Here is a 47,192-nt window from a genome sequence, read left to right on the forward strand (position 1 = left end):
GGGTGGCAGGCGGTGCTTCCCATATCGCGATGTCCAGCACATCGCCCTGCCCGATCACCGAACCGATCGGCCTACCTTCGCCCAGATCCTCGGAGAAGGAGGATGTATGGGTTTTCGCGATAATATTGCGCACCACCGCATCTGTGACATCTATGACGTTGATATTGGCATCACCGACCAGATGATCCTGCTCCGCCTTGTTGATGCTGCGCGCGGACGGACCGGAAGAAGACATGATGGCGCAGCCTGAAAGCGCCATCGCTAGGCATGCCGTTCCCACCATTCGGACTGACATAAGTGATTTTTCCATCGAGGTTCAGCCAGATCCAAATATACAAACAAGCAGGTTCGTGGGCGAAAGGTGCTGACCTATGGCTGAACCAAAGAAGCGGATCAAGGACGCAGGAGATAATTTGCCATTGCCCGTATAAAGGCCGGCAATGGTCCAGAACCCTCAGTCCTTGGCGGCCTGCCAGCCAGCACTGTTCAAATCGCGCCACAAGGTGAGACTTTTTCAGTAGCCTGCTGGACGATGAGGGCCAAGGCGGCTAGGGGCGGGCGCTGCCCATATCCCACGCGGATGCTGGCTTGTATCAGGGTCGATTACGTTTATGGATACCGCTCACGCCGAAACGGAAGCTGGCGTTGAACGTCCGCAGGAAAATCAGAAAAGCGTGCCACATATTATGCAGATGCCGGAAAAAATCACGGGCAGATTTAAGAAGGTCGGCCCGCTATTCCTGTTTACGGTCATTATTCCAACCCTGCTGGCCACTATATATTTCGGCTTCATTGCTTCGGATGTCTATATTTCCGAATCCCGCTTCACTGTGCGAAGCCCCGAAAAATCGACACCGACCGGATTGGGGGCGCTGTTCAAAAGTTCGGGCTTCGCCAATTCGGGGGATGAGGTTTACGCGGCTCAGGATTATGTCCAGTCCCGCGACGCCCTGCAGGCGCTTAACCGGAAAAACGCCTTTACACACGCCTATTCCGATCCATCGATATCCGCTTTCGATCGCTTTTCCGGCTTTGGCATAGGATCGACTTTCGAGGATCTGTACAAATATTATAAAAAGAAGGTCGACGTAAAGTACGAGACTTCCTCCTCCATCGTCACCCTTACCGTTCGCGCTTTCAAGCCGCAGGATGCAAGCCGGTTCAACGAACAACTGCTGGAAATGGCCGAGGCTACGGTCAACACGCTGAACGAACGCGGGCGGCAGGATCTGATCCGTTTTGCCCAAAGGGAAGTCGATGACGCCAAAGCCAAGTCGCAAAGCGCGGCGCTGGCCTTGTCGACCTATCGCAATGCAGTAGGGATCGTGGACCCTGAAAAGCAGGCGACCGTCCAGATCCAGATGATTTCAAAGCTTCAGGACGAACTGATCGCCACGCGGACGCAATTGACGGAAACACGTACCGTTTCCCCCCAGAACCCCCAGATCGAGGTTCTGGTGGCGCGGGCCAAAAGCCTGAGCGATGAAATTGACAAGCAGCTTGGCCTTGTCGCCGGCAGCAGCAAGTCACTGTCGTCACGCGCCGCCCAATATCAGCGCGTGCTGCTCGAAAACCAGTTCGCCGACAAGCAACTGGCGAGCGCCATGGCATCCTTGGATGATGCGCGGAACGAAGCGAACCGCAAACAGGCCTATGTCGAGCGTATCGTGCAGCCCAATGCCCCCGACGAACCATTGGAGCCAAGGCGTTGGCGCGGCATTTTTTCGACCCTCATCCTGGGCTTGGCCGCATGGGCCATCATCAGTATGCTGGTCGCGGGCATGCTGGAACACCGGGACTAGTGACCATGACGGCCTTTTCCCAACTCGCCACGATCCGCCGCAGCGCAACGATCCAAGGCCGGGTGATCTATGCGCTCCTTATGCGGGAGATACTCACCCGCTATGGCCGACACAATATCGGCTTTCTCTGGCTGTTTGTCGAACCCATGCTGTTCACGACCGGGGTTACGATTTTGTGGACAGTATCCAATGCGAGCCATGGATCATCGTTACCGATCGTGGCCTTTGCGCTCACAGGCTATTCCAGTGTGCTCCTGTGGCGTAACATGCCTGCCCGCTGCATCGGCGCCATAGGACCCAATCTTGCGCTCATGTATCATCGCAATGTCAAGGCAATCGATGTTTTCCTGGCGCGCCTTCTGCTTGAGGCCGGCGGAGCGACGATCTCGTTCATCACGCTTGGCCTGTTCTACATCTATATCGGTTGGCTAGAGCCACCTGACGATGTTCTTCTGGTAACTGCAGGCTGGCTTTTACTTGCTTGGTTCGGTGCTAGCCTCGCTATGCTGTTGGGAGCTTTAAGTGAAAGGAGCGAACTGGTTGACAGATTCTGGCACCCAGTATCCTACATTACCTTTCCGCTTTCAGGAGCAGCCTTCATGGTTGACGCCTTACCGACTTCAGTACAGAAGTATGCGCTCTACGTTCCAATGGTGAACGGTGTAGAGATCGTGCGCGAGGGCTATTTCGGTAACCAAATCCGGGCTCATTACGACCTTCCCTATCTGTTGATATGGTGCATTGCGCTTACCTTAATTGCGCTGGCGCAAATCAAAGTGGTCAGTCTGAGGATAACACCGGAGTGATCAAGGTCGAACATGTAACCAAAGTTTACCCGACACGGTCGGGAGACCGTGTTGTATTGAATGATATCTCCTTCACGTTAGATCATGGAGAAAAGCTCGGAATTCTTGGGCGTAATGGCGCAGGAAAGTCTACCCTGATCCGTCTTGTTAGTGGAGCAGAGCAGCCGACATCAGGCTACGTAAACAGGAATATGTCTGTTTCTTGGCCGTTGGCCTTTGGTGGCGCTTTCCAAGGCGCATTAACAGGGCTGGACAATGTCCGTTTTATAAGCCGGATATATAAACAGGATTATAAACAAAATATAGATTTCGTAGCCGATTTTACCGAATTAGGCCTGTACCTGAGAGAACCAGTCAGGTCCTATTCACAAGGCATGCGCGCGCGACTCGCCTTTGCCATTTCCATGATTATAGAATTTGACTGTTATCTCATTGACGAAATTAGCGCCGTTGGCGATGCGCGGTTTCACGAAAGATGTGAGATAGAGCTTTTCCAAAAACGTCGTGATCGTGCTATGCTGATCATTTCTCATGACATCGAATATGTTAGAAATCACTGCTCAAAATTTGCTGTTCTTCATGATGGGAAAATGCAATTTTATTCTGATTTCGACCAAGCTCATGCCCGCCACATGCATAATTTGCATGCACAATAGAAATTACTATCCGATCGGTTAATCTCTGATCTTAGCTGCAGCAGGCGAAAGATTTAATACATTCGCCTGCACCTCGATTCGCATAGCATGGGCTTTTTATTACAATGTCGGGCCGCATTATATGCGCTTTTCATAGTCCTATATCACTATATTACTGCCCTTCAAGCATCCATGCAAGCGTGTCTCGTAAAGTGTAGACTGAGCATTGACCCGACATCGCCTCGATCTTGCTGCGATCACCCCAGAGCATCTTTACTTCATTCTTACGAACAAAGGCTGGATTAACGGTCACCTCAAAATCATGCCCCGATATATCTTTGATCATCTCGATCACGTCTCGCAATGAATGTGCTTCGCCCGAACAGATATTAAAGATTTCTCCCACGGCACTAGGCTCGGACAGAAGGGTAGCGTAGGCCAACACAACGTCCCTTACATCCGAGAAGTCGCGGGCAACATCCAGATTACCAAGTTCAATCCGGTCGGCCTTGCGTCGAACATGATCGATGATTTTGGGAATGACGAAATCGATGGATTGACCTACCCCGGTATAATTGAATGGGCGCGCGATAATGATCGGCAGTCGTTCCCGATAGAGATTCGCAACAAATTCCATCGCAATCTTGCTTACAGCATAGTCATTGACCGGATCCGGCACGACAGTCTCGTCAATCGCACCACTGACGCGATTGCCATAGATATTGGCGCTGCTAGCAAGAAGTACGGCTTTAGCCCCACCTACGGCGCTGACCGCCTCCAACAAGTTACGAGTGCCGACGATGTTTGTTCGGTAGATATCCTCGACTACCCCATGAGAAACAAAGGCGATCGCGGCCAGATGCGCAACCTTATCGGGCCGGAGTTCCGCGACGACGTCCTTCAGCCCTTGAGCATCGGTTAGGTCACACACATGTGATGCCGCCAATCCATCGACCGGATTAGTTATCAGACTGTGCGAAAGTCCAATAATTTCATCGCCTTGGTTCGCCAGTAATGCTGCCAGATAGCGTCCGGTGAAGCCGTCCACGCCCGTAATCAAAATTTTGCTCATAGACATCTCACCGTAGCCATGCTGGCATATCGACCTAATGACACAAGCGTCGCCAGGTCCTCACGCAATCAATATAATCCTGAAATCTTCCTCTAGGAGATCAGAAGGAGGCATTTACGCTGTTCCTGACAAGGTCAGCATCAACCATCATCTTGCAGAGCTGTTCCAGGTTGGTTTCCGGCTTCCAGCCGAGCTTCTTCATGGCCTTTTCGGGATTGCCGATCAAAAGATCGACCTCAGCGGGACGATAGAAGCGGGGATTGACGCGCATAACGGTCTTGCCGGTAGCGGCGTCGACCGCGATTTCATTCTCTTCCTTACCAGAAAATTCGACATCGATCTCGGCAGCTTTGAATGCCATCTGCACAAAATCACGGACGGTTTCTGTGCGATTTGTCGCCAGAACATAGGTGTCAGGCTCATCGGCCTGAAGCATCCGCCACATGCCCTCGACATATTCCTTGGCGAAACCCCAATCCCGCTTGGGATCGAGATTGCCCAGTTCCAGGCAATCGAGCTTTCCCAGCTTCACCTTTGCGACGCTGTCTGTGATTTTCCGAGTTACGAACTCCCGGCCACGCAGCGGACTTTCGTGATTGAACAATATGCCGCTACAGCCGAAAATATCGTAACTTTCGCGGTAGTTGACAGTAATCCAGTGCGCGTACAGCTTTGCAACACCATAGGGACTTCGCGGATAAAAGGGCGTATCTTCAACCTGCGGAACGGCCTGGACCTTACCGAACATCTCGGAGGTGCTCGCTTGGTAGAAACGGATCTTGGGATCCACGATCCTAATCGCCTCAAGAAGATTGAGCGGACCGATGCCAGTGATCTCCGCGGTCGTGACAGGCTGGTCGAATGAGACGCCGACAAAACTTTGTGCTGCCAGATTATAGACTTCGCTCGCACCGGTCGTCTGCAAAAGGCGAATACTGGATGACAAGTCGGTTAAATCATATTCTACCAGAGACAGATTTGGATGATTCGCAATACCAAGTTCTTCAATTCTCCAAAAATTTACAGAACTTGTACGGCGGTAAGTTCCATAAACTTTATACCCCTTGCCCAAAAGAAGCTCAGCAAGATACGCTCCATCTTGTCCAGATATACCGGTAACTATTGCTGTCTTCATCATATTCCTCTTAAATTACAAAACTATGCGTAAATACTATAACAATGGCACAAGACATTATTGCTGCCGCTCATTGCAAACGACTTGAGACAGATATTGAGCTCCCATTCACTCACCTGCCTCTTAATGCCCATTGCGCTGAAAATCCCATCCCAGACGCTTTTCCTGCACCAATCCCTGAATCATACCTTCCAAAGTGCCGGCAACACGGTTCCAGTCATGTGCGCTCAGCCATTCGTGCATCGCAGCCTGGACCGTCCGCCGCTTTTCAGGACTTCGGAGCAAGGAGCCGATCACCTCGGCCAGTTCTTCCGGCTCATTGCTGTCCGCCCAGGCGGCTGCCTCACCAAGTTCCGCGAAGATTTTGACCCGTGTCGCCACCAGCGGCACCATGCTCGCCAGCGACACGCGGACGGCGCCACTGGCAGAATCCGAACTCTCGCCATAGGGCAAAGTAACGATGTCACATCCGACCAGCAGGTCGTTGACCCGTTCGATCGGCATGAACTCCTGATACCATTCGATCGCATCATATAGGCCGAGCGATTGCGCCAGCATCTTGCACTCGGTAATATATGCTTCATGCCCTTCCCCGGGGAACTGGGCGTTGACAAGGCGCAGCTTAAGATTGGGCCATTCCTGACGTAACAAGGCCGCGGCTCGGATCAGTTTGTCTATGCCCTTGTGGCGGAAGAAAAAGCCGTGACAACCGATGATTGGCGCATCCTGCGGCCCAAAACGTTTTGGCCACGGTGCTTGGTCTCTGGCAAATGCCCCATGAGGCAGCAAACCGACATTGTGCTTCAGGCCCATCGACAGAAGGAAATTCATGTCGGCGACATTGTGTACAAGTACCCGGCTGACCTTCCCCAGCCCTTCGAGCAGGAGCATTATTTCATCGGACCCGGCAAGCACGATGTTGCCGGGATTGTGCAAGATGATCACCGTCACCTTGTCAGCCAAACGATCATCTAACGCCATACGGCCAAGTTGATCCCAGGAAATCAGCCCATCCTGATGCTGGATGACCACGGCTTCCGCATCAATTTCGCCAACTGCATCCAGGATAGGATCAATTTTCGGTACATTTTCAACAGGCCAAGCCGGTCTATGACGGGCCTGAGAAACAAACCTCGGCGCAGTCCGATGATCGCATATTACCGTCAATTCGCGCTGCGTGGCCGACGAAAAATGGTCGATCAAATATTGGGAATATTGCGCAATACCGCATTGAACGCCCCAAGTGCTGATCCAAGCGATACGCGCTGTTTCCCGATTTGAGGCATAAAGAAGATCCTCGACCATCGCGGTGTAGCGATGCAGCCAAGCTGTCTTGTCGCTTTCCTTTGCAGCCGCCGCAATTGCGCGCTGCCGCCGTTCCTCGATGACAGCCGACTGTTCGGGATCGGCTTGCTCCCGCAACGCGGCTGCCAGATCCTCGACATCTGGCTCTACCCAAAGCGAATGATGTCCGCTGACGTGACTTCCGGACCGCGCGAAGCGATAATCCACCAGACGGGCTTCCTGCATGCCGCAAAAGTCGCGCTGCCCGCCATGTCCAGTAACGATCAGCGGCAATCCGGACGCCATCGCCTCCAATGCTGGCAGATTATAGCCCTCCCCTCGAGATGGCAGAACCATCACGTCCGCATCGGCGTAAAATTGTAGCAGCTCCCTTTGCTCAACGTCCCGATTGACGATCTCGACCTTGGCAAGATTGGGGTAGCGCTCCGTCAATTCCGCCAGTTGCTGCTCCACATCATTATGCGGGTTCGGAAAGGTTTTGATGACAAGGCGAACGGGATCGGCGGAGGTGAAGGCCTTCGCCCATGCTTCAAGAAGCACATCGACACCCTTCCGCTTGAAGCAGGAGGACACATGCAGGAAGCGGATTTCTTTACCACGCGAGTGCCTGCCGCTGGCAAGAGCGGCATAAGGCTCAATATCGACAGGCTGCCCGATCGTCGCAACAGGGATCGGCAATCCTGAATCCAAAAGCGCGTTCGTGACCGTCCGCGCAGGCGAAATGATGGCATCGAAGCTCTTTGCAAGGCGCTGGACCGTATGCTCTGGAACCGCGCTTTCTTCCCAGAAGAACAGGGCCATCATCAACCGGTAATCTCCTTCGGGGATCACGACGGGATAGTGATGGCTGATAACGACCTCATTGCCCTGATTTGGGGCCGTTCGTGTCGACAATTCGATCATGAGCGGCTTGTCATCGGCAGGCACGCCCTCGGTATGGCCGATAGGCACCGTCTCAATCGGCAGGAAGCGGGCCTGCCCGGGAAAGCTTGCTTCCAATGTTCTTGCAAGCATGCGGTTGATGATGGCGAGGCTGTAGCTTCCCAGGATATGGCCAGCGACAACATGCCCAAGATCAGCCGCGTTGGTGCCGTCGCGAGCGGGCGCATCGGGCTTTCGCCTTTGCACGCGCCATTCGTCGACCGCTCGCGTAAGCGCCGGGGACATGGCGGTAGAGGCCTCGGCCGCAGTTGAAATATTGGTAAACAGGCCAGGGCAGTCGAGAACGGCGACGGGAATGTCCGCATCCAACAGCGCCTGCACGCGATCGTCGCGCGATGCCAGTTGTCGCAGCGCAGATTCCGTCCTTTCCTGAGGCAATCCTGCCAGAGAACTATGGTTCGATAAATCGGTCTGGTCGATCCATGCCAGGAGTGTCGCGGCAAAGGAGGCCATCAGCGCGTCGCGTTGAAAGGCCAGATTATCAAGCAAAATGTAGCTCAACGCCACGCCGTCGTTACGCGCTGCCCGAAGCAGATCGACGCTGCTGCCGGTGAAAGAATGGAAAAGATCGAAACCGACAATGCGATCACCGATCTGAGGCTCCAGAAGATGATCGTTAAGACAACTGTTCGCAACACCGCACATTCTGGCTGTGAACTTGTTAGCCACAACGAAATTATTGCCGTCACTGAAAACGGCGCGCACTCTGTTCCCGGCTTGTCTGAAAATAACCTGCAGCCAATTCCTGACGATCTGGTCGAGACGATGGCTTGGATTGAATCTCGCGAACGCCGTCAGGTCGATATAAATTTGTGGTTCTCTCGCGCATATTTCGTTGCGTGCAAGCGCGACCGCCACCTTTGCCAGATCGTTGCTGTCGGGCCTTATTCCGCGAACTTCTTCGGGCAGGCGTGCTATGAAGGACTTAAGCGCGCCATCATTCGTGCGCGGCGCCCGTTTCTCCCTGTCGATCAATTGTGCTGCATTGACCGCACCGGGCTTGTTTGCGCCGGTTAAGTCCAGGTCGCAGGCATCGCTCCTGGATGATTTGAGCGCAGCCACCCATTCTCCCAGCGCCGCAGGCGTGAGGTCACTAACCGAATGTCTGCGCCCTGCGGGATAATCGATGCCGATCCTGTTTCTGATATTATCCGACAGAGCGTCATCGACGATCAGGATATCCGCCGTCGACAAAAGGCCGCAATAGACGGAGTCAAGATCGAAGCCGACCCGGAAAACCCCGTCCGTCAGCTTGCTGCTTTTTTTATCGTCTGATGACCGTTCACCATCGCGGCAAAAAACGATCAGAACCGGCTTGTCGGCCATACCGACGCATGCAACGCGGAAATCCTGGATTATCCTGGACACCATGTCGCCATCTGCGGCGATTGCGACAATCATGGCGGGCGCTTCGCTGACGCCTATCTTGTCGCAAAACGTTTTGCGCGCTTCCTCGGACAGCGCGATCGGCATGATTTCGAGACGGGCCGGATGCTCAACCCGTGCGTCTGCTTCCACATAGAAATTAGTGGTGCGTTCCATCAGATCTCTGGTGAGAAGCAGAATCATATCATCGAGTAATAGATCCCCGGCCACAGCCTGTGTCAGGCCACTAAAACCGTGCGATTCAAACAGGGCCAGTTCGGCGCCATCAAAAAGCTTACGCCCGCTCAACATTTTGTCATCTGGCCGGGAAAGGCGCTCGACCAGCAGCAGGCTGCCCTTCTGGCGATGCATGAGCTGACGGAAATCTGCGCCAGCCATATAGTCCGCACTATAAAGGATATGGTGGAAACGATCCGTGTGGGTTTCAAACCAGCTGATATCCTTAATGGCGCAATTTGCGCGCAACCATTGGCTCGTGGGGGTGCTACCATCGCTAATGATAGTGAGATCAAACCTGTCGGCCAGCGCGGCTGCCAAGGCATTGGTGAGGCCGGCAAGACGATGTTCGGGTGGAACGTCCGGCACCAGCAAGGCCATCGCCATCCGCGATTCTTCGGTTTCCTTATCTTGTCTCTCGATAGCTTCAGCGTGACCGCGCTCTCGTTGCAACATTTCAAGCGCGTCCAGTGCGACCGCCGCTGACTTTTCCCAAGAAAATAGTGCTGCGCGGCGAGGTCCGAATGCCCTCAGTTCTTGTTGAAGCCCTGTGTCGGTTAATATCCGTTCGATCGCCTGACCAATTTCGACGACATTGGCTGGGTCACAGGCCAGATCGGATCGACCAAGCACTTCTGGTATACTGGTACAGAATGACCCAACGACTGGCGTACCGCAGGCCATTGCCTCAAGCAGCGGCAAGCCGAAGCCTTCGCTATAGGATGGAAAGGCAAAAACGCTGCTGCGATGATATAATGTGGGCAGATCAGCATCGGGAATGAAGCCGGGAAACACAACCGTGCCTTCCGCCAAACCCTCATCTCTTGCCAGACCGCTTATATAGCGTTGGGCGAATGCGTCCATCTTGCCTGCAAAGACAAGCTGATGGCCATCTCGCACCTGCTTCGTCATGCTCGCAAACCCTGCGATCAGACCTTCGATATTCTTTCTCGGCTCCAATGGGCTTGCCGTCATTACATAAGGACGTGTTATGCCGTAACGGTTCAGCAGGGCCATCGTTTCAAGCGCATCATCCTGGGGCACCTGAAACATGTCGTCGACCCCGCAATATGCGACAACGACCTTGTTTTCCGGCACACCTATCCTGGCGACGGCCTCATCGGCAACGTAATGTGAAATGGCAAGCAGCAGATCGGCGTGACGCGCGTCGTTCAGCCGGCGAAAATAGGCAGCACGATCATCCTCTCCGCCAAGGTAACGCGGCAGATCTTCCAGAGGGATCAGATCATAGAGTGTGACAGCCGTAAGATAGGGTGCATCCTTTTCAACGGAAACGACGGTATTGTCCCAAAAGCCTTCAAACAGGCTGGGAACGAATACAATATCAGGCGACAGGCTTTCCAGGAAATGCGCGCGCACCATTTCAGCGGCGCGGTTCCGCCACGCATTCAGGGGATCGGCTGCCGTTGCCATGGGAGGCACGGAGTAAATGACAAAAGCGCTGGGCGGAAGCAATCCGTCAAAGGAACGCCGGATCTCGTCGATACCGTCTGGGAAAGACCGATTGAACGCGAGGATATATTCGTGATCACGCCCGGACTTCACCATTGCCCGAACAAAAGACATGGAATGTCGACCAATGCCCCGATGTCGACTGCCATTCTGGCATGGTTGCATGTCTATCACTATGCGCATTAATTAATGCCTGCTCTGAATATGTGTCGCCAAAAGGTTCCAGATGGCTTTCTCACGTTCCCCCAGATAAGGGGGACACGCCATCGCTTGTGCTCCTGTAAGGTCCTGGAACGGTTCTTGCACACTCTGAGCGCTGGCCAGTATCGGATGAGCATCTAGACGATTTGGCGCAAGCCTGAGGACAGTTGCAAAGGCTTCACGAGCCGCGCCATGTTGGTTCTGGGCGGTCAGCACATAGCCCAGATGCAACCATGGATCGGCATAAAGCGGGTCACAGCCTATCGCGCGGCGGTAGGCAAGTTCAGCTTCTGGCTGCCGATTTTGTTCGTTGAGTGTGTGACCAAGCTGGAGATAAGCGTCTGGGTTGCCTGGCTGAATCCGCGTCAGTGCGACATACAGCTTTTCCGCAGATTTCCATTCTTGACGACGCGCGGCTTTCCGCGCCTTCGATCTCAGCCAACCTGCCTGCAACCCTAATGGGCGGTCGGACCGACACTCGTCGGCATGGGCGAGCGCCGCTCTGTTGAGACTTTCCTGAGTTCCGGCCTCCCCTTTTTCAGCGAGGAATATCTCAGCAATGCTCCGATCCGTTGGTTCAAGCAATAACGCCCGTGCCAACGATCCCATGGCCTGATCATGGAGATGCGTGCCGCGACGCACATATCCTAAATGGCGATGCCCGGCCACATAATCGGGTTGTGCGTGGGTTGCATTCAGATAGGCGCGCTCTGCTGCCTCCGGCAACGCCAGATGGCCATAGGCGTGGCCTAGCTGAACCCATAAACGCCCCTCTTTCGGTGTTAATCGCAAAGCCTGGAGGTAGGTCTCCACAGCCACAGCCCAGTCCTGTCTACGGGCTGCGGCACGCGCCCGCTTCGTCGCGTTGCGAGCCAGATAAAAGGTTATTGTGGGAGGCAATTTGGACTTATTGATTTCAAGTAGAGAGTTAGAGGCAGGATCTACCAAATTCATAGCATGGCTCTCTATATATTTCGTTCCAGCACAACCAAGATATGATCAGGACTTTTGCCCCAAACACATCTGACTCTCTCGCAACCCTGGGCTGAATAAGGCCTCAAAGATAGGCAATTAGCGCAATGCACGGGGATTTTGGCAATTGCAATCCTGAGATTTATCGCGCCCCTTTTCAGCTAGATATTGCTTGAGAAAGCCCATCATCCGGTTTGTACATGCTCGGTCGAGCGTGCAAATTTCTATCTCATTATGATTGGGTCCACACGTGCATTGACCAATAAGTAGCTACCAGATAGCTATCCAATAGCTTAAAGGATATCCCATGCCAACCATCGCATTTATCAGTCCCAAGGGGGGCGTTGGCAAGACCACCGCTGCCCTCCTCCTCGCCTCCCAGCTGGCGCGTGGCGCGAAGGTGTGCGTGGTGGACGCCGATCCCAATCATCCGATCGCGGCTTGGGGGAAGGGCGCGCAGTTACCCGAAAACCTCTCAATCGTAGCCGATGTCGATGAGGACAATATTCTCGACCGGATCGAGGAAGCGGCGGCCAGCGCGCCGTTCGTCATCGTCGACCTGGAAGGAACAGCGGCCAAGATCGTTCTGCTGGCGGTCAGCCAGGCCGATCTGGTGGTGATCCCGATGCAGGGGTCGCAGCTTGACGCCGAGCAGGCGAGCCGGGCAATCCGCGTGCTCAAACAGCATGAGAAGATGACGGGCAGGGCAGTGCCCTATGGCGTGCTGCTGACCCGCACCAGCCCGATCATCCGCACGCGCACGATGGGACATATCCAGGGTGGGCTGGTCGATGCCGGCGTGCCGATGTTCGCGGTGCAACTGCATGAGCGCGAAGCCTTTCGCGCCATATTTTCCTTTCGGCAGACGCTGGAACATCTGGACGGGAAGGATGTGTCCAATCTCGACAAGGCGATCGTCAATGCCGAACAGTTTACGGTCGAGGTGATCGAGCGGCTGCGCGAGAAGCGGGGCGCTGCCGTACAAAAGGAGATAGCGCAATGAGCCGGGCCAATCCCTTCGGCGATCTGGACGATTTTGCCCCGCAAGGCGAAACTCGTCCGATCGCACCCGAAGCCATCGACCAGTTGGCGCAGGCCAGTGGCTTCCCAAGCCGCAAGGCCCAGGGCGCGCCAACGGGGGCGGGAGAGTCGGCTGCACCTGTAGCGCGCCGACCCCGGCGCCATGTCACCGGGCGCAATCGCCAGATCAATATCAAGGCGACCGAGGAAACCATTGATACCCTGTACCGCATTGCCGACGAACGCGACCTGCCTCTGGGCGCGATACTGGAACAGGCGCTGGCCGCCTTGGAAAAAGCAGAAAAACCTTGAGCGGAGAGGATGACCTGTGGTCATCGCAGACAGGTTTAAGATAATATATCGATACCATAGGCTATCAGATAGCTATCTAGTAACATAGGATACTGGATAGCTATCTTTCACGCAATCATCCTTTGAAACCGCGTTTTTGCAGCGCTTCATCAAAGCTGTCTGTCAAAGCGTTCCAATCTGCATATCCGTGCTGGCCAACGACACCATGGCTGTTTTTGCGCGCGTCAAAGCCGCTTGCTCCTGTTGGGAGCATTCGCGCCGCGAAGCGGAGCGTTCAGGCCTTGCGATCAGCATAGCAGGGGCAGGTTCGATGACAGCGGGCAGCTATTTCCACAGAGCCTTGGCGGGTTGGCCATTTTGGCCAACTCCATTTTTCTCCTTTATAGAAGACTTAGGGAGCGGTTGCAGATGATTTTGAGACTCACGCTCTTGGCTCTCGATCGCAGCCCCAAGACGGGCGAGAACCTTGGCGAGCGGACCGGTCATTGTCGCATCGACCTGTTCGCGCAGCGTCAGGCGCGTCAGCATTTGGTCGATCTCCTCAATCCGGTCGGCTTCGCGTTGCAGCTGATCGTCGGGCAGGGGGGCAGGGCGCATCCAACGCGGCAGATGATCGCGCACGATCCGGGGCAGGAAAGTGCGATAGACGTTGGAGGTCTGCGCATAGCGGGGGCCCGGGCCATCGCCCTCGACCCGCTTGAAGCGCCGCTGGCGCACGAGAAAGCCGATGCCTTCCAGGATGCGTAGCGCCCGCGCTATCGTCGCGCGGCCCAAACTGGTCGCCTCCGCCAGATAATCATAGCTGGGGAAGACGCGCCCCCGGTTCAGCCGGGCGAGGGTGAGTATCTCCTCGAATACACGGACACTCGCGGCAGTCAGGGTGGTGAGCAGCCGTTCCGCCGGTGTCAGCACGCGGCCGTCGCACCGCGCTTCGCTGCGTAGCTGGCGGCCCGCATCGAGAATCCGTCGCGCCGCGCGCAACAGGCGATCCGTTTCCCCCTTGGCCGGGGCCACGAAAAACACATGCTCGAAGGTGCCTGCCTCGACACTGTCGCGCAGCACCGGTGCACCGGTCGGATGCGGCGCGCCCGATCTGGCCTTATGCTGCGATGATTTCGCGATTTTTACATGGGCCAGCGCGCCGACCAGCGCATCGCCCAGGGCAAAAGTTCCCATTCGTCCCTCCGTGTGAAGGGCCGCCACCAGACAAAAAGAGAGCGTGGCGCGAAGCGCGCATCCTTGAAACGACGTTCTATATGGCGTAGGGAGAAAGAACTTGTGGTTCCCGGTTCGACGTTTGGCGACGTCGCTCCACTATTCCAACGGATGCCCGGCCTTCGTGCCGGGCGTTCTTTTATGCGGCCACAGCCGTCCTTTCCATCCAACTCAGCTGGCCCCGCGCCAGCAGCGCCATATTCGCAGCATATAGTGTGGGGTGGAAGGTCTTACGGTTCGTGCTTTCGAGTAGGAAAGCTGAAAATCGTTCGTGCTTTCGAGTAGGAATTGCCGCTCGATTCGTGCTTTCGAGTAGGAATAGGCCGTTCCAATTCGTGCTTTCGAGTAGGAATTGGGTCCGTCTGCGAATCATAGGAGCGGTATCGAGGCAGATGCCCCCGATCCTGAAGGGGCCACGTCATGCGCGTCAGTCGATCAGGCCGGCACATCCTGATCGTCTATCGCCAGCGACGTGCGCCGGGTGATGATGACCCGGGCCTTGGCCGGTTTGCGCCCCACCTTGCGGGGACCGTCATCGTCGGCCGCCGGGGCATCCTCGATCAACAAGATGTCATAGTCGGGGATCGTGTTGGCGGCGGCGATCTGGCGCATGGCGATACGGAAATTGGACAGGGGGTTCTGAAACCCGATTTGTAATTTCAGCGTCTGCAGGTCCATTTCCAGCGGCTCGTCATCGACGCAGGTCGACCGGGCGACTTCGTAGATCCTCCGCTCAATCGGTCCCAGCTGGAAATAGGTGGAGGCATAGTCGAGCACTTGGCGATCGCGCAAAATGGCGCGAAACAGCCAGTCGCACAGCCGTACTTTGACGGCTTTCAGCCGTTTTTCGCCCTTTCCCGACCGCGCATATTGCAGCCGCGCTTCGGACAGCCAGGAAAAGAAACCGTCCTCGCCTTCGCCCCCGGCCTCGATATTCGTCTTGATCTGCGTGCCCTGCAAACGCTCCAGCGCATCGGCCAGACGCGTATAGGAGCGGGCGCTGTGGTTGGAGCCGGTGACGCTGAACAGGTCGTGCGCGGTGAAGATGAAATCCTGCGACACCTGTTTGCCCGCATCCATCTTCAGCGCCATGAGGCTGGCGATATAGAGGACGATTTCCTTGTCATAGATGGTCGCGACCCCGCGCGCGCTCGGCCGCACCTCGATGGAGACGGTGGGCGTCGCATAGGCCAGCGGCTTCATCCAGGCATTCTTGCTGAGCGCGAAGAAGGGAAAGGCCATCAGCGACCGCTCGCCGCGGATTTCGCCAGTCAGCGGACTGTCGAGCCGGAACAATTCACCTTGCGGAGTGGCCGTCATGGTCATTTCATCCCCGAAAATCACGTCTGCTATTTCTACTCGAAAGCACGAATTATGCACTGTCTTCCTCAATGGCAGGCGACATCCTGCCACTCATGCAGCACACGAATGATGTCGGCCAAGGACCGCTTCCTGAAACTGATCTCGCACGCCTCCCACCAATGGATTCAGATAGCAGCGCTACAGTGAACTCCCCAATCTTCTCCCACTCGCCAGCACCATATCGTTATATAGGCGTTGCCGTGTGGTGAAGGCGTTCAACTCCGGAGTTTGGTCAAGCCCCGCTTGCGCACCACGGACCAAGGAACCAGGCTCGCTTGATGGACCTCGAGCCGATGCCAAGCCCCCGTCCAGCGTAATGATCATGACCGTTCGCAGGAATCACTCACTTCGAACGTACCTTCATTTTGAGGCGAACCGAGGAAAGGGGATTAAGGCGACGGCCCCTCACTTCAAATAATGTTCAATAAAAGTTTGCATGATACGAGACACAGTCTCGCGCCGTACGTGTCGATAATCTGGCAGCCATGCCTTATTAGGATCAGACATAGTCACGATTTCGTATGATGGGAAGTAGTCTACTAATTCATCTTCTTCCTCTATTTTTTGCGCAACCGCTCTCAATGTTGCCTTCGAGAACGTATTTGCTTGAACTATATCCTGACCGGTAAAGGAAACTAACAGAGGTACAGGACTAACTGTTATTATCACTTTTAGGTTTGGATTAAATTTATCTCGTAGGAATTTAATCAAGTACTTTGCTGCCAGAACATTTTCATCATAATCTGTAACGCGGCACTCAAACCTGCTAAGATTGCTTGAAAGTACTTCACTTGGCGTAAAATTCAGATAAGTATCTGCCTTTATGTCATACCAAGTTTCGACCAGACCAAGGGTTAGGACGAATACATCAGCTTGAGATATCCTTTTGTGGATTTCAATAGACGATTTTCGGGCGGCTACTAATTCTTCTCGAGACGGGTAGACACCGTTAGAAGAGTAATCGATCCAACCAAGCGGCGTCTCCCATATCAGATCCTCATCATAAGAGCCGGCATCTGCCAATCGAAAGTCATTAATTACAGAAAAAGTATTATATCTGTTAAAGGTATCCGGTCCTAGTAGCTTTTCCTCAGGAGACCAGCTGAGTACAGTCTTGCCCAGCGAATGAAGCGCGAATTCGATCTCGCGAGCAAAACAGGAACCGCTGGTGAAGACAGCGGCATCAGTGCCCAATGTGAACTTGGGAGTGATATTAGGCGTAAACTCGCGGAAAACTCGTCCCGCAGCCATGTCTCCCCTCGTACTCTCGAACCCTTCAGAGTCAGAATTTTCATCACGGAAAGACCACTGCGCAAACTCACCGATACTCCGCAAATTCCGAACAGCGTGTCGCGCGCTAATTTGACGCATCAACGTTTACCCCTCTTAGCCGAGCCAAAACTTTAAAAGCTCATGGCTTCGCCTATAGCACGAGCTTGAAGGTGAGATAGCCCTTCCTTGTACGGGGTTATAGCGTGGTTGTGGGACCAGACTCCTCAAATTTGGGGGCTACCCTGAGAGCGATCATGGCCACCCAGGGTAAGGAAACCTGCACGTGTTTGGGTTACCTGAGCCGCTTGATCATGGTAGACCAATGGCGCTCGAAAGCATCTTTCTCCTCTGCTTCGCCGCTCACGATAAATTCTAGCTCTGCCAAGACCTGCTGTGTTTCCGCCCATTGCTGTTCCAGCGCACGGTCTGCTCGCTGAACGTCGCATTCCAAGACAGAGCATCTTTCCTGAGCTACCTGTATCGCCGTTTCGACGGATATCCGAGCCTGCTCGCTTTCCATACACCGCAGCTCAAGTACGCCGTATTGCGTTTGGCTTTGTTTCAGTTCCTGCTGCAGTCGCTGGACCTGCTCATTCACCAGCGTCATCTGATCGCTAAGGGATTGATGGCGCGCGCGTTCGTGTTGCAACGCCAACTCCGTCTCCTGTAGGTTCTGCGCCACGGTCGTCGCTTCCCCCTCTGCAGCTTCCAGCTGCGCGCTCAGCGTTGCCGCTCTGCTCACCTCCTGCTGAACGTCCTGTTCCAAGGCAGAGCATCTTTCCTGGACTACCTGCATCGCCGCTTCGATAGACACCCGCGCCTGCTCGCTTTCCATGCATCGACGCTCAAGTGCGCCGTAATGCGTCTGGTTCTGCTCCAACTCCTGCTGTAGTTGCTGAACCTGACCAGTTGCCTGCGACAACTGATCGCTCAAGGATTGACGGTGCGCGTGTTCCTGCTGCAAAGTCAGTTCTGCTGCCTGCAGGCGCGGGACAATACTTTCCAGTTCCCCCGATGCAGCCTTTAGCTGCGCCGTCAATTCCTCCAGTTGCTGGTTCGCGGACGAATGAACCTTCGTGAGCTCCTCGGTAACGGTGTTGAATTGCGTCTCCAGGCGCATTCGAGCAGCGTCCCCTATTTCCAACTGAAGATGCGCTGATCCAGCTATGCGACAATATTGTTCATATCCTTCGCGGAAATCAGCCAGCTCGCTATCAACAACATTGCGCAGCGCATCGTCATTCAAGCCTGCGATACCCTGTGCGAAGAGCGAGCGCACCATGCTAAAAACGCGATCAATATCCCCAATCAATTTTTGGGGCGCTGAAATAATATCGCTGTAATCAAAAAGATCGACCTGTACGGATGTATGATCAAGAATCATCTGTATATCTGCATTCAGATCAGAATTAGATACCCCCTTTGTCAAATCTAATATTATATCGAAGTTATCTTTATATTTAAAATTAAGATAGATATGCAGGCACAAAAATGCAATAAGCAAAGTATCATGATTTTCATTTAATGAATCTTGATTGAAATCATTTTCTGTCAATAAATTATTTATCGTTATTATGAAATTGTCCGCGTCTTTTGCTTGGACCGTTTGAATAATAGTTCTAAAAAAATAAGGATTTAAATTTTGCGCTTGGTTTGAATAAGAGAACCATTGATTAAGCAAACGCCTCTTAATGAGAATATGCGTCCCACCGATGTGGCTTTTAATCATTTTGACGCGCCCGATGCTCCGGGTGCAAGATAATACCGGGATCCGTCCGTTTTGCTGCGCCAAACTCACGAGAGAAGAAAGATAGGCGCCCGTTCGACGCACCCGATCCTCATCATCATTTAAATCCAGAAAAAAATCCGCAAACGACATGCGTTCATCAAAGCCTTTTATGCCTTTGACCTTATCCAACAATGGGCTGAATTCTGAAAAATATGGCGCACCCGCTGGGTGGTGCGAATTCCAAGTGGAAGCAGATTGTAGGATATTCTTGAAATTTATCGTCTGAAGTATTTCGTTGAACACCTCATAGTAACAATAGCATTCAGAATTACTTCTAAATTTTGACCACACCCACGTGCTTCCGGTCCGAAATGAAGAATGCAAGAATATCGGACTTATTTCTCCGCCAATATTTTCAATTATTTTCATTTATTTTCCTGATATTTAATCATCAGAGGTTTTATATAAATTATTATCAAATGATTTATCGTTTAATGAATGATATTATTGCCTTAATAAACATATGCCCTTCACGACAAGGCTATGCCGCCTTCATCTGTTGTTATTTGGTTCGGACCTGTCGTCAAGCGCTGCGATCGGATTTTACCTATCGCATGTTATTAAGGTCAGATAATCGGAGTTTTTGAAACAAATTAGACGACATCAAGTCCCAGCATCACTGGTAAGCTTGTCAGAATTTGGGGGTAGCGCCCATCACCATATATTGGAATAGCGAGGCGCGCACCGATACAACGCCCGCCGCTCGACAGCGGCAGCTTTTGGTCCGCCCACAGGCCAAAAATGGAGCAGGATCCGATCAGATTGGATCATGGGATCTTACCACGTGGGGGATTTTTACCGCTTACGGTTGATCTGGCCATCCCCGATGTTCGGCGATAAGAATCATATTGGCATCGACCGGGTCCCGGGTCCACGGTCTGATCCGCATTTGGGATGCGAGCGCTGTCAAAGCGCATGAGGGGGCGCAACTGCCCGATCTGATCAGCAAGGAGAACACTGCTCAGGGGTGGGCCGACACGGCCTATCGATCGAAGAAGACGAGGCGTTCCTCGCCAGGGGTATGTTCACCAGCAATATCCATCAAAAGCGGTTGCCCAGGCGCCCACTGCCCGAACGGGCGGCCGGGGCCAATGCACGGCGCTCAAAGGTCCGCGCTGCCGTCGAGCATGTCTTTGCCGGGCAGAAGCAGGATGGGCCTTGTCGTCCGAACCATCGGCATCGCCCGCGCCAGGATCAAGATCGGCATGGCGAACCTGGTCTAAACTTTCAGCGCCTCGCATGGCGCGAAGGCCCAACTGCGCCTGCTTGATATCGAATTGGCCTACAAAGAGCGGTTCGGCCGCAAAATCGGACGAAAAAAAACCTGCGAGGCACCCAACCAGGCCGCCTCGCGCCAGCGCGCGTCCATCAGCCGAAAATCCATAGGTTCTTCGAGGCGTCCAGCTTACTGCGCGAGGTTCAACAAACTATGTGCTTGCCGATAAACTCTTCACTTTCTATTATTTGCGAGATCATTTCGATACGAGACTTACCGCTATTCACTTGGTGTGCGATAACATCCTCACTCTCAGGTTCACGCCCGAGAAAAATTTTGTAAATCCAGATTACGTCCTCACGGCTAATGGTCATAACCTTGCCCCTATATTCAGAAAAATTCACTTGCCTCGCCGGCGCTCTACCGCTTCGATACTAACGCTACGTCGCTGCTCACTCGTCAGCCGACCTGGCCTCTTTGATGAGATTGCGCGTTATTTCTATGAACGCCTGGCGCATGCCTTCTGCCTGCCCCCTAGCCTCATGCAATTCGCCTAGCAGATGCTCATTCTCTTGGTGCATTTTCGCAAACCGCACTTCGCTTTCATCCAGTGCCGCCGTCAGGCGCTTCCGTTCATCATCTCTTTCCGCCAAAGCTGCGCCTCTCTCCAGTGAAAGGGCGCTGAGCACTTCACGTAGATCGCGCAATCTAGCATTTTCATTCAACGCAGCGACCAGCTTGTCCTGAAAAGCGGCTGCGGACGCTTTGTAGCGGTCACGTTCAAACCGCATGTCTTCTGCGCTCAACCGCATTTTGCGCTGATCTACCTGAAGATTACAGATCGCTTCCCCAAGCTTGAGCAACTCAAACGCCTCTCGACTACGCGTGTCCACTCCTACCTGCCTTACTTTTGAGATGGCGGCGGGTTTATCCGACGTATCGTTACGCACTGTTACGTCCCTGTGTTCGCCTTCATCCATGAAGCTCTTGTTCCCATCGTTCCGTCTACCTGTGCCGTTGCTCATCTGTCTTACAATCCCAGCTCTTGCAATCGCCGCTCCTGGGCACGGATAACGGCTTCAGTCCCATGATTTGCGATGATGCTGGCTCTCGCACGTTCCAACATTTCATCGTTGTTACCTGCATCATCTACGGCCTTCCTCATCTGCCAAGCCGCATGGGAGATGTCCGGATCTGCCCATACCTGACCTGTGGCGAATGGATAATCGCCAGCCTTCAAGTCTTTGAGCTTGTATTCTACCGGATAGCCGGTGTCAGCTGTAACCAGATCGGTGGTGGCTGAGTAGTCCGTGGCGATGACGGGCGTACCCAGCGCCATAGCTTCGGCGATGAGTAGCCCCAACCCCTCACTGCGGTGCAGTGAAACAACGCAATCAGCAGCCTGCACCAGTCCAAGCATCTCGGTACGGGTCAGTTCGGCCTCTAGGATATGCACGTCCAGACTGCTGTCTATCGCCTCGCGTATCCGCCGAAGTTCATCCGGCACATGGTGCGAGTTGACGCATTTGATGACTAGAGAAACATGGTCTCTGTAGGATGCTCCCTTGAACGCAGCGCTAAAGGCAGCAATTACCGCTTCGGGGTTCTTGCGGCTCCTGAATGAAAGGAAGTCGAAGGAAAACAGGAAAATAAAACGCTCTTCCGGCAGCCCCAGTGATTTGCGATCAAAGATCTGATTGATTGTGAAGTCGAGAGCGACCGGCATGTGGATCACGGGCTTCTTCGTCTTCATGACAAGTCCGGACTGAATAAATCGAGAAGGGGCCCAAATCTCGTCCACATGGTCGAAAGAGCTGATCCAGGGATCAGGAAAGTCCGCAAGTTCCCAGAATGGCATCGCCACGCGATATGCCCCGGCCCCTAACCGATCATTATAGGCGCTTTGGACCAACGGCAGTTGGTCGGCATTGACGTTGAATATATGCAGCCGGCCGCTTGCTTTATCGCTCATGAAGGATTCCACCTCCATGTTGGTGCGGGAGGAAGCGACGTTCAGATCGATATCCATGCCATCAATCCGGCGGCCAGAACCCGCAAGAGACTTGAGCGTCAGCCTTCCAACTTCACCCACACCAGTGTTCGTTGTAAGGTAGCCGATAACAGATATATCAACGCTTGAGGGCTGGGACGCGGGAGGACGGTTGTCCCTTTTCCAACGACGCGCATTGCTCACGCGCTCTATAATTGCATGCGTGAGGCGGGGATCAATGCCTGATCGGTGACTATGGCGAACAAACCATTCAGCTAGGCCGGTTACACCCGCAGCCGTGGCGGGATCGTAGGTCATGCGCAGATAGTCTGAAGTCTGCCAAAGGGCATGCATCAGGTTGGTACAAATCAGCCCGTCGGGAGCCTCGGCCGTACCTAGAGATGGTTGCTCCAGATAGTCTTGGAAATTTTCGAACGGATCCCCATTCCAAGTGAAATGATTATTGCGAAAATAATGCCTCACGAAAGTTGGTATCTTCGCGCCACTTCTGAAGCATTCATATGCATAATTTGCCTTAGGTGTAGAATAAAGCCCATTAATCTTTAGATCATTCTTATAATCATGAAGAAGGCTAAGCAATGCTTCGCCATTGTTCTCCGAAAACATTGCAGTATGCTTTGATAACTGTTGGGAATTTCGTGGATCGTATCCGCTGAAGTGGAAGAATATAAGCGGATCTCCATCCACTAACCAATCTTCCTCTCCATTCTCTTCGAGATGCCGCTGAAACAAGTTCCAATAAGCAGCATTAAGCGTCGTATTGCGTAGAATAGTAACATCAGGAAGAAAGCCGGGAACCAGATCCATAAATTTCTGGTCCACGAAAATGCCGTCATCCTGTGCATTGATACACTGGTATCGCAGACGACGCGCCCACCAGCGCAGCACCTCCTCGACACCCTCGCTGCGGCGGAACGCGGCGAAACCCAAATTGTAGATACCGGCGCGCATAATCGTAATGTCATCGGGCGGCGTTGCCGTTTCAGCAGGTTCCGTCAGGTGAGGAGTGAAAACTGCCCGCGCTCCGGCATCGAAAGCCTCGAACACAGGGGTGATTTCTCGATAAACCTTTATGTCTGGATCGAAATAAACGACCCGATCATAACCCAGATCAAACAAATGCAGAAACATGTACGGCTTGGCTGCCGTATTCATTTCCATAATATCGTAGCGAAAAGCAAAACCCGGAAAATCAGGTATTTCTAGTTCGCGCGTTTCCAAAATCTGACATTTTTCAGGATAGAAGTTTTTCGCTCCTACCTTGGTATCAGCGAGGCATAGAAAGTGATCAGCGTCCGGATGCGCCGCAACTGATGAATTAACAAGAGTACGAGTATAAGGCATGTAATTGTTGGAGCTGATGGTAAAAACCGCTGTCCGACCAGTATTTTCCACAGGCATTGTACCGCGCAACATCCTTATTCCTTCAAATTATGCGCTCGGTCGATCGCCTCGTGCCCCACTGCCGGTAACGAAGCTCCTCAAGCAAAGCAACATCGGACCGCACCGCATAGGAAGCTGGAAAAAAAGAGTCTGTGAAAAGGAACCTACCCCCTACCGACGTGAATGCACAAACTTCTGCGGACGCGCAGTTGGCATGCGGCGATCCCGCGCGCTGGTCGGCACCTCGATGGTGACGGTGGGCGTCGCATAGGCCGGCGGCTTCATCCAGGCGTTCTTACTCAGCGCGAAAAAGGGAAAGGCCATCAGCGACCGCTCGCCCCGGATCTCGCCGGTCAGCGGACTGTCGAGCCGAAACAATTCGCCTTGCGCAGTGGCTGTGACGGTCATTTCATCCCCGAAATCATGCCTGTCTATTTCTACTCGAAAGCACGAATTGGCGCATTCTTGAGAATGACGCCATGGCCTTGCGAATCCCGATCATCGAACCACTTCAATCGCCAGACCCTCAACGTCCACCTTTCCCCATGCCCGATCGGCGGTGAGGGCTGGCAGGGCCTGCGCGATCGCAAGGGTCATGCAGGAACGTAAATGTCATCGCGGGCGAAAATTAGTTGCTGATGAGCCGTTCCTGTCCTCAAGCCGTATTATCCTTTGATAATGTCCTTTATCAAAGGATGATCTGCATTTAGAATCCTGTTCATGGATTGCGGCCCGAAAACTCCCCGATGACCAGCCTCGTCACCCTGTCGCCAACGCTGCCGATCATCGCCGATGCGTCCCAGCGCACCCGCACCCGCTTCCTGGAGTTTTTCGCGGCTAATATCCGCAACGCGAACACGCGCCGCGCCTATGCACGCGCCGCACGTGATTGTCTGGTCTGGTGTTTCAATCACGGCGTGCGCGATCTGACCGCCATCACGCCCATCCATATCGCGGGCTGGATCGAGGAACTGGGCCAGTCGCTGTCGGCTCCCACGGTCAAGCAGCGCTTGGCGGCGATCCGGCATCTGTTCGACTGGCTGGTCGTGGGCCAGATCCTCCCGTTCAACCCGGCATCCAGCGTACGCGGCCCAGCTTACTCGTCGCGCAGCGGCCGAACCCCGGTGCTGGAGGTGGAGGAGGCGAGGGCGCTGCTCGATGCGATCGACGTGTCGAGCCAGACGGGCCTGCGCGACCGGGCCCTGATTGGCCTGATGATCTACAGCTTTGCGCGCGTAGGCGCGGCGCTGGCCATGAAGCGCGAGGATGTGTTCGTGCAGGGGCGGCGGCTATGGCTGCGCCTGCATGAGAAGGGCGGCAAGCGGCATGAAATGCCCTGCCATCATCAGCTCGAAGAGTATCTGATGGCCTATATCGAACAATGCGGCCTGACCGAGCCACGCTTACCGCTGTTCCGCACCATCAGCCGCGAAACCAAGCAACTAAGCCAAACGCCGCTCAGCCAGCCCGACGCCCATGCGATGGTGCGTCGCCGCGCGCAGGCCGCCGGGATCAAAACCCGCATCGGCAACCATAGTTGCCGCGCGACCGGGATCACCACCTACCTCAAAAATGGCGGTACGCTGGAAAACGCCGCCGCCATGGCCAACCACGCCTCCACCCGAACAACCCAGATCTACGATCGCCGCCGTGACGAGATTACCTTGGCAGAGGTGGAGCGGGTGCGGATTTAAGGCAGCGTCTTGGCCTGCCCAGCATTTCGCTGTGCAAGAAGTCTAATGTCTGCGGAGGCTTTGTCGGCGGAAATACTTGCATTGCCTTACTTTCGTTTCAGGCCAGCAGTATTAGTCTCAGCTCGCCGAGCGGGGTCGCTTGGTCATCCGTCAGAACAGACGGTCGAGATCCCGCATCCCTTCCACGACAGCGACGATTTCGATCTGATCGACCGCGGGATCATATTCATAGAGGACAAGATAGCTGCCGTGGACAAGCGTGTGCGCGCCGGGGAAAATTTCTTCGCGCGGCGCGCCTAAGTTGGGAAAGTCGCGAAGTCGCCCGATCTTTTCATCAATCGCAAGGAGAAGCCGGTCAGCGGCGGCCTCATCATCCAAGGCGATATAATGCCAGATGCGCTTAAAATCCGCCTGCGCCTCGCGCGAGATAATGATGTCGGCCATATCAGCGCGCGGCGTTCGCTTCGCTCTTTGCTTCCGCGATGATCGCCTTCATGTCGAACGGCCCCGCGACGCCGCTGGCCTTGCCCCGGTCCCATGCAGCGCGCAGCGCGCGCAGTTCCTCCGCGCGAAATGCCCGGCGTTCGTTCCACAGCCGCATCGCATCGCGCACGACTTCACTCACCGACGCATATTCCCCCGCCGCGATTGCCGCCTGGATCGATTCCACCATCGGCTCGGGGACCACGATCGTCATTCTGGAATAGTCGCCCATCTTCGCTTCTCGCCGTTATGAATATTTCATACTAGGTCGCGAGCGTGCGATGTTCAACCCTAGCCTCTCTTATTCACGACGCTCGGTTTCGGGCCCGCTCTGGGCATTTGCTGCGGCTGGCTGTATTGCGCGGACGACCGGCATCGCTGGCGTTTGTTTCACCGCATTCGGATTGATGGGCTTTTCGGGTTGAAGGGCTGGGCTCGGAGTTCTGCGGCGCTGCCGCATGGGCTACGTCGGCGCAGGCTTCAGCCGGAGAACGAGGGCGCGGAACAGGTCGGCATCCGGACAGGCGGAAGCGAAGGCAATGCGGATGCGGCTAGCACTTTCTACGACGCGCGCAGCGACCTTGAGCAGCCGCAGGCGCAAGGTGGTAAACTCCGCGCTTGCCAGAGCAGCGGTCCTGGGCATCGCCTGCTGGATGCGCCATAGCAGCCAGTATGCGGCAGTGTGCAGTATCAGGCGCATCTGATTGGCATTGGCCGAGCGGCACGAGGTTCGGTCGCTGGCGAGCTGGGACTTGTGGCGCTTGATCAGGTTCTCGGCCTGACCACGCGCGCAGTAGAGCGTGTCGTAGATGTGCTCGGCCGATCCTGTTGCCAACGAGGTGACGACATAGCGGATGTCCATGCCCAGCGTGCTGGCCTCGATCCGTGCAACGACGCGACGCTGGCACTTCCAGGTCTTTGCCCCATAGCGGGTCTCGGCATAGTTGCGCAGGACGGGACACTGACGCTGGGCGCGCTTGACCGCGCAGGCATCGGCGACCGCAACAATGGCGGGATCGGCGCGCAGCGCTGAATTGGTGGGCAGGCCGAACACGTAATCGACGCGGGCCGCATCGCAGTAGGCCATGACCTCGGGTCGACCATAGTGCCCGTCGCCGCGGATAGTGATGTGGGTATCGGGCCAATTACGGCGCAGGTGACGCACCAGGCGTCGGATGTGCCCCGCCGCCTCCTTTCCAGAAGGCGTCTTGCCTGTGCGCAGCAGCATGGCCACCGGCCTGCCGGTCGCGGTGTCGTAGATATGGATCGGTAGGAAGCAGCGCTCCCCATGATGCCCGTTCCAGAACGAGAGCTGTTGATAGCCATGCACGACGTCGCACGTGTCGTCGATATCCAGCGTGACCGCTGTCGGAGGGGCGGGATAGCTGGCGCAGTAGATGTCGATCATCGCGGCCATCATGCTGGCCAGTTCGCGCGTAGTCGGTGCATTTTCCCACCGGCTCATCGTCGGTTGGCTGGCCAGCCCCGCGCCCGATTCCGGCAGCTTGCCGAGCGCCAGGCGGAAGCCTGGATCGTCGCGCAGAGCATCGAGATCATCGGCATCCTCATAGCCGCACGCAATCGCGAACACACGGGCACGCAGAATGTCATCCAGGCGATGGATCACCCGCGCTGGATCGCGCGGATCGGCAATACAAGCCGCCAGGCGCTGGCAAATCCCCATCGCGCGCTCGGCCTGTGCAAGCAGTAGAACACCGCCATCCGAGGTAAGCCGGCCACCGTCGAACGCAGCTGTGATTTTCTTGCGGCCGACTGCTGGGAATCCAAATGAGCTTGCGATATCATCGTTCATGGCGGGTGTGGCCCGTGGCATTTTCTGCCCTGCGGCAGGTTCGGCTTAGACACCCAGTTCCTAATTCAGATCAGAGGCTTACGCCACTCCCGCCAACCCTTCAGGACACTTTTGGTGAATAAGGCGGGCTAGGCGCCCGGCAGCACCCGTGCGAGATAGTCTGTGGTGGGCAATCCACGGTGTACGGTGGGGCAGGTACTTAGCCTGAGGATAGGCTCAGCAACGGCGGAGGTGGCGGGTATGGATTTGAGGTGCGGTCTTTTTGGCTGCGCAGCATTTAGCTGTGCAGGAGCCGATCGCCATGCCGATGCGGGACAAAGAAAACTAGTCAACTGTAATAGGCCAGAAGATCGGCCAAAATTCCCTCGATCTTATTAAAAAAACCAGATACTTTAAGATTTTATAGCCCGTAAGATCGGCCAAATGCCCTTAATAGAAGCTCCTGATCGGATCGAACCTGTGCGCATTGACGCGCCTGAAGGCCTTCTGCTCGATCTTGTCGCCGATGTCGCGGCGCGGGCGGAGGTTCTGGGCAGGGCACTGCATCCCACGACTGCTGCAAATCTGGCGCGGCTCGTGCGGATCATGAACACCTATTACAGCAATCTCATCGAAGGGCACAACACCCGCCCGCGCGAGATCGAGCAGGCACTCGAAGGCATTATCGCCACTGATGACGATGCGCGCCGTAATCTCCAGATCGAGGCCGCTGCCCATTATCGCGTGCAGGAGAAAATAGATGCCCAGGCCAGTGCGGGGTCGCTGGGTGATCCAGCGGCGCTGGACTTCATTTGCGAGTTACACCGCGCCTTTTACGAACGCGCGGGCGAGGCGATGCTGATGATGGGGAAGGGGGACCACGCCTTCCGCATGGAGCCTGGCGTCTGGCGCCACGATACCGCCCATGACGTCGCGGTCGGTCGGCATGTGCCACCATCGCCGGACCGGGTGGCCGATTTCATGACCTATTTCCATCGTCGTTTCACATTCGACCCTGCGCCAAACAATCGTCTGCTGGGCGTGGGAGAAGGGCGCGCGCGCCGGATACTGGCGCTGGCGACGGCGCATCACCGGTTCAACTATATTCACCCGTTTCCCGACGGCAATGGCCGGGTCAGCCGGCTGATGAGCCATGCCATGGCGCATCGCGCCGGCATCGGCGCCCATGGCCTGTGGTCGATCTCGCGGGGGCTCGCGCGGGGGCTGGAGCCAGGACCGCAGGGGCGGCTCGAATATCGCCGCTACATGGCGCTGGCGGACGAACCCCGGCGGGGCGATCGCGATGGGCGCGGTAATCTGTCGCTGGCGGCGCTCACCGATTTTGCGACTTGGTTCCTGCGGATATGCCTGGACCAACTTGATTATATGGGCGGCCTGTTCGATCTGGATGCGCTGGGCGCGCGGCTCACGCGCTATGTCGCGCGCAGCGAGACGTTGGCACCCGAAGCGGCACGACTGCTTCAGGAAGCGCTTATCCGCGGCGCGTTCGAGCGCGGGGAAGCCTCGCGCATCACTGGCCTGCCCGAACGCACGGCGCGGCGTGTGCTTAAAGGACTGACAGACGAAGGACTGCTGGCGTCGGAAACGGAAAAAGGCGCGGTGTCGCTGCGCTTCCCCGCCCATGCGCTGGAGACACTATTCCCCCGTTTGTATCCCGAGATGGGATGAAATTAAACAGCAAGTCGCCGCTGCCAGCCGATCGCCTTTCAGCTTCTTTCAATCGTATCCGGATAGCAATTCCGTCGGCGCCCCGCGCGCTCGCGAATGCATTCCTTCAGCCTTCGAGCGACTGAACACGTCCGCAGTCATATCATCGCGCGCCATGGCCAGCAGCTTGAGGAGGGCAGGGGCGGCAAGAAAGGGAAAGCGTATATTTGAATTTATGGCAATTTTTGCCATAAAGGATGGGTTGGAGGTATCAGCCGATGGCTACCATGAATGTTTCCCTGCCCGATCCCATGCGGGACTATGTGCAGAACCGTATCGACACCGGCCAATATGCCAGCGTCAGCGATTATGTGCGCGACCTGATCCGCCGCGATCAAAGCGCGATCGTTGATGAAGAACGCTGGCTGAAGGCACTCGATGCGTCGATTGACGAAAGCCTTCAGGAAATGAAGGCGGGTGGCGGTCACGATCTTGACGAAGTGTGCGACGCGCTCATTGCCGTCATTCCGTTTTTGGACGGCCTGACACGATTTCCCGACCTCAAGGCCGGTTCGCTGGTCTGATCTATTGTGTCGACCGGTCGCGCGGCCACCATGGGGATAGAAAATTGCGTGTTACGCAAGGCTGGCGCATAATGGAGCCATGAAAAAGGCCAATGTGATCACCCGGTTGAAGCCATTTGAGCGCCGCTTCCGCGAGCGCGGCATCAACGCGCTTTACCTGTTCGGATCAACGGCCAGGGGCGAAGCCGGAGCAACTTCCGACGTTGATTTACTCTACGAATATGACCCGTCTCGGAAATTCAGCCTGTTCGATCAGGCGAAGGCAATGCTGGAACTGTCCGATGAACTTGGCGCAAAGGTCGATCTGGTATCGCGCATCGGTCTGCGTCCCCGCTTGCGAGAGCGCATCGAGGGCGAGATGATCCGGGTTTTTTGATGGCTGGATTGCTGGACACGCTGGACGATCTCGCATTGCTGATCGCGCGGGCCGAGAAATCGGTTAAAGGCCGGACTTTTGACGAACTGGTGGCGAACGACGAAGCCTATGACGCCTTGACCTACCGTCTCGTATGATCGGTGAAACCAGCAAGAAACTGTCGGATGAGGTCAAGGCGCGGCACTCCCATCTGCCGTGGCGCGAGATGGCGACGTTCCGCAACTTCGCGAGCCATGATTATTTCGGGGTTGATGCTCATTTGGTTTGGCAGGCGGCGATGAGCCTGGAACCGATCAAAGCGATGGTGGTCGAAGAATCCGCCCGCTGTCCGGAATAGGCAGGCAGGCCGAGCGCGGAAGCGACCGGCTTGCTGCTGAAACAAATGGGGGTTTCTTTAAGCAGAAGGTCCTTGAAATGTGCTCAAGTCACACCGTCAGGCTTGTTGCGCCGCCGCCCGCTCGCTGCATCAAAATGCATCAACATAGGGGAGCGGAAAACCGTAGACCTGCCCAAGGTTTTCGCCACTTTGGCAACCAATAGACAATGCATCAAAACCGACACGAAAAGCGCGCGGGCGAGGCGGGGGGAAAGCGTGCTTTGAGGGGATGCGGCGCAAGAGCAGGTTTTCAAGTTCGACGGCAAGGCTGCGGGCCGACCTATTCAGTTAATCAGTGCGTTCGCGATGGTGCGCCGACGCGCGGCGGCGGCCGAAATCGGGACGGCGATCAACAACCACTCGTTCCGCGCGACCGGGATCACCAGCTATTTGAAAACGGCGGCACGCTGGAAACGGCTGCGACGATGGCGAGATGGGCGTTAGCGATCTCGTTAGGCGTGTTGCCGCCCGCCGGGGTTATACCACATGGCTATGGCCCTCATGGGCTTCCATCGCTCGAACCTCAATTCAGCCGCAAGGCGCGGTCGTGATCCTGTCCCGGCCCAAGGAAGCGATAAACAACGATTTTGTCGCTCCGCACCGCGTAGAGGATGCCATAACCCCGGTATGAGCGCCGCCGGATGCCGTGTTGCTCGTAGCGCGGGACCAGCGGGAAAGCACGGGGCATTTCACCGAGGCGCAGGGCGGAGTTTTCCAGCTCTGCAACAAACGCTAATGCCCGCGTCGGGTTGTCCTTTGCGATGTGGCGGCCGATCGCCACAAGATCATTGCGGGCGTCACGGGTCAGGAAGACTTTCATTGAAGCGACTGCTCGCCCGCCATCCCTTCTATTTCCGCGCGAACCTCCGCGCAAACTTCCCCAAGGTCGTATAGGCGGTCCGCCCTTTCATCCTCCAAGCCGCGCTCAATTGAGGCGTCCAGTTCGCGCAGCCAACCCTGCTCAACCTCTGTTTCGGTCTGATCGCGGCGGATCAGGTCGCGTACATAGTCACTGACGCTGGCATATTGGCCGCTGTCGATACGGTTCTGCACATAGTCCCGCATGGGATCGGGCAGGGAAACATTCATGGTAGCCATTGGCTGTTACCTCCTATCTCCATTATGGCAAAAATTGCCAATAGGTCAAGGTTTGGCCCAGCGCCATCACCGGTCGCTATCCATGATGCTCACAATCTTACGATGCAACGCCTGCTCCAACAATTCGGCGGGATACGCATATTGACCCACGCGTCCTGGCTGCCGAACTCAAACTGTGTGGCGTGAGCGCAGAAAGATCATAGCCGGTAAGATAATGCTGCACTTTCTTGCGTGCATGTAACGGGCGCTGATCGGGCGGATGAATGTCAGCCGCCAGTTCTTGTAACCCTAGGACCCTACCAGAGCCGTTTCACCATGAAACCGTCGAACAGCGCCTCGTTTGAGACCAGCACCATGTCTTCAGCCTGCGCCTGAGCGATCAGCAGACGGTCGAACGGATCCTTATGAGCGATGTTCATCTCACCGGCGATCCGGGCATGGTAAACCGTAATCGCCAACTCGGTGAAACCCTGACCGGCAATGATGGCCTCGAAATCCTGGGCCAACAAAGCTGCGTCGGACAATTTGCCGATACGGAATTTGGTGGCGACCTCCATGGCAGAGGCGGCGCTAACGGCAACGCTGTTCGCCTCATCGCCCATGGCTTCGCGGGCACGATGGCTTAACGCTTCGTCGCCCGCCAGCCACCAGATCAGCGCGTGCGTATCAAGCAGCAGTCTCAAACCAAATTCCAGCCACCCAGTTCGTCCTCGGGCAGTGGTTCATCGAAGCGGGCATCCATTGCAATCCTGCCCTTGAACGCCCCAAAACACCGCTTGCCGCGCGGCGCAACAGGAACCAGGCGCACCACCGGCACATTCCCCCGGGAAATAACCACCTCACCGCCCGCAAGCGCATCGGCGATCAACCGGGACAGGTTGGTCTTGGCATCGTGAACCGAGAACTGGGCCATGAGACATCTCCTTAGCTAATAATATAGCTAACTTTGCCTTGGCGAACAAGGAGGCATCGTCATTGACGTGCGAGGTCTGGAGACAGCAAACGTTCGACAAGCCCCCAAAGGGAAGCCAGCGTGGATCTAATGGCAACCATCTATCGTGTCACCTACCTGATGGCGGATCGGCCGCACCGTCAGGCTTGACCTCGATCGTGCAGCGCACCGGCTTGTTGGCCTTCTCGGCCGCCTCACGGCACTGCTGCACTGCCTCACGGTTGCCTTCTGCGAGCGGCGAGGTAGCGACGATAGCACGCCAGCTTTCCGGCGCCGCCGTCTGCATCAGCCGTTGTCCTGCTTCCCACGCACCCTGCTCACCCAGCGCCCGCGTTGCCATGCGTTCGGGCCATTGCCAGCGTGTCGGCATCAGACGCACAAAAGGCCCCGCCAACACCGCATAAAGCAACACACCTGCCACGATACCGCCGCCGCCCGCGATTATGAGCCATCGCTTCTGCTCATCGGCACGCCGCGCCGACGCCACCAGGCTGCGCAGATCGCCGACCGCGCCGTCCAGCGCCGTTTTGGAGACCTGTGTCTGCCCACGCACCGCGTTCACCGTTTCCGTGACGGATGCGTTCAGGCGGCTCCCCATTGTTTCCGGGGTCAGCGTCATGGCGGGGCTTTTGCGCATTGCGTCGACCTGCTTCGCCAATAGGCCCAGCACTGTCTCCGTGCGGGCTAGCGTCGGCTCATAGTCGGGTATGTCGATGGACTCGCGCGCGGCTGTCAGCCCCTCGACCGCGCGGCGCAACAGCGCCACTTCGCCGCGTAGCCGCTCGAAGGCTTCCGCCGGATCGGCGGCGTTCTGCCCGTTTTCGCCATAGTGATCCGCCATCCTTCCTCCTATCGCTCAAGCCCCCGATCATGGCCAATGCCCAGATCCCGCGTCAATGCGCGGCCCAGATCGCGCGCCCGCTCCGCACCCATCTCAAGCCCCAGTTCGCGCGTGCGGCCACGCAGCACCGATTCCATCTGCGGATCGCGCTCCAGACTTTTGGCCATGCCTGCCATTGCCTTGCCCGCACGGTCGCGGCCCGCCATGTCACCGGCCCGATAGTGCTGGTCGCGATCAGCCTGAAGTTCCTGCCAACGCTCCACGAACCTGTCGGCGCGCAGATGCGGATCAGTCCGCACCTGCGCTTCCTGCACCATAGCAGCGAGCATCGGGCCGCTGCGCCCCGCCGCCGCATCGCGGACAAAGCCAGGATTGCGCTCGGTCGCCGCAACCATGTCTCGCGATGCGCCAGGCCGGATCGTGTCGAGCGCATCGCGCGCCTGTTTCAGCGCGACTTTCTGATGCTCCAGAACCGGTGCACCCTTCGCCTGCGCCTGAGCGATGGCATCGGCCGATCGCGCCACGCGCACCACCGCGCGCGACAGCGTCCGATCTCCCTCGCGCTCCTGCTGAGCGGCTTCTTTTGCCGGAGCCGATGCGCGTGACAGGCGCAGGCCGTCGAACATGCCACGACGCGGTGTGTCGGGCAGGCGGATTTCGCCCGACAACCCGCGCCGGTCGGCAAAAGCACGAATTTCATGCCCAGGACCGCGGGCATAATCGGACGCCATATCCTTGGCCCGCTCGCGGCCAAGGGTGCGGACAAGCTGGCGCTGCCCGGCGAAATCATCTCGGCCATAGTGAAGCCGTACGCCGTCTCGATGCCGCGACAGCGCGACATAGGCTGAATGACGATCCATCCCCGGCGTCGCCAGCACATGCGCCCGATCCACCGTCACCCCCTGCGACTTATGGATGGTGGCGGCATAGCCATGATCGACATGCGCATAGTCTTTGAGGTCGAACGCAAGCCTGCGACCATCATCGAGCCGCACTGCCATGCTGTCGGGGCTTACGCGCTCCACCTTCCCCAGCGTGCCATTCTTCACCCCAAGCCCACGTTCGTTTTTCAGGAACATGATGCGATCGCCCGATGCAAAGGCGCGCGACCCCCGCTCGGCCGCGACCTGTACGTCACCGCCCAGTTCGCCAGCATCGCGCAGACGCTCGCGCGCGGCGAGGTTCAGATCGCGCACCTCGGCATTGGTGTGGGTGAGGATGATCCGGCTCTGCTCCGGATCGGCGAGGCGCTGCGCGTCCCAGCGGTCCACCAAGTCGCTGCGGGCCTGTTCACGGGTGTCAGCCACCTGCACCATGCCGTACGCTTCATAAGCGTGGACAGCCTCACCCGTGCGGCCCGTGGCCAGCGCCTTGGTTGCGTCCCGCTGCCAGTCCTCGCGCTGGCGGCGTATCTCGCCGATCTCGGCCCAGCCATGCCGCTCGGCAAGACTGCGGAAGGCGGCGCCTGCCTCGATCGCCTGCAATTGTTCAGGATCGCCAACTAGTACCACTTTAGTACCCGCGTTGGTAGCCTGGGACAATATGCGCTCCATCTGCCGCGTACCGACCATGCCCGCCTCATCGATCACCAGGATATCGCGTGGCCCGAGCTGCTCGCGGCCTTGGCTCCACTGATATTCAAGCCCGGCGATCGTTCGCGAGGTGATTCCCGATCCGCCCTCCAGACTTTCCGCTGCAATGCCTGACAGGGCCGCCCCGCGCACCTGATAGCCCGCGCGCTCCCAAGCCTCCCGCGCCACGCCCAACATCGCCGACTTGCCAGTGCCGGCATAGCCGACGACCGATGCCAGCCCCTCGGGGCCAGTGATATGTTCCAGCGCCCCGCGCTGTTCGGTTGACAGGATAAGTCCTCGTTCTTCGGCCATCGCCACCGCATCCTGACGGCGCTGATCACTGACACCATGACGGGCCATGGCGCCAAGTCGATCGGCGGCCTGGTCCAACCGCCGCTCGACCGCAATCATGTCACGCGAGGTGAACCGCACCAGGCCTTTTCCATCTTTCCCCAGCGCCACCAATTCAGGACTGGATCGTACCGCGCTCATGGCCTGATCAAACTGGTCCTTGCCGTCGCTCTGCCGGTGGATGAACATCGCAAGGTCGCGGGTCGTGAACGTCGCCTGTTGGCGCGTGATCGCGTCCAGTGCGATGGTCGGGCTGGCGATGATCTTTTCGCCATTCTCCCGCGCGATCCGCACATGATCGTCGGCGCGCTCGGCAGCCTCACCACGCATGAGCCTGCGCGAGCCTGCCGGGCCGATCTTGTGCTGCGGCTCAAGGTCGATCCCTTGCGCCTCAAGCGTCCGGTGATCTATCCGGGCGTCGATGTCCAGATCGGCCAAACGCGCGTTGACATGGGTTTCCCAGGCCTCGCGCCAGTTCTTCAGCAACGCTATGCTGTTCCAGTCGCGCACCTTCTGGCCAAAGCCTTTCGGACCAACCTCCCGCATCGACAGCATGACATGAGCGTGCGGCTTGGGCTGGCCATCCTTGCCCATATCCCAATGCACATTGAGGTCGGCGACCATACCGCGTTCGACAAACTGCTTCTCGACAAAATCGCGCGCGAGACTGATGCCTTGGCTCTGGTCCAACTCACGGGGAATAGCGAACTCCACCTCGCGAGCAAGCTGGGCGTCCTTGCGCTTCTCTCCGGCTTCAACCTCATTCCACAAAGTGGCGCGATCGGACAGATGCTCCGGCGCACCTGTAGGCAGCAGGATTTCCGAATGGACGACACCCGTCTTGTTCGAAAAATCATGGTCACGCCCAAGCCGGTTATCATGCAGCTCGGATGCCGAACGATAGGCGGCCGACGCCACCGCACTTGATCCATTAGCGCGGCTGATGACTTTGGCAGAGAAATGGTAGATCGCCATGCCATTCATACTGCCTTTCTGAGCATATGTCGGCAACGATGTATAAGCGCGCACTTAAACTCTCTATCGTTCGTATGATTGACTTCATCGCATTTTGTTGTTTGGCTGGTTCTCCCAACAAGTGAGGCTGATATTCTGCCTGCTCCAGATCGCCTGAAGGAGAGCCATGATGCGTAAAGTGCGCGATTATGATGCGGAGCTAAAAGCACTCAATGACAAGGCCCGGTCTTTAAAGACGAAGAAGGTCGAACAGCTTGGCCAGCTCGTCACCGCGACCGGGGCCGATGCGCTCGATCTTGATACGCTCGCCGGCGCGATGCTGCATGTCGTGGAAACTGCCAGCGCAGAAGAAAGGGGGGCGTGGCGCGTGAAAGGCGCTGCCTTCTTTCAGCGACGCAGGAAAAAGGCTCGCCCGTGATTTCACAACGACAGGCAAGGCGATGGCGCACACGCAGCGTGCCATCCGCCGCGTCGAAGCCAGCGAGCGCCGCACCGATACGCGGGAATGGGTGATGCAGCGAAGAGAACGCACCCGCCACCTGATCGAACTGGGCGGCCTCGTCCAGAAGGCGGGCCTTGTCGATCTCACCGACGACGATCGCGCGACACTCTACGGCGCGCTACTCGAATTGGCTATTCAGGCCCAAGAGAATACCGATGTGTTGATGCTCTGGAAGCGACGTGGCCGTCGTGCGTTTGATGCAGAGGCTGGAGCCGACAGGACATAGGCTGCTCCCGCAAATACCAAGCCTGCCTCTAATGCTGATCATCAACCTTGACGTCAGCCGCTCGGTGATCGAGCCGATGAATCAGTAGAGGGGACGTGGTCATAAGGCGATGGGAAGCAGAGCCTTTATGCTGCCCGGCATGGAACCCGCTCTACCGCCCCGCATCATCCAGCTGCGCGCCCTCGATCCTGCCCGCAATATCGCCCGGGACTATAGCATATGGATCGCCATGGACCTGTTCGACTTATGGGTTGTCGAAACCTGCTGGGGACGGATCGGCGCAAGGGGACAGCACCAGCAGCGGAGCTTTGCAAACGCGAGGGCCGCGCAGAACTATGTGCGATCGATCCTCAAGAAAAGGGGTGGCGCGCATAAACGGATCGGGGTGGAGTATCAGATCATGCCTATCGACGCCGAAGAACCCACCGCAGCCGCAGGATCATTCGGCTAGCTAAAGCACAGTTGATAAATGTCCAGATATAGACTAAATCCATATGTGGAGGCTGGACCCATGAGACAATCTGTTGATTTTATACCCAATGATGGCTCCGTCATATTGGATGTTTCCCGCTTCGCGCCGTCCAATCGCCGTCGGCTGAGCGCGCCCGCCTTGCGCACATTTCTAGCCATCGCCGATCTGTGGGGGCTAACGGAAGAGCAACGCCGCCTGATCCTGGGCTATCCCTCGCGCTCCACCTATCATAGCTGGTGCAAGCAGGCCCGTGAGCATGGCTCCATCACCCTTGATGTCGACGTGCTGACCCGTATTTCGGCGATCCTTGGCATTCATCAGGCATTGGGCGTCCTGTTCGCCCAAGAGCATGGCGGCGTGGCCTGGCTTCGCCAGCCTCATGATGCGCGCCTGTTCGGCGGGAACCCGCCAATCAGGCTCGTCACCAACGGCACGCAGGACGGACTGATGACGGTCCGCCGCTTCCTCGATGCGGCGCGGGGCGGTCTCTATATGCCGCCCACCACTGCGGAAGCGGATTTTGCGCCTTATGAGGATAGCGAGATCGTCTTCCAGTGATCGGGACTATGGCCAGCGCCCCGAATCCCAGCTTCCGCCTCATCCCGTCCCGCTTCCCCCCGATCGGGCTGTTCGACACCGTTACGACGGCGGCTGATGCGCAGGCGGTGATGGAACTGGCCGGGTGGACCAATGACCGGTTAGTCGCCGATCGGCTAGATCGGTTGCCCAGATCCCAATGGGTCTATGGTCGCGCCAATGCCAGCGTGATCATGGCGACCTTCCTTCATGCGGCACCAGAAGGCATGCGGTTCAACGGCCCAGAACTAGGTGCCTGGTATGCTTCGAAGGAAATCGAAACGGCCGCTGCCGAGGTGGGCCATCATCTGCGCCGCGAAGCACTTGCTCGCAACGTGCCGGGCATGAGCCGGATCTACCGGACCTACTCCGCCAGACTGCTGGGCGATGAGTATCGCGATATCCTTGGATTGCAGGCCGCTCAGCCAGACATCTATCGATCCGAAAGCTATGGCGCTGCCCAGCTCTTTGGCGAGGCCGTCCGGGCCGAGGGGCAGGCGGGCATCCTCTTCGACAGCCTCCGACGGCGAAGCGGCACGAACATCGTCGCCTTCATTCCGCCCCATATCACCGATGTCCTACAGACCGATCATTATGAGATCAGCATGGAGGCCAAGGGCCGGGCAATCGAAGTGCGCCGTTTAAGCGCACCCTGAAGGCCTCAAGCTTCCGCCAATATCCCGCCCAGATAGCGCCCATAGTCGGATTTCCCGAGCTTCACGATCGCCTTTTCCAGCTGCGGCCCGTCGATGAAACCCTGACGGAAAGCGATTTCCTCCGGGCTGGCGATCTTAAAGCCCTGCCGCTTCTCCAGCACGCGAACGAACTCCGCAGCGTCGAGCAGGCTGTCAGGCGTGCCGGTATCGAGCCAGGCATAGCCGCGGCCCATGATCTCGACATGCAGGTCACCGCGTTCCAGATAGACGCGGTTGACATCGGTGATCTCCAGCTCGCCGCGGGCTGAGGGCTTCATGTTGGCGGCAATATCGACCACCTGCGCATCGTAGAAATAGAGGCCCGTGACCGCCCAGTTAGACTTGGGGCTTTCCGGCTTTTCCTCGATGGTGACCGCCTTCATTGCATCGTCGAAGCTGACCACGCCATAGCGTTCGGGATCGTGGACATGATAGGCAAAGACGCTGGCCCCCTCACTGCGCGACGAGGCATTGGCAAGAATTTCGGGCAGTCCATGACCATGATAGATGTTGTCGCCAAGAATCAGTGCGGAATGCTGCCCCGCGACGAAATCGGCGCCGATGATATAGGCCTGCGCCAGACCATCGGGGCTGGGCTGCTCGGCATATTCCAAGGTCATGCCCCAGGCCGATCCGTCGCCCAGCAGCGCCTGGAAGGAAGGAAGGTCGCGCGGGGTGGAGATGATCAGCACTTCGCGGACGCCCGCCAGCATCAGCGTGGTTAGCGGATAATAGATCATCGGCTTGTCATAGACGGGCATGAGCTGCTTCGACGTCGACAGCGTCATGGGATAGAGGCGCGTGCCGCTGCCGCCGGCCAGGATGATGCCCTTCATTCGTCGTTCCCTTTTAGAATATCGTTCGGTGTGCTGCCGGTTACAGGCGCGCGATCACGGTTTCCAGCGACTTCCGCCAGTTGGGCAAGACAATGCCATGGACCTGCGCGATAAGGCCACAATCGAGCCGCGAATTGGCGGGCCGGGTGGCGGGCGTGGGATAATCAGCCGTACCGATCCGCCGCACCGACGCCGACGGGCCACCACGCGCAGCCGATGCGGCAAAGATGGCTTCGGCGAAGTCCGCCCAGCTTGCCTCGCCCTGCGCTGTCATGTGGAAAATACCGCGCAGGGCCGGGTTACCATCGGATACCAGATTGGTAGATATCCGAAGGATACCATCGGCTATCTCCAGCGCGCTGGTCGGGTTGCCTACTTGGTCGGCGACGACCGACACCTCGTCCCGGTCGCCGGCAAGGCGTAGCATCGTCTTGACGAAATTGGCGCCAAACGGGCTATAGACCCAGGCCACGCGCACGATCGCGCTATTGTCGCCATGTGCAGCCAGTACGGCCTGTTCACCCGCCAGCTTGGACGCGCCATAGACGCCGGTAGGGCCGGTAGGGTCGCTTTCTGTATAGGGGCGATCCAGCGTGCCATCGAACACATAATCGGTCGAAATATGGATGAGCGGTACGTTCAACGCCCTTGCCGCCTGCGCCACGGCACCCGCACCCGCGCCATTAACCGCATGGGCAAGGTCGCTCTCGCTCTCCGCCTTGTCTACCGCCGTATAGGCGGCCGCCGACACGATAGCGTCAGGCGCAGCGGCTTCCAGCGCGCGCATGACGGACGCGGTATCGGCCAGATCCAGCTGCGGCCGACCGATCGCGATCACCTCATGCCCGGCAGCAGCGCCACGTTCGACAAGGCTGGTGACGACCTGCCCGGCCTGGCCGGTGACGGCGATCCTCATGCCTTTACGGCTTCCGCAGCGAGGGTAGATTCCGACAGGCCCAGCCTCTGGCCGTCATACTGGGCGCGCAGCGGCTGCCACCACCAGTCATTCTCCAGATACCAGCGCACCGTCTTTTCAATGCCGCTGTCGAAATTCTCCTGCGCGCGCCAGCCCAGTTCGGTTTCGAGGCGGGTCGCGTCGATGGCGTAGCGCGCATCATGGCCAGGGCGGTCGGTCACATAGTCGATCAGCCCTTCGCGCGGGGCCTCGGTCGGGACCAGTGCATCCAGCACGGCGCAGATGCGGCGCACGACATCGATATTCCTGCGCTCGTTACGGCCGCCGACATTATAGGTTTCGCCGGGCACGCCACGTTCGATGATGATGTCGAGCGCACGGGCATGATCGTCGACATAGAGCCAGTCGCGCACATTCTCGCCCTTGCCATAGACCGGCAGCTTGCGCCCTTCGAGCGCATTGAGGATGGTGAGCGGGATCAGCTTTTCAGGGAAGTGGTACGGCCCGTAATTGTTCGAGCAGTTCGACACCACCACCGGCAAGCCATAGGTGCGCTGCCATGCCTTGGCGAGATGGTCGGACGCGGCCTTCGACGCCGAATAGGGCGAGCTGGGATCGTAGGGGGTCGTTTCCTCGAACAGGCCTTCATCGCCCAGCGAGCCATAGACCTCGTCGGTCGAGACATGGAGAAAACGGAATGCAGCTTTGGCGTCGCCCTCAAGCCCGCTCCAATAGGCACGCGCGGCTTCCAGCAGGGTGAAGCTGCCTACGACATTGGTCTGGATGAAGTCGGCCGCGCCGGTGATCGAGCGGTCGACATGGCTTTCGGCGGCCAGATGCATGATGCGATCGGGCGCAAAACCGGCGATCGCTTCGTCCATCGCTGCGCGATCGCAGATATTGGCTTGCAGGAAGCGATGGTTGTTCCGGCCCTCCACTTCCTTGAGTGACGCTTCGCAGCCCGCATAGGTCAGCGCGTCAATGGTGAGGACGTCATAGCCCTTTTCCAGCACCAAATAGCGGACGAGGGCCGAACCGATGAAGCCGGCGCCGCCGGTGACAATCACGCGCATGAGATTATTCGCTCCAGCTAAAATAGTCGGGCAGGTCAGACAGAAGCGGCTGCTTGCGGTCCTTGGGCGAAAGAGTTTCGGGATCGGCAATGTCGGGCCAGCTCACGCCGATCGCCGGATCGTCCCAAGCCAGACCCTTGTCACATTCGGCGCTGTAATAGTCGGTGACCTTGTAAGCGATTACCGTATCGGGTTCGAGTGAGCAGAAGCCGTGCGCGAAACCCGGCGGCACCCAGAGTTGCTTGCCATTGTAAGGGGTCAGGGTCTCGCCGACCCACTGTCCATAGGTGGGCGATCCCTGGCGAATGTCGACAGCGACATCGAACAGTGCGCCCGCGGTGCAGCGCACCAGCTTGCCTTGAGCATGAGGTTCGCTCTGGAAATGCAGGCCGCGAATGGTGCCTGCATTGGCGCTCATGGACTCATTATCCTGAACGAAACCATAATCGCCGACATGTTGGTCGAAGATATCGGCGCGGAATGTCTCGGCAAAATAACCGCGCTCGTCGCCGATGTGGCGGGGCGTGAGTAGCTTGATACCAAAAATATCAAAAGTCTGGATTTCCATGCTTTACCTCCTAGGGCCAGCCTTCATCAGATCCAGAACATTTTCGCAACGATCTTCGAAATAAGATGCCATGGGCATCGCGCATTTTTAAAACGCTTGGCAAGCAGACACTTTTACGCTCATGCAGCGCGCGCAGATGGGGCGGTTCACGGGCCGCACTTCAAGGTTCCTATTTCTTATCCAGGCGAGTTCATGATCAACAGCCTTAAAATTGTCCCCGTTGTTTTATCCGGTGGGTCCGGCACCAGACTCTGGCCCGTTTCAAGGCCTGAGCGCCCGAAACAGCTGCTCCCGCTCACGGCGGACGAGACCATGTTGCAGCTCACCATCAAGCGGGCGGATGGCTGCCAGACCTCTGTCGGACGCCCGATCCTGGTTGCCAATGCAGCCCACGCAGACATTATTGACGAGCAGCTCCGTGCCAGCGGGGTCAATGATTATCTCGTCCTGCTCGAGCCTTTTGGCCGCAACACGGCGCCCGCCATTGCGCTGGCTGCCCTTGAAACGCAGCCAAGCGATGTCATGCTGGTCATGCCCAGCGATCATATTATCGCCGACCTGCCAGCCTTTCATGAAGCGATCGCCCGCGCCCTGCCGCTGGTGGCGGAGGGCTGGCTGGTCACATTCGGCATCACGCCGGATGCGCCTGAAACCGGCTATGGCTATATCAAGATGGGCGAGACCTGCGGTGATCAGGTTCACAAAGTCGCGCGTTTCGTTGAAAAGCCCGATACTGCCAGTGCCGTTGCGATGCTGGCTGAAGGCAATCATGTCTGGAATGCCGGCATCTTCCTGTTTCGCGCTGACGCCTATCTGGCGGCGCTGGAGCGCCATCAGCCCGCCATGCTGGCTGCGGTTAAGGCTTCGCTGGAAGGAGCGGAACGCAACGGCCTACACGTCTCCCCCGACCCGCAGACCTTTGCCACTTGCCCATCGGATTCGGTCGACTATGCCATCATGGAACGGGAAGACCGTGTCGCCTGCGTGCCGGTGAACATGGGCTGGTCGGATGTCGGAAGCTGGGATTCGCTGCACACCATCAGCACCAAAGATGGTGATGGCAACGCTGTTCGCGGAGAGGTGCTGGCTCTGGGCGCGCGCAACTGCCTTATCCATACAGACGGCCCGCGGGTCACGCTCGTGGATGTCGATGACCTGATTGTCGTCGTCTCGCAGGGCGAGGTCATGATCCTGCGCCGGGGTGAATCCCAGAAAGTGCGCAAGGTGACCGAGGCGATCAAGGACGCGGCTATCTGACCGGCCCAGTTCTCTTCTGACTGGGCGCCAAGCGATAGCGCATAGTGCGAAAATATGAGGATATATGACGCAGACTGTTTCGGTTGCTGACCTGATGGCCCGTTCCGGGATCGCTTTTGGAACCAGTGGCGCGCGGGGCTTGGTGAGCGCCATGACGGACAGCGTCTGTTTCGCCTACACCTGCGCTTTCCTGCAACATCTTGAGAATATCGGTCAGTTTGCACCCGGCGGGCATGTGGCGATCGCAGGCGACCTGCGGCCGTCCACGCCCCGCATCATGGCAGCGTGCGCGGCGGCAGTTCGGCATAGGGGTGGAACCCCTGACTATTGCGGCTTTGTCCCGTCACCTGCGGTCGCGGCCTATGGCTTTGCGCAGGGCATCCCTTCGCTGATGGTGACCGGAAGCCACATTCCCGATGACCGCAACGGCATCAAGTTCAACCGCACCGATGGGGAGATCCTCAAGCCCGACGAACTGGCCATGCGCGCTCAGGACGTGCGCCTCCCGGACCTGTTCGACGCACAAGGAATGCTGAAAGTCGCGCAGGATAGCGGACCCCTGGTCGATGTCGTGACCGCATATGTGGCGCGTTATGTTGAATTTTTCGGGCCAAAGGCGCTGCAGGGGCTGACGCTGGGCGTCTACGAACATTCCGCTGTGGGCCGGGATGTTCTGGTCACGATTGTTGAACAGCTTGGTGGGCAGGTTGTCCGCCTTGGCCGGTCCGAAACCTTCATTCCCGTCGATACAGAAGCCGTCCGCCCGCAGGATCAGGTGCTGGCGCGGCAATGGGCAGCCGAATTCACGCTCGATGCGATCCTTTCCACAGACGGCGATTCAGACCGCCCCCTGCTCGCGGATGAAACCGGCGCGTGGATGCGGGGCGACGTGCTGGGCATAATATGTGCCCAGGCACTGGGGATCGAGGCGGTGGCAGCGCCGGTCAGCTGCAACACGGCTCTGGAGCGCTCCAACACCTTCAAACAGGTGCGCCGCACCCGCATTGGCTCGCCTTATGTGATCGAAGCCATGAACGCCCTGATCGATGGATCAACGACGGTGTGCGGGTATGAGGCCAATGGCGGCTTTTTGCTCGGAACAGTTATCGACCATGAGGGGCGGCGCCTGCCGGCCCTTCCCACGCGCGATGCCGTCCTGCCCATGATTGCGGCTCTGGTCTACGCACAGCGCAGGGGCATGACGCTGTCCGCCCTTCAGGCTACATTACCGGCCCGCTACACGTTCAGCGAACGCCTCCAAAACTATCCCACCGATCAGAGCCAGGCGCTTCTCAGCCAACTTCAGGAAGGCACGGAAGCGGACATATTGGCGCGTCTGACGCAGATGTTCGATGATCTGGCTGGCACCGCCATCGCCTTCGACACGACGGATGGCTTGCGCATTAGCTTTGAAGAGGGGGATATCATCCACCTGCGGCCTAGCGGCAATGCCCCGGAACTGCGCTGCTACACCGAAAGCGCTTCCGCCGAGCGCGCGGCCAAGCTTAATGAGCAAGTTCTTGGTAAAATTGGGAAGCTGCCGGCAGCTTAAGATCAGAATGCCGCTGGAGGTAGCAATTATTGGCTGCAGCCAGTAGCATAGTCCGATACTTAAAAATCTTGCCTAATTATGCGATGGACGAGAGCAGCGCCCTGACTGAATCCTGCCAACCTGCGCTTGGCCGAACCACCTTTATCTGTCCCGCCTGCACATCCTTGATCCACCGCTCAATGCACATGGCAAGATCCCGTGACCCTGCGTCGACCGGGAAGTAGCAGACACCCAACTCTTTATGGATTGAGAATATGGGCAGATCGCGCGCCAGCACCGGCTTGTCATGCCCCAGCGCCTCTATCAGCGGCAATCCGAACCCTTCGGCATGGGAGGCGATGATTACCCCCTCGCAGGCCTGATAAATCCGCTCCAGTTCCAAGTCGCCCACATCGTCAAACCACAGTAGCTTGCCGCCATATTCGGGGTGCGTTCGGATTGCATCCCGCAGATCCTCGATATGCCACCCCATTCGGCCCACCAATACCAAGCGGTTTTCGGCCCCCTGGCGCCAGAGTTCGCTGAACGCTGCCAGAATATCGGCGTGCCCCTTGCGCGGCTCGAGCGTACCCACCATCAGCGAAAAAGGGATGGACGTATCGAACCGCACGGTAGTCGCCGGGCTTTCGATCGCTATCCTATCCAGAAGAGACTCTCGGATATCATAACCCATCGGCACTATGCTCGTCCGGTAACCGTCGGTCAGTCCGTAACGCGCATCCAGAACCCGCTTCAAATCGCTCTCTGTTTGGGCCGATATGCACAGAAAGCCGTCGCTGATGCCGACGATGGTATCGAGCCACGCCTTGTAGCGGGTGACGTTGTTAGGCGAAAACCATCCGGGCTTCTCCACCGGCAGAAGATCGCAAATCAGAAACCAGAACTGACCGCCATTGCGCCGAAACCGGGTCAGCTGACCGCGATAGCGGCGGATCGTGTCGAGGGAAAAATCAAGTCCCAGGAACAGGTCGCCGGGTCGCCCTTCGATTTCGGTAGGATCGATGATCGCGTTGGCCTTGGGCCAGGATATGGCATGATAGGGACGGCGCCGGTCAGCCGCAACGAAATGGATATCCCAATCCTTTGGCCCTTCTTCGATCAGTGCAAGGGCCAAAGCCCGGACCACGCGTTGGATCCCGGTTCCCGCGTCATGCCTGCTGATGACAGCCAAATCGACATACAGACGCCTTGGGGCCTGCATAGCGGGCGCCGTCGCCGATGGACCATTACTGCGTTGATATTTGGCACGGAGCTTCCGAACCCGACCACCAGTAACTGCCTGCTCAATACGATGCGGCAACAGATTCCAGAAAGGCTTCACGACAACGCTACTCCAAAGCGTGGGCCAGGCCCTTACCGCAACGCCGGCACCGTCGTCGCGACGGGCAGGAATGTGGAGTAGATAACATTCACAAACTTCTGGATGTCGGCCAGCGGCGCGTTGGAGACATAGAGAACATCCTTGTCCCGGATCGGAAAGCTTTGCGCGATGAAGAGGGTCGAGGGGTCCTTCATGTTGATGCGGTAAATAACCGGCACCTTGCCGTCCGGCGTAAGGCGCGCGGTCGCGCGCGCTTCCGGATCGAGCATGTCCGGATCCTCAAGCCGGAAGATGAACACGCCCTTCACGTCGGCGCGCGAATCCTGCAACCCGGCAATACGGCCAAGCGCCTGCACCAGCGTCAGCCCGGTCGCCTCGAAAGGCAGTTCGTCGTTCCTGCCGATAGCGCCCAGCGCGGTGAAGCTGTAGGGCTGGAACAGCAGGGTCATGACATCGTCAGGTTCAAGCCGGACATTCTGCCGGGGATCGCGAACCACTGTCTCCATCGGAAGCGAAGATACTTTCGTCCCGCGCGTGATCTGGATCGTCATCTTGCCGACAGGCTGCCTTACGCCCCCGGCGGTCGCCAGAACATCCAGAACACGTTCGCCGCGCGATGTAAGGGGGACGCGCGCGCTATTGGCGACTTCCCCTACGACAGTCACGTTCGCCGCGGCGTTGCGTGACAGGCGCACGATCGCCTGGGGCTGATGCGCCTTGCCGGTCAGCCGGGTGGTGATGGTGCGCGCAATCTCCTGTGGCGTACGCCCCGCCGCCATGACGCGGCCCACGAAGGGAATGGTGATCTGGCCGTCGCTGTCGACCATCTGCTCGGGCAAGGGCGTGCCACGGGCAAGCGCGCCGGAACTGGTCGATCCTAGCCGTACATCACTGCCGGAACTGCCGAAC

44 protein-coding genes and 3 pseudogenes are annotated in these 47,192 nt (G+C 57.3%); 20 read left to right on the forward strand and 27 right to left on the reverse strand.

Annotated elements, in window-relative coordinates:
- A pseudogene (locus WFR25_RS25730) lies at positions 1–235 on the reverse strand (polysaccharide biosynthesis/export family protein); the annotation flags it as partial.
- 439 nt (positions 236–674) lie between these two features.
- Here WFR25_RS25730 and WFR25_RS25735 point away from each other — a divergent pair.
- From WFR25_RS25735 to WFR25_RS25745, 3 genes are read left to right on the forward strand one after another with little or no spacing between them, the layout of a single operon-like run.
- Complete coding sequence (locus tag WFR25_RS25735) at positions 675–1,802, forward strand: KpsE/RkpR family capsule polysaccharide export protein (RefSeq protein WP_336975199.1); 1,128 nt, start codon at positions 675–677, stop codon at positions 1,800–1,802.
- Positions 1,803–1,807: 5 nt separating this feature from the next.
- Complete coding sequence (locus WFR25_RS25740; RefSeq protein ID WP_336975200.1) at positions 1,808–2,608, forward strand: ABC transporter permease; 801 nt, start codon at positions 1,808–1,810, stop codon at positions 2,606–2,608.
- Positions 2,605–3,264, forward strand: coding sequence for an ABC transporter ATP-binding protein (locus tag WFR25_RS25745; RefSeq protein WP_336975202.1), 660 nt, complete (start codon positions 2,605–2,607; stop codon positions 3,262–3,264). The genes WFR25_RS25740 and WFR25_RS25745 overlap by 4 nt, the downstream gene beginning before the upstream one ends.
- Before the next feature lie 151 nt (positions 3,265–3,415).
- On the opposite strand, the gene WFR25_RS25750 is transcribed toward WFR25_RS25745, so the two are convergent.
- The 4 genes from WFR25_RS25750 to WFR25_RS25765 all read right to left on the reverse strand — a co-directional run bounded on the left by WFR25_RS25750 (position 3,416) and on the right by WFR25_RS25765 (position 11,927).
- Complete coding sequence (locus tag WFR25_RS25750; protein ID WP_336975204.1) at positions 3,416–4,315, reverse strand: GDP-mannose 4,6-dehydratase; 900 nt, start codon at positions 4,313–4,315, stop codon at positions 3,416–3,418.
- A 100-nt stretch (positions 4,316–4,415) separates the two neighbouring features.
- On the reverse strand, positions 4,416–5,450 hold the full coding sequence (gene gmd, locus WFR25_RS25755) for a GDP-mannose 4,6-dehydratase (protein ID WP_336975244.1): 1,035 nt from the start codon (positions 5,448–5,450) through the stop codon (positions 4,416–4,418).
- 123 nt (positions 5,451–5,573) lie between these two features.
- A complete protein-coding gene (locus WFR25_RS25760) occupies positions 5,574–10,955 on the reverse strand; it encodes a glycosyltransferase (RefSeq protein WP_336975205.1) in 5,382 nt (1,793 codons plus the stop codon).
- Positions 10,956–10,958: 3 nt separating this feature from the next.
- A complete protein-coding gene (locus WFR25_RS25765; RefSeq protein WP_336975207.1) occupies positions 10,959–11,927 on the reverse strand; it encodes a tetratricopeptide repeat protein in 969 nt (322 codons plus the stop codon).
- Positions 11,928–12,252: 325 nt separating this feature from the next.
- Here WFR25_RS25765 and WFR25_RS25770 point away from each other — a divergent pair, with 325 nt between their 5' ends.
- Both WFR25_RS25770 and WFR25_RS25775 read left to right on the forward strand, forming a co-directional pair.
- Positions 12,253–12,948 (forward strand): ParA family protein, encoded by a 696-nt coding sequence (locus WFR25_RS25770; protein WP_336975209.1) that lies wholly within the window; start codon positions 12,253–12,255, stop codon positions 12,946–12,948.
- Entirely contained in the window at positions 12,945–13,277 is a 333-nt protein-coding gene (locus tag WFR25_RS25775) for a hypothetical protein (RefSeq protein ID WP_336975211.1), read from the forward strand. Before WFR25_RS25770 ends, WFR25_RS25775 begins: the two co-directional genes overlap by 4 nt.
- A 324-nt stretch (positions 13,278–13,601) precedes the next feature.
- On the opposite strand, the gene WFR25_RS25780 is transcribed toward WFR25_RS25775, so the two are convergent.
- The 4 genes from WFR25_RS25780 to WFR25_RS25795 form a co-directional block, all read right to left on the reverse strand.
- Positions 13,602–14,453 (reverse strand): helix-turn-helix domain-containing protein, encoded by an 852-nt coding sequence (locus WFR25_RS25780; protein WP_336975212.1) that lies wholly within the window; start codon positions 14,451–14,453, stop codon positions 13,602–13,604.
- A gap of 474 nt (positions 14,454–14,927) precedes the next feature.
- Positions 14,928–15,818 carry a replication initiator protein A gene (locus WFR25_RS25785; RefSeq protein WP_336975214.1) on the reverse strand — a complete coding sequence of 297 codons (891 nt, stop codon included), beginning with the start codon at positions 15,816–15,818 and terminating at the stop codon, positions 14,928–14,930.
- A gap of 441 nt (positions 15,819–16,259) precedes the next feature.
- Positions 16,260–17,225 (reverse strand): GSCFA domain-containing protein, encoded by a 966-nt coding sequence (locus WFR25_RS25790; RefSeq protein ID WP_336975215.1) that lies wholly within the window; start codon positions 17,223–17,225, stop codon positions 16,260–16,262.
- Positions 17,226–17,418: 193 nt separating this feature from the next.
- Complete coding sequence (locus tag WFR25_RS25795; RefSeq protein WP_336975216.1) at positions 17,419–19,284, reverse strand: coiled-coil domain-containing protein; 1,866 nt, start codon at positions 19,282–19,284, stop codon at positions 17,419–17,421.
- A gap of 454 nt (positions 19,285–19,738) precedes the next feature.
- Between WFR25_RS25795 and WFR25_RS25800 the strand changes: the two are divergent.
- Positions 19,739–20,185: pseudogene (locus tag WFR25_RS25800) on the forward strand (transposase); the annotation flags it as partial.
- Positions 20,186–20,583: 398 nt separating this feature from the next.
- On the opposite strand, the gene WFR25_RS25805 reads toward WFR25_RS25800, so the two are convergent.
- The 3 genes from WFR25_RS25805 to WFR25_RS25815 all read right to left on the reverse strand — a co-directional run bounded on the left by WFR25_RS25805 (position 20,584) and on the right by WFR25_RS25815 (position 23,933).
- Positions 20,584–21,111, reverse strand: a complete 528-nt coding sequence (locus WFR25_RS25805) for a hypothetical protein (RefSeq protein ID WP_336975217.1) — start codon at positions 21,109–21,111, stop codon at positions 20,584–20,586.
- A 50-nt stretch (positions 21,112–21,161) separates the two neighbouring features.
- The gene (locus tag WFR25_RS25810) at positions 21,162–23,558 is read right to left on the reverse strand and encodes a glycosyltransferase (protein ID WP_336975218.1); all 2,397 of its coding nucleotides are present in this window, start codon (positions 23,556–23,558) and stop codon (positions 21,162–21,164) included.
- Positions 23,559–23,696: 138 nt separating this feature from the next.
- On the reverse strand, positions 23,697–23,933 hold the full coding sequence (locus WFR25_RS25815; RefSeq protein WP_419723230.1) for a hypothetical protein: 237 nt from the start codon (positions 23,931–23,933) through the stop codon (positions 23,697–23,699).
- A 338-nt stretch (positions 23,934–24,271) separates the two neighbouring features.
- On the opposite strand from WFR25_RS25815, the gene WFR25_RS25820 reads away from it, so the two are divergent.
- On the forward strand, positions 24,272–25,219 hold the full coding sequence (locus tag WFR25_RS25820) for a tyrosine-type recombinase/integrase (RefSeq protein ID WP_336975219.1): 948 nt from the start codon (positions 24,272–24,274) through the stop codon (positions 25,217–25,219).
- A gap of 150 nt (positions 25,220–25,369) precedes the next feature.
- Here WFR25_RS25820 and WFR25_RS25825 read toward each other — a convergent pair whose 3' ends face one another.
- The 3 genes from WFR25_RS25825 to WFR25_RS25835 form a co-directional block, all read right to left on the reverse strand.
- Entirely contained in the window at positions 25,370–25,663 is a 294-nt protein-coding gene (locus WFR25_RS25825; protein ID WP_336975220.1) for a type II toxin-antitoxin system RelE/ParE family toxin, read from the reverse strand.
- 1 nt (position 25,664) lies between these two features.
- Positions 25,665–25,916: a type II toxin-antitoxin system ParD family antitoxin gene (locus tag WFR25_RS25830; RefSeq protein ID WP_336975221.1), complete on the reverse strand. Its 252-nt coding sequence runs from the start codon at positions 25,914–25,916 to the stop codon at positions 25,665–25,667.
- Between the two features lie 249 nt (positions 25,917–26,165).
- Positions 26,166–27,515 carry an IS1380-like element ISSp1 family transposase gene (locus WFR25_RS25835; protein WP_013039775.1) on the reverse strand — a complete coding sequence of 450 codons (1,350 nt, stop codon included), beginning with the start codon at positions 27,513–27,515 and terminating at the stop codon, positions 26,166–26,168.
- 423 nt (positions 27,516–27,938) lie between these two features.
- Between WFR25_RS25835 and WFR25_RS25840 the strand changes: the two genes are divergently transcribed.
- From WFR25_RS25840 to WFR25_RS25865, 6 genes and pseudogenes are all read left to right on the forward strand, one after another.
- The gene (locus WFR25_RS25840; protein ID WP_336975222.1) at positions 27,939–29,183 is read left to right on the forward strand and encodes a Fic family protein; all 1,245 of its coding nucleotides are present in this window, start codon (positions 27,939–27,941) and stop codon (positions 29,181–29,183) included.
- A 257-nt stretch (positions 29,184–29,440) separates the two neighbouring features.
- Positions 29,441–29,746: a type II toxin-antitoxin system ParD family antitoxin gene (locus tag WFR25_RS25845; protein ID WP_336975223.1), complete on the forward strand. Its 306-nt coding sequence runs from the start codon at positions 29,441–29,443 to the stop codon at positions 29,744–29,746.
- A 79-nt stretch (positions 29,747–29,825) separates the two neighbouring features.
- Positions 29,826–30,122 carry a nucleotidyltransferase family protein gene (locus WFR25_RS25850; RefSeq protein WP_336975224.1) on the forward strand — a complete coding sequence of 99 codons (297 nt, stop codon included), beginning with the start codon at positions 29,826–29,828 and terminating at the stop codon, positions 30,120–30,122.
- A complete protein-coding gene (locus WFR25_RS25855) occupies positions 30,122–30,259 on the forward strand; it encodes a hypothetical protein (protein ID WP_336975225.1) in 138 nt (45 codons plus the stop codon). Before WFR25_RS25850 ends, WFR25_RS25855 begins: the two co-directional genes overlap by 1 nt.
- Positions 30,256–30,459, forward strand: a complete 204-nt coding sequence (locus tag WFR25_RS25860) for a HepT-like ribonuclease domain-containing protein (RefSeq protein WP_336975226.1) — start codon at positions 30,256–30,258, stop codon at positions 30,457–30,459. The genes WFR25_RS25855 and WFR25_RS25860 overlap by 4 nt, the downstream gene beginning before the upstream one ends.
- A gap of 333 nt (positions 30,460–30,792) precedes the next feature.
- A pseudogene (locus WFR25_RS25865) lies at positions 30,793–30,929 on the forward strand (tyrosine-type recombinase/integrase); the annotation flags it as partial.
- A gap of 92 nt (positions 30,930–31,021) precedes the next feature.
- On the opposite strand, the gene WFR25_RS25870 reads toward WFR25_RS25865, so the two are convergent.
- The 6 genes from WFR25_RS25870 to traA all read right to left on the reverse strand — a co-directional run bounded on the left by WFR25_RS25870 (position 31,022) and on the right by traA (position 36,289).
- Positions 31,022–31,318 (reverse strand): type II toxin-antitoxin system RelE/ParE family toxin, encoded by a 297-nt coding sequence (locus WFR25_RS25870; RefSeq protein ID WP_336975227.1) that lies wholly within the window; start codon positions 31,316–31,318, stop codon positions 31,022–31,024.
- On the reverse strand, positions 31,315–31,596 hold the full coding sequence (locus WFR25_RS25875) for a type II toxin-antitoxin system ParD family antitoxin (RefSeq protein ID WP_336975228.1): 282 nt from the start codon (positions 31,594–31,596) through the stop codon (positions 31,315–31,317). The genes WFR25_RS25870 and WFR25_RS25875 overlap by 4 nt, the downstream gene beginning before the upstream one ends.
- Before the next feature lie 296 nt (positions 31,597–31,892).
- Positions 31,893–32,279, reverse strand: coding sequence for a type II toxin-antitoxin system VapC family toxin (locus tag WFR25_RS25880; protein WP_336975229.1), 387 nt, complete (start codon positions 32,277–32,279; stop codon positions 31,893–31,895).
- Positions 32,276–32,509, reverse strand: a complete 234-nt coding sequence (locus WFR25_RS25885) for a type II toxin-antitoxin system Phd/YefM family antitoxin (RefSeq protein ID WP_336975230.1) — start codon at positions 32,507–32,509, stop codon at positions 32,276–32,278. The genes WFR25_RS25880 and WFR25_RS25885 overlap by 4 nt, the downstream gene beginning before the upstream one ends.
- Before the next feature lie 148 nt (positions 32,510–32,657).
- On the reverse strand, positions 32,658–33,389 hold the full coding sequence (locus WFR25_RS25890; RefSeq protein WP_336975231.1) for a DUF6118 family protein: 732 nt from the start codon (positions 33,387–33,389) through the stop codon (positions 32,658–32,660).
- Positions 33,390–33,397: 8 nt separating this feature from the next.
- Positions 33,398–36,289: a Ti-type conjugative transfer relaxase TraA gene (traA, locus tag WFR25_RS25895; RefSeq protein ID WP_336975232.1), complete on the reverse strand. Its 2,892-nt coding sequence runs from the start codon at positions 36,287–36,289 to the stop codon at positions 33,398–33,400.
- A 169-nt stretch (positions 36,290–36,458) separates the two neighbouring features.
- Between traA and WFR25_RS25900 the strand changes: the two genes are divergently transcribed.
- The 5 genes from WFR25_RS25900 to WFR25_RS25920 all read left to right on the forward strand — a co-directional run bounded on the left by WFR25_RS25900 (position 36,459) and on the right by WFR25_RS25920 (position 38,721).
- Positions 36,459–36,707, forward strand: a complete 249-nt coding sequence (locus WFR25_RS25900; protein ID WP_336975245.1) for a conjugal transfer protein TraD — start codon at positions 36,459–36,461, stop codon at positions 36,705–36,707.
- A gap of 94 nt (positions 36,708–36,801) precedes the next feature.
- Positions 36,802–37,017, forward strand: a complete 216-nt coding sequence (locus tag WFR25_RS25905; protein WP_336975246.1) for a conjugal transfer protein TraD — start codon at positions 36,802–36,804, stop codon at positions 37,015–37,017.
- A 127-nt stretch (positions 37,018–37,144) separates the two neighbouring features.
- Positions 37,145–37,468: a WGR domain-containing protein gene (locus WFR25_RS25910; RefSeq protein ID WP_336975233.1), complete on the forward strand. Its 324-nt coding sequence runs from the start codon at positions 37,145–37,147 to the stop codon at positions 37,466–37,468.
- A gap of 60 nt (positions 37,469–37,528) precedes the next feature.
- Positions 37,529–38,047 carry an MbcA/ParS/Xre antitoxin family protein gene (locus tag WFR25_RS25915; protein WP_336975234.1) on the forward strand — a complete coding sequence of 173 codons (519 nt, stop codon included), beginning with the start codon at positions 37,529–37,531 and terminating at the stop codon, positions 38,045–38,047.
- A gap of 8 nt (positions 38,048–38,055) precedes the next feature.
- Positions 38,056–38,721, forward strand: a complete 666-nt coding sequence (locus tag WFR25_RS25920; RefSeq protein WP_336975235.1) for an RES family NAD+ phosphorylase — start codon at positions 38,056–38,058, stop codon at positions 38,719–38,721.
- 5 nt (positions 38,722–38,726) lie between these two features.
- On the opposite strand, the gene rfbA is transcribed toward WFR25_RS25920, so the two are convergent.
- Genes rfbA through rfbC form a run of 4 tightly spaced genes read right to left on the reverse strand, consistent with a single transcriptional unit; the run spans position 38,727 to position 42,153 of the window.
- Positions 38,727–39,596 carry a glucose-1-phosphate thymidylyltransferase RfbA gene (rfbA, locus tag WFR25_RS25925; protein WP_336975236.1) on the reverse strand — a complete coding sequence of 290 codons (870 nt, stop codon included), beginning with the start codon at positions 39,594–39,596 and terminating at the stop codon, positions 38,727–38,729.
- A 40-nt stretch (positions 39,597–39,636) separates the two neighbouring features.
- A complete protein-coding gene (rfbD, locus tag WFR25_RS25930) occupies positions 39,637–40,512 on the reverse strand; it encodes a dTDP-4-dehydrorhamnose reductase (protein ID WP_336975237.1) in 876 nt (291 codons plus the stop codon).
- Positions 40,509–41,585, reverse strand: coding sequence for a dTDP-glucose 4,6-dehydratase (gene rfbB, locus WFR25_RS25935; RefSeq protein ID WP_336975238.1), 1,077 nt, complete (start codon positions 41,583–41,585; stop codon positions 40,509–40,511). The genes rfbD and rfbB overlap by 4 nt, the downstream gene beginning before the upstream one ends.
- Before the next feature lie 4 nt (positions 41,586–41,589).
- Positions 41,590–42,153: a dTDP-4-dehydrorhamnose 3,5-epimerase gene (gene rfbC / locus WFR25_RS25940; RefSeq protein ID WP_336975239.1), complete on the reverse strand. Its 564-nt coding sequence runs from the start codon at positions 42,151–42,153 to the stop codon at positions 41,590–41,592.
- Positions 42,154–42,345: 192 nt separating this feature from the next.
- On the opposite strand from rfbC, the gene WFR25_RS25945 reads away from it, so the two are divergent.
- Both WFR25_RS25945 and WFR25_RS25950 read left to right on the forward strand, forming a co-directional pair.
- Complete coding sequence (locus WFR25_RS25945; protein WP_336975240.1) at positions 42,346–43,410, forward strand: mannose-1-phosphate guanylyltransferase/mannose-6-phosphate isomerase; 1,065 nt, start codon at positions 42,346–42,348, stop codon at positions 43,408–43,410.
- A 64-nt stretch (positions 43,411–43,474) separates the two neighbouring features.
- Positions 43,475–44,962 carry a phosphomannomutase gene (locus WFR25_RS25950; RefSeq protein WP_336975241.1) on the forward strand — a complete coding sequence of 496 codons (1,488 nt, stop codon included), beginning with the start codon at positions 43,475–43,477 and terminating at the stop codon, positions 44,960–44,962.
- A gap of 76 nt (positions 44,963–45,038) precedes the next feature.
- On the opposite strand, the gene WFR25_RS25955 is transcribed toward WFR25_RS25950, so the two are convergent.
- Positions 45,039–46,088, reverse strand: coding sequence for a glycosyltransferase (locus WFR25_RS25955; protein ID WP_336975242.1), 1,050 nt, complete (start codon positions 46,086–46,088; stop codon positions 45,039–45,041).
- Between the two features lie 227 nt (positions 46,089–46,315).
- Positions 46,316–47,192 (reverse strand): polysaccharide biosynthesis/export family protein (locus tag WFR25_RS25960; RefSeq protein WP_336975243.1); only part of this gene is annotated, 877 nt, incomplete at its 5' end.

Source organism: Sphingobium aromaticiconvertens, assembly GCF_037154075.1.
GTDB lineage: Bacteria > Pseudomonadota > Alphaproteobacteria > Sphingomonadales > Sphingomonadaceae > Sphingobium > Sphingobium aromaticiconvertens.

Bases quoted from the DNA above. Each gene is read 5' to 3' on its own strand.
- WFR25_RS25740 (WP_336975200.1), top strand. From the start codon at position 1,808: ATGACGGCCTTTTCCCAACTCGCCACGATCCGCCGCAGCGCAACGATC.
- WFR25_RS25750 (WP_336975204.1), bottom strand. From the start codon at position 4,315: ATGAGCAAAATTTTGATTACGGGCGTGGACGGCTTCACCGGACGCTAT.
- gmd (WP_336975244.1), bottom strand. From the start codon at position 5,450: ATGAAGACAGCAATAGTTACCGGTATATCTGGACAAGATGGAGCGTAT.
- WFR25_RS25760 (WP_336975205.1), bottom strand. From the start codon at position 10,955: ATGCGCATAGTGATAGACATGCAACCATGCCAGAATGGCAGTCGACAT.
- WFR25_RS25765 (WP_336975207.1), bottom strand. From the start codon at position 11,927: ATGAATTTGGTAGATCCTGCCTCTAACTCTCTACTTGAAATCAATAAG.
- WFR25_RS25770 (WP_336975209.1), top strand. From the start codon at position 12,253: ATGCCAACCATCGCATTTATCAGTCCCAAGGGGGGCGTTGGCAAGACC.
- WFR25_RS25775 (WP_336975211.1), top strand. From the start codon at position 12,945: ATGAGCCGGGCCAATCCCTTCGGCGATCTGGACGATTTTGCCCCGCAA.
- WFR25_RS25780 (WP_336975212.1), bottom strand. From the start codon at position 14,453: ATGGGAACTTTTGCCCTGGGCGATGCGCTGGTCGGCGCGCTGGCCCAT.
- WFR25_RS25785 (WP_336975214.1), bottom strand. From the start codon at position 15,818: ATGACCATGACGGCCACTCCGCAAGGTGAATTGTTCCGGCTCGACAGT.
- WFR25_RS25790 (WP_336975215.1), bottom strand. From the start codon at position 17,225: ATGCGTCAAATTAGCGCGCGACACGCTGTTCGGAATTTGCGGAGTATC.
- WFR25_RS25795 (WP_336975216.1), bottom strand. From the start codon at position 19,284: ATGAAAATAATTGAAAATATTGGCGGAGAAATAAGTCCGATATTCTTG.
- WFR25_RS25805 (WP_336975217.1), bottom strand. From the start codon at position 21,111: ATGGATGAAGGCGAACACAGGGACGTAACAGTGCGTAACGATACGTCG.
- WFR25_RS25810 (WP_336975218.1), bottom strand. From the start codon at position 23,558: ATGTTGCGCGGTACAATGCCTGTGGAAAATACTGGTCGGACAGCGGTT.
- WFR25_RS25815 (WP_419723230.1), bottom strand. From the start codon at position 23,933: ATGACCGTCACAGCCACTGCGCAAGGCGAATTGTTTCGGCTCGACAGT.
- WFR25_RS25820 (WP_336975219.1), top strand. From the start codon at position 24,272: ATGACCAGCCTCGTCACCCTGTCGCCAACGCTGCCGATCATCGCCGAT.
- WFR25_RS25825 (WP_336975220.1), bottom strand. From the start codon at position 25,663: ATGGCCGACATCATTATCTCGCGCGAGGCGCAGGCGGATTTTAAGCGC.
- WFR25_RS25830 (WP_336975221.1), bottom strand. From the start codon at position 25,916: ATGACGATCGTGGTCCCCGAGCCGATGGTGGAATCGATCCAGGCGGCA.
- WFR25_RS25835 (WP_013039775.1), bottom strand. From the start codon at position 27,515: ATGAACGATGATATCGCAAGCTCATTTGGATTCCCAGCAGTCGGCCGC.
- WFR25_RS25840 (WP_336975222.1), top strand. From the start codon at position 27,939: ATGCCCTTAATAGAAGCTCCTGATCGGATCGAACCTGTGCGCATTGAC.
- WFR25_RS25845 (WP_336975223.1), top strand. From the start codon at position 29,441: ATGGCTACCATGAATGTTTCCCTGCCCGATCCCATGCGGGACTATGTG.
- WFR25_RS25850 (WP_336975224.1), top strand. From the start codon at position 29,826: ATGAAAAAGGCCAATGTGATCACCCGGTTGAAGCCATTTGAGCGCCGC.
- WFR25_RS25855 (WP_336975225.1), top strand. From the start codon at position 30,122: ATGGCTGGATTGCTGGACACGCTGGACGATCTCGCATTGCTGATCGCG.
- WFR25_RS25860 (WP_336975226.1), top strand. From the start codon at position 30,256: ATGATCGGTGAAACCAGCAAGAAACTGTCGGATGAGGTCAAGGCGCGG.
- WFR25_RS25870 (WP_336975227.1), bottom strand. From the start codon at position 31,318: ATGAAAGTCTTCCTGACCCGTGACGCCCGCAATGATCTTGTGGCGATC.
- WFR25_RS25875 (WP_336975228.1), bottom strand. From the start codon at position 31,596: ATGGCTACCATGAATGTTTCCCTGCCCGATCCCATGCGGGACTATGTG.
- WFR25_RS25885 (WP_336975230.1), bottom strand. From the start codon at position 32,509: ATGGCCCAGTTCTCGGTTCACGATGCCAAGACCAACCTGTCCCGGTTG.
- WFR25_RS25890 (WP_336975231.1), bottom strand. From the start codon at position 33,389: ATGGCGGATCACTATGGCGAAAACGGGCAGAACGCCGCCGATCCGGCG.
- traA (WP_336975232.1), bottom strand. From the start codon at position 36,289: ATGGCGATCTACCATTTCTCTGCCAAAGTCATCAGCCGCGCTAATGGA.
- WFR25_RS25900 (WP_336975245.1), top strand. From the start codon at position 36,459: ATGCGTAAAGTGCGCGATTATGATGCGGAGCTAAAAGCACTCAATGAC.
- WFR25_RS25905 (WP_336975246.1), top strand. From the start codon at position 36,802: ATGCAGCGAAGAGAACGCACCCGCCACCTGATCGAACTGGGCGGCCTC.
- WFR25_RS25910 (WP_336975233.1), top strand. From the start codon at position 37,145: ATGCTGCCCGGCATGGAACCCGCTCTACCGCCCCGCATCATCCAGCTG.
- WFR25_RS25915 (WP_336975234.1), top strand. From the start codon at position 37,529: ATGAGACAATCTGTTGATTTTATACCCAATGATGGCTCCGTCATATTG.
- WFR25_RS25920 (WP_336975235.1), top strand. From the start codon at position 38,056: ATGGCCAGCGCCCCGAATCCCAGCTTCCGCCTCATCCCGTCCCGCTTC.
- rfbA (WP_336975236.1), bottom strand. From the start codon at position 39,596: ATGAAGGGCATCATCCTGGCCGGCGGCAGCGGCACGCGCCTCTATCCC.
- rfbD (WP_336975237.1), bottom strand. From the start codon at position 40,512: ATGAGGATCGCCGTCACCGGCCAGGCCGGGCAGGTCGTCACCAGCCTT.
- rfbB (WP_336975238.1), bottom strand. From the start codon at position 41,585: ATGCGCGTGATTGTCACCGGCGGCGCCGGCTTCATCGGTTCGGCCCTC.
- rfbC (WP_336975239.1), bottom strand. From the start codon at position 42,153: ATGGAAATCCAGACTTTTGATATTTTTGGTATCAAGCTACTCACGCCC.
- WFR25_RS25945 (WP_336975240.1), top strand. From the start codon at position 42,346: ATGATCAACAGCCTTAAAATTGTCCCCGTTGTTTTATCCGGTGGGTCC.
- WFR25_RS25950 (WP_336975241.1), top strand. From the start codon at position 43,475: ATGACGCAGACTGTTTCGGTTGCTGACCTGATGGCCCGTTCCGGGATC.